The organism is Streptomyces sp. V3I8 (genome assembly GCF_030817535.1).
In the GTDB taxonomy this organism is placed as follows: domain Bacteria; phylum Actinomycetota; class Actinomycetes; order Streptomycetales; family Streptomycetaceae; genus Streptomyces.
In genome coordinates this window covers 738046-792470 of sequence record NZ_JAUSZL010000002.1, presented here as the reverse complement: position 1 = coordinate 792470, position 54425 = coordinate 738046, and the positions used below count along the sequence as shown (strand labels likewise).

55 protein-coding genes and 3 pseudogenes (2 of these 58 only partly in view) are annotated in these 54425 nt (G+C 72.3%); 19 read left to right on the top strand and 39 right to left on the bottom strand.

Annotation, left to right across the window (positions count from 1 at the left end):
- Positions 1-1715 carry the 3' portion of a cellulase family glycosylhydrolase gene (locus QFZ75_RS03840; protein WP_307533840.1) on the top strand. Its footprint begins 148 nt before the window's first position, so 1715 of the gene's 1863 nt are visible here — the last part of the coding sequence; the start codon falls outside the window, past its left edge; the stop codon is at positions 1713-1715.
- Between the two features lie 191 nt (positions 1716-1906).
- Positions 1907-3346, top strand: a complete 1440-nt coding sequence (locus QFZ75_RS03835; RefSeq protein ID WP_307533839.1) for a M6 family metalloprotease domain-containing protein — start codon at positions 1907-1909, stop codon at positions 3344-3346.
- Between the two features lie 48 nt (positions 3347-3394).
- Here QFZ75_RS03835 and QFZ75_RS03830 read toward each other — a convergent pair whose 3' ends face one another.
- Both QFZ75_RS03830 and QFZ75_RS03825 read right to left on the bottom strand, forming a co-directional pair.
- Positions 3395-4627, bottom strand: coding sequence for a glycosyltransferase (locus QFZ75_RS03830; RefSeq protein ID WP_307544207.1), 1233 nt, complete (start codon positions 4625-4627; stop codon positions 3395-3397).
- Between the two features lie 106 nt (positions 4628-4733).
- Complete coding sequence (locus QFZ75_RS03825) at positions 4734-5639, bottom strand: hypothetical protein (protein ID WP_307533838.1); 906 nt, start codon at positions 5637-5639, stop codon at positions 4734-4736.
- Between the two features lie 68 nt (positions 5640-5707).
- Here QFZ75_RS03825 and QFZ75_RS03820 point away from each other — a divergent pair, with 68 nt between their 5' ends.
- Both QFZ75_RS03820 and QFZ75_RS03815 read left to right on the top strand, forming a co-directional pair.
- Entirely contained in the window at positions 5708-6217 is a 510-nt protein-coding gene (locus QFZ75_RS03820; RefSeq protein ID WP_307533837.1) for a MarR family winged helix-turn-helix transcriptional regulator, read from the top strand.
- Between the two features lie 239 nt (positions 6218-6456).
- Positions 6457-6747 (top strand): hypothetical protein, encoded by a 291-nt coding sequence (locus tag QFZ75_RS03815; RefSeq protein ID WP_307533836.1) that lies wholly within the window; start codon positions 6457-6459, stop codon positions 6745-6747.
- A 93-nt stretch (positions 6748-6840) separates the two neighbouring features.
- Here the strand turns inward: QFZ75_RS03815 and QFZ75_RS03810 are convergent, their stop codons facing one another.
- The 6 genes from QFZ75_RS03810 to QFZ75_RS03785 form a co-directional block, all read right to left on the bottom strand.
- Positions 6841-8103, bottom strand: a complete 1263-nt coding sequence (locus QFZ75_RS03810) for a hypothetical protein (RefSeq protein WP_307533835.1) — start codon at positions 8101-8103, stop codon at positions 6841-6843.
- Between the two features lie 160 nt (positions 8104-8263).
- A complete protein-coding gene (locus tag QFZ75_RS03805) occupies positions 8264-9331 on the bottom strand; it encodes a polyprenyl synthetase family protein (protein ID WP_307544206.1) in 1068 nt (355 codons plus the stop codon).
- A 5-nt stretch (positions 9332-9336) separates the two neighbouring features.
- Positions 9337-10524: a tetratricopeptide repeat protein gene (locus QFZ75_RS03800; RefSeq protein WP_307533834.1), complete on the bottom strand. Its 1188-nt coding sequence runs from the start codon at positions 10522-10524 to the stop codon at positions 9337-9339.
- A 248-nt stretch (positions 10525-10772) separates the two neighbouring features.
- Positions 10773-11282, bottom strand: coding sequence for a DUF664 domain-containing protein (locus QFZ75_RS03795; protein WP_307533833.1), 510 nt, complete (start codon positions 11280-11282; stop codon positions 10773-10775).
- 75 nt (positions 11283-11357) lie between these two features.
- A complete protein-coding gene (locus QFZ75_RS03790; RefSeq protein WP_307533832.1) occupies positions 11358-11801 on the bottom strand; it encodes a Zn-ribbon domain-containing OB-fold protein in 444 nt (147 codons plus the stop codon).
- Between the two features lie 104 nt (positions 11802-11905).
- Entirely contained in the window at positions 11906-12661 is a 756-nt protein-coding gene (locus tag QFZ75_RS03785; RefSeq protein WP_307544205.1) for a TetR family transcriptional regulator, read from the bottom strand.
- A 405-nt stretch (positions 12662-13066) separates the two neighbouring features.
- Between QFZ75_RS03785 and QFZ75_RS03780 the strand changes: the two genes are divergently transcribed.
- From QFZ75_RS03780 to QFZ75_RS03765, 4 genes are all read left to right on the top strand, one after another.
- Positions 13067-14320, top strand: a complete 1254-nt coding sequence (locus QFZ75_RS03780; RefSeq protein WP_307533831.1) for a cytochrome P450 — start codon at positions 13067-13069, stop codon at positions 14318-14320.
- A gap of 218 nt (positions 14321-14538) precedes the next feature.
- Positions 14539-14847: a helix-turn-helix transcriptional regulator gene (locus QFZ75_RS03775; protein WP_307533830.1), complete on the top strand. Its 309-nt coding sequence runs from the start codon at positions 14539-14541 to the stop codon at positions 14845-14847.
- Positions 14847-16433: a DNA-binding transcriptional regulator gene (locus QFZ75_RS03770; RefSeq protein ID WP_307533829.1), complete on the top strand. Its 1587-nt coding sequence runs from the start codon at positions 14847-14849 to the stop codon at positions 16431-16433. Before QFZ75_RS03775 ends, QFZ75_RS03770 begins: the two co-directional genes overlap by 1 nt.
- A 27-nt stretch (positions 16434-16460) precedes the next feature.
- Positions 16461-17033: a transcriptional regulator gene (locus tag QFZ75_RS03765; RefSeq protein ID WP_307533828.1), complete on the top strand. Its 573-nt coding sequence runs from the start codon at positions 16461-16463 to the stop codon at positions 17031-17033.
- 44 nt (positions 17034-17077) lie between these two features.
- On the opposite strand, the gene QFZ75_RS03760 is transcribed toward QFZ75_RS03765, so the two are convergent.
- The 6 genes and pseudogenes from QFZ75_RS03760 to QFZ75_RS03735 form a co-directional block, all read right to left on the bottom strand.
- A complete protein-coding gene (locus QFZ75_RS03760; protein ID WP_307533827.1) occupies positions 17078-17458 on the bottom strand; it encodes a hypothetical protein in 381 nt (126 codons plus the stop codon).
- Positions 17459-17754: 296 nt separating this feature from the next.
- Positions 17755-17925 (bottom strand): hypothetical protein, encoded by a 171-nt coding sequence (locus tag QFZ75_RS03755; RefSeq protein ID WP_307533826.1) that lies wholly within the window; start codon positions 17923-17925, stop codon positions 17755-17757.
- Positions 17926-18175: 250 nt separating this feature from the next.
- Positions 18176-18451: pseudogene (locus QFZ75_RS41045) on the bottom strand (WhiB family transcriptional regulator); the annotation flags it as partial.
- 13 nt (positions 18452-18464) lie between these two features.
- A complete protein-coding gene (locus QFZ75_RS03745) occupies positions 18465-18644 on the bottom strand; it encodes a hypothetical protein (RefSeq protein ID WP_307533824.1) in 180 nt (59 codons plus the stop codon).
- A 503-nt stretch (positions 18645-19147) separates the two neighbouring features.
- A complete protein-coding gene (locus QFZ75_RS03740; RefSeq protein ID WP_307533823.1) occupies positions 19148-19642 on the bottom strand; it encodes a hypothetical protein in 495 nt (164 codons plus the stop codon).
- A gap of 165 nt (positions 19643-19807) precedes the next feature.
- Positions 19808-21028: a PP2C family protein-serine/threonine phosphatase gene (locus tag QFZ75_RS03735; protein ID WP_307533822.1), complete on the bottom strand. Its 1221-nt coding sequence runs from the start codon at positions 21026-21028 to the stop codon at positions 19808-19810.
- A 462-nt stretch (positions 21029-21490) separates the two neighbouring features.
- Between QFZ75_RS03735 and QFZ75_RS03730 the strand changes: the two genes are divergently transcribed.
- Positions 21491-22585: a glutamate--cysteine ligase gene (locus QFZ75_RS03730; RefSeq protein WP_307533820.1), complete on the top strand. Its 1095-nt coding sequence runs from the start codon at positions 21491-21493 to the stop codon at positions 22583-22585.
- A gap of 271 nt (positions 22586-22856) precedes the next feature.
- Here the strand turns inward: QFZ75_RS03730 and QFZ75_RS03725 are convergent, their stop codons facing one another.
- The 3 genes and pseudogenes from QFZ75_RS03725 to QFZ75_RS03715 all read right to left on the bottom strand — a co-directional run.
- On the bottom strand, positions 22857-23303 hold the full coding sequence (locus QFZ75_RS03725) for a DUF6098 family protein (protein WP_307533819.1): 447 nt from the start codon (positions 23301-23303) through the stop codon (positions 22857-22859).
- 319 nt (positions 23304-23622) lie between these two features.
- A complete protein-coding gene (locus tag QFZ75_RS03720; RefSeq protein WP_307544204.1) occupies positions 23623-23832 on the bottom strand; it encodes a 4-oxalocrotonate tautomerase family protein in 210 nt (69 codons plus the stop codon).
- A 543-nt stretch (positions 23833-24375) separates the two neighbouring features.
- Positions 24376-24657 (bottom strand): annotated as a pseudogene (locus QFZ75_RS03715) (transposase family protein); the annotation flags it as partial.
- 571 nt (positions 24658-25228) lie between these two features.
- Between QFZ75_RS03715 and QFZ75_RS03710 the strand changes: the two are divergent.
- Entirely contained in the window at positions 25229-25801 is a 573-nt protein-coding gene (locus tag QFZ75_RS03710) for a transcriptional regulator (RefSeq protein WP_307533818.1), read from the top strand.
- 106 nt (positions 25802-25907) lie between these two features.
- Here QFZ75_RS03710 and htpG read toward each other — a convergent pair whose 3' ends face one another.
- Both htpG and QFZ75_RS03700 read right to left on the bottom strand, forming a co-directional pair.
- A complete protein-coding gene (gene htpG, locus QFZ75_RS03705) occupies positions 25908-27827 on the bottom strand; it encodes a molecular chaperone HtpG (protein ID WP_307533817.1) in 1920 nt (639 codons plus the stop codon).
- Between the two features lie 126 nt (positions 27828-27953).
- Positions 27954-28613 carry a type III effector protein gene (locus QFZ75_RS03700; RefSeq protein ID WP_307533816.1) on the bottom strand — a complete coding sequence of 220 codons (660 nt, stop codon included), beginning with the start codon at positions 28611-28613 and terminating at the stop codon, positions 27954-27956.
- 128 nt (positions 28614-28741) lie between these two features.
- Here QFZ75_RS03700 and QFZ75_RS03695 point away from each other — a divergent pair, with 128 nt between their 5' ends.
- The 3 genes from QFZ75_RS03695 (at position 28742) to QFZ75_RS03685 (ending at position 30160) form a co-directional block, all read left to right on the top strand.
- Positions 28742-29173, top strand: a complete 432-nt coding sequence (locus tag QFZ75_RS03695; RefSeq protein ID WP_307533815.1) for an Hsp20/alpha crystallin family protein — start codon at positions 28742-28744, stop codon at positions 29171-29173.
- A 98-nt stretch (positions 29174-29271) separates the two neighbouring features.
- Positions 29272-29667, top strand: coding sequence for a DUF2267 domain-containing protein (locus QFZ75_RS03690; RefSeq protein WP_307533814.1), 396 nt, complete (start codon positions 29272-29274; stop codon positions 29665-29667).
- Positions 29668-29779: 112 nt separating this feature from the next.
- Positions 29780-30160 (top strand): DUF2267 domain-containing protein, encoded by a 381-nt coding sequence (locus tag QFZ75_RS03685; RefSeq protein ID WP_307544203.1) that lies wholly within the window; start codon positions 29780-29782, stop codon positions 30158-30160.
- A gap of 251 nt (positions 30161-30411) precedes the next feature.
- Here QFZ75_RS03685 and QFZ75_RS03680 read toward each other — a convergent pair whose 3' ends face one another.
- Complete coding sequence (locus QFZ75_RS03680; protein ID WP_307533813.1) at positions 30412-31122, bottom strand: AAA family ATPase; 711 nt, start codon at positions 31120-31122, stop codon at positions 30412-30414.
- A 175-nt stretch (positions 31123-31297) separates the two neighbouring features.
- Positions 31298-32125: a hypothetical protein gene (locus QFZ75_RS03675; RefSeq protein ID WP_307533812.1), complete on the bottom strand. Its 828-nt coding sequence runs from the start codon at positions 32123-32125 to the stop codon at positions 31298-31300.
- A gap of 159 nt (positions 32126-32284) precedes the next feature.
- On the opposite strand from QFZ75_RS03675, the gene QFZ75_RS03670 reads away from it, so the two are divergent.
- Entirely contained in the window at positions 32285-32698 is a 414-nt protein-coding gene (locus QFZ75_RS03670) for an SRPBCC family protein (RefSeq protein WP_307533811.1), read from the top strand.
- A gap of 143 nt (positions 32699-32841) precedes the next feature.
- Here QFZ75_RS03670 and QFZ75_RS03665 read toward each other — a convergent pair whose 3' ends face one another.
- Together QFZ75_RS03665 and QFZ75_RS03655 are read right to left on the bottom strand one after the other, a co-directional pair.
- Positions 32842-33822 carry a TIGR03557 family F420-dependent LLM class oxidoreductase gene (locus tag QFZ75_RS03665; protein ID WP_307533809.1) on the bottom strand — a complete coding sequence of 327 codons (981 nt, stop codon included), beginning with the start codon at positions 33820-33822 and terminating at the stop codon, positions 32842-32844.
- Positions 33823-34559: 737 nt separating this feature from the next.
- Positions 34560-35117, bottom strand: a complete 558-nt coding sequence (locus QFZ75_RS03655; protein WP_307533807.1) for a DUF3291 domain-containing protein — start codon at positions 35115-35117, stop codon at positions 34560-34562.
- A gap of 404 nt (positions 35118-35521) precedes the next feature.
- Between QFZ75_RS03655 and QFZ75_RS03650 the strand changes: the two genes are divergently transcribed.
- Positions 35522-35932, top strand: a complete 411-nt coding sequence (locus QFZ75_RS03650; protein ID WP_307533806.1) for a RidA family protein — start codon at positions 35522-35524, stop codon at positions 35930-35932.
- Between the two features lie 105 nt (positions 35933-36037).
- Here the strand turns inward: QFZ75_RS03650 and QFZ75_RS03645 are convergent, their stop codons facing one another.
- Both QFZ75_RS03645 and QFZ75_RS03640 read right to left on the bottom strand, forming a co-directional pair.
- Positions 36038-36421 (bottom strand): hypothetical protein, encoded by a 384-nt coding sequence (locus QFZ75_RS03645; RefSeq protein ID WP_307533805.1) that lies wholly within the window; start codon positions 36419-36421, stop codon positions 36038-36040.
- Positions 36422-36745: 324 nt separating this feature from the next.
- The gene (locus QFZ75_RS03640; RefSeq protein WP_307533804.1) at positions 36746-37669 is read right to left on the bottom strand and encodes a MurR/RpiR family transcriptional regulator; all 924 of its coding nucleotides are present in this window, start codon (positions 37667-37669) and stop codon (positions 36746-36748) included.
- Between the two features lie 137 nt (positions 37670-37806).
- Here QFZ75_RS03640 and QFZ75_RS03635 point away from each other — a divergent pair, with 137 nt between their 5' ends.
- On the top strand, positions 37807-38517 hold the full coding sequence (locus QFZ75_RS03635; RefSeq protein WP_307533803.1) for a ribonuclease H: 711 nt from the start codon (positions 37807-37809) through the stop codon (positions 38515-38517).
- A gap of 103 nt (positions 38518-38620) precedes the next feature.
- Positions 38621-38815 carry an antitoxin gene (locus QFZ75_RS03630; RefSeq protein ID WP_307533802.1) on the top strand — a complete coding sequence of 65 codons (195 nt, stop codon included), beginning with the start codon at positions 38621-38623 and terminating at the stop codon, positions 38813-38815.
- Positions 38816-38914: 99 nt separating this feature from the next.
- On the opposite strand, the gene QFZ75_RS03625 is transcribed toward QFZ75_RS03630, so the two are convergent.
- The 5 genes from QFZ75_RS03625 to QFZ75_RS03605 form a co-directional block, all read right to left on the bottom strand.
- Positions 38915-39811: a hypothetical protein gene (locus QFZ75_RS03625; RefSeq protein WP_307533801.1), complete on the bottom strand. Its 897-nt coding sequence runs from the start codon at positions 39809-39811 to the stop codon at positions 38915-38917.
- A 449-nt stretch (positions 39812-40260) separates the two neighbouring features.
- Entirely contained in the window at positions 40261-40917 is a 657-nt protein-coding gene (locus QFZ75_RS03620; protein WP_307533800.1) for a DUF3105 domain-containing protein, read from the bottom strand.
- An 87-nt stretch (positions 40918-41004) separates the two neighbouring features.
- Positions 41005-41385 carry a hypothetical protein gene (locus QFZ75_RS03615; protein ID WP_307533799.1) on the bottom strand — a complete coding sequence of 127 codons (381 nt, stop codon included), beginning with the start codon at positions 41383-41385 and terminating at the stop codon, positions 41005-41007.
- Positions 41386-41476: 91 nt separating this feature from the next.
- Positions 41477-42733, bottom strand: a complete 1257-nt coding sequence (locus QFZ75_RS03610; protein ID WP_307533798.1) for a damage-control phosphatase ARMT1 family protein — start codon at positions 42731-42733, stop codon at positions 41477-41479.
- A 37-nt stretch (positions 42734-42770) separates the two neighbouring features.
- Positions 42771-44180, bottom strand: a complete 1410-nt coding sequence (locus tag QFZ75_RS03605) for a S1 family peptidase (RefSeq protein ID WP_307533797.1) — start codon at positions 44178-44180, stop codon at positions 42771-42773.
- Between the two features lie 259 nt (positions 44181-44439).
- Here QFZ75_RS03605 and QFZ75_RS03600 point away from each other — a divergent pair, with 259 nt between their 5' ends.
- The gene (locus tag QFZ75_RS03600) at positions 44440-45447 is read left to right on the top strand and encodes an alpha/beta fold hydrolase (protein ID WP_307533796.1); all 1008 of its coding nucleotides are present in this window, start codon (positions 44440-44442) and stop codon (positions 45445-45447) included.
- A gap of 329 nt (positions 45448-45776) precedes the next feature.
- Here QFZ75_RS03600 and QFZ75_RS03595 read toward each other — a convergent pair whose 3' ends face one another.
- The 6 genes from QFZ75_RS03595 to QFZ75_RS03570 all read right to left on the bottom strand — a co-directional run bounded on the left by QFZ75_RS03595 (position 45777) and on the right by QFZ75_RS03570 (position 50591).
- Complete coding sequence (locus QFZ75_RS03595) at positions 45777-45971, bottom strand: ferredoxin (RefSeq protein ID WP_307533795.1); 195 nt, start codon at positions 45969-45971, stop codon at positions 45777-45779.
- Positions 45972-46053: 82 nt separating this feature from the next.
- Positions 46054-47301, bottom strand: a complete 1248-nt coding sequence (locus QFZ75_RS03590) for a cytochrome P450 (protein ID WP_307533794.1) — start codon at positions 47299-47301, stop codon at positions 46054-46056.
- A 389-nt stretch (positions 47302-47690) separates the two neighbouring features.
- The gene (locus QFZ75_RS03585; RefSeq protein ID WP_307544202.1) at positions 47691-48488 is read right to left on the bottom strand and encodes a class F sortase; all 798 of its coding nucleotides are present in this window, start codon (positions 48486-48488) and stop codon (positions 47691-47693) included.
- A 76-nt stretch (positions 48489-48564) separates the two neighbouring features.
- Positions 48565-49182: a hypothetical protein gene (locus tag QFZ75_RS03580; RefSeq protein WP_307533793.1), complete on the bottom strand. Its 618-nt coding sequence runs from the start codon at positions 49180-49182 to the stop codon at positions 48565-48567.
- Between the two features lie 262 nt (positions 49183-49444).
- Complete coding sequence (locus tag QFZ75_RS03575) at positions 49445-49915, bottom strand: N-acetyltransferase (RefSeq protein WP_307533792.1); 471 nt, start codon at positions 49913-49915, stop codon at positions 49445-49447.
- A 67-nt stretch (positions 49916-49982) separates the two neighbouring features.
- Positions 49983-50591 carry a TetR/AcrR family transcriptional regulator gene (locus QFZ75_RS03570; RefSeq protein WP_307533790.1) on the bottom strand — a complete coding sequence of 203 codons (609 nt, stop codon included), beginning with the start codon at positions 50589-50591 and terminating at the stop codon, positions 49983-49985.
- 94 nt (positions 50592-50685) lie between these two features.
- On the opposite strand from QFZ75_RS03570, the gene QFZ75_RS03565 reads away from it, so the two are divergent.
- Positions 50686-51459, top strand: a complete 774-nt coding sequence (locus QFZ75_RS03565; RefSeq protein WP_307533789.1) for an SDR family NAD(P)-dependent oxidoreductase — start codon at positions 50686-50688, stop codon at positions 51457-51459.
- A gap of 129 nt (positions 51460-51588) precedes the next feature.
- Here QFZ75_RS03565 and QFZ75_RS03560 read toward each other — a convergent pair.
- From QFZ75_RS03560 to QFZ75_RS03550, 3 genes and pseudogenes are all read right to left on the bottom strand, one after another.
- Positions 51589-52986: pseudogene (locus QFZ75_RS03560) on the bottom strand (ABC transporter ATP-binding protein); the annotation flags it as partial.
- Positions 52983-53843 carry an ABC transporter permease gene (locus QFZ75_RS03555; RefSeq protein ID WP_373465805.1) on the bottom strand — a complete coding sequence of 287 codons (861 nt, stop codon included), beginning with the start codon at positions 53841-53843 and terminating at the stop codon, positions 52983-52985. The pseudogene QFZ75_RS03560 and the gene QFZ75_RS03555, both read right to left, overlap by 4 nt.
- Positions 53840-54425, bottom strand: the 3' portion of a protein-coding gene (locus tag QFZ75_RS03550) for an ABC transporter permease (RefSeq protein WP_307533788.1). 368 nt of this gene lie beyond the right edge of the window; only the last 586 of its 954 coding nucleotides appear in the window; its start codon lies beyond the right edge, outside the window; it ends in the stop codon at positions 53840-53842. Before QFZ75_RS03550 ends, QFZ75_RS03555 begins: the two co-directional genes overlap by 4 nt.

Here is a 54425-nt window from a genome sequence, read left to right as displayed (position 1 = left end):
ACTTCACCGACGGCCTGGGCCGCGAGGTCGTGCTGCGCGGCTACAACGTCTCCGGCGGGACGAAACTGGCGGAGCACCACGGCCTGCCGTTCGCCTCGGTCGCCGACGCCAGGAAGTCCGCAACCGCGCTGCGCGCCCTCGGCGGCGGCAACTCCGTGCGCTTCCTGCTCTCCTGGGCGTACGCCGAACCCGTGCGCGGCCAGGTGGACACCGCGTACCTGGCCGCGGCCACCGACCAGATGCGCGCCTTCCTGGACGCCGGGATCCGCATCTACCCGGACTTCCACCAGGACCTCTACTCGCGCCACCTCTTCGACCCCGACAGCTGGTACACCGGCGACGGCGCCCCCGAGTGGGCCGTCGACGCCGGTGACTATCCGGACGAGTACTGCGGCATCTGCCCCTTCTGGGGACAGAACATCACCTCGAACGCGGCCGTGACGGAGGCGTCGCACGACTTCTGGCACAACGCGTACGGACTCCAGGACGCCTTCCTCACCACCGCGCAGACCACCATGGCGTACGTCGAACAGCACCTGACCGACGCCCAGTTCGCGGGCGTCGTCGGCTTCGACCCGTACAACGAGCCGCACGCGGGCAGCTACGACCAGGGCCAGACGAGCCGGGCGTGGGAGAAGGACGTGCTGTGGCCGTTCTACGTGAGGTTCCGGGCGCGGATGGACGCGGCGGGCTGGCAGGACAAGCCCGCCTTCGTGGAGCCCAACCTCTTCTGGAACGCCAACATCGACTTCCAGAAGCAGGAGGGCGGCCTCCTCGACGCGGGCACGCTCGGCCCGCGCTACGTCTTCAACACCCACTTCTACGACCAGAAGGCGATCTCGGGCGTCTTCATGTGGGGCAAGGCGGAGAACGGGCAGTACGCGGGCGACTTCGGCACCGTGCGCGACCGCGCCGCCGCCACCGGTACCGCGGCGGTCGTCAGCGAGTTCGGCCATCCCCTCTCCGGTACCGTCTCCGACAAGGCACCGACCGTCCTCAAGGCCATGTACCAGGCTCTCGACTCCCGGGTGAAGGGCGGCAGTTGGTGGACCGGCCCCACCCAGTCGGGTCCCGTCCTGTCCGGCTCGCAGTGGCAGTGGGACATCTACAACGGCCGGCACCACGAGCTGATGAACGGCAACCCCGACAAGGTGCTCACCACGGGCGACGCCTGGAACGACGAGGACCTCTCCGCGGTGCGCCTCGACGACACCGGGACCGCGGTGCTGCGCCAGGACGCCCGGCTCCTGGACCGGGTCTACCCGAGCGCGACGGCGGGCCGTACGGTCGCCTTCACCTACGAGGACCGGTCGCGGGACGGCTCCACCACGCTCACCTGGAACCCGGTCCCCAGCTCCCTGCCGCGGGTGGCCGAACTGGTCGGCACCGGACAGTACGCGCTCCAGGCGTGGCGCTCGGACGGCAGCGCGGAGCCCACCGAACTGCACCTGCCGGCGTCCTTCCCGACCGCCTCCACGACGGTCGTCTCGGACCTCGGCGTGACGGCCGCGCCGCCCGCGTACACCAGGACCGCACCGGTCGCGGTCGCGCGCGAACCGGGTGGCACGGGCAGCCGCCGCCTCCTGCTGACCGCGCCGGACTCGGGCGTCCTGCACTACGCCCTCGTCACCAACGGCGCGACGGCCCCGTCCGCGGCCCTGCTGAGCGCCGCCCGCGCGGAGCTGGCCGCCTGGGCCGCGACGAGACTGGGGTGATGCGGGAGTGGCGACGCAGTGATGCCGAAGCGAGCCGGGGCGGTGGTTCCCCGGGCAACGCGGTGGTGACGCGGGGACATTGACAGCGAAGTCGGCCGAAACCATGAGAGGCGTACGGCCTTCGCGTGGTCTGATTCCATGGATCCTCCGTGTCCGGCAAGGAGGGGTCCGTCCCCTGAAGGGGGTGCCTGATGCGTCACACGCTCAGCCCCGTACGACCTGCCCACCACTGCACCGACGCGTGCCCCGTACCGCTGTCGCCGCAAGCCCTGGCGCAGTTGTACGCCCGCTACCTCGAACTGACCAAGGAACGCCGTCTGCCCAAGGGCATGACCTTCGAGGAGTACTACTCCGTATGGCGCGCGGGCCGTAGGGGGGAGAACCTCGTCGGCCTCGACGACGGGGCGCTCGACACCGGCCCCAGCTCCGACAAGCAGCTGATCACCCGCCCCACGACCCAGCTCCGGGGCACGGTACGGACACTGGTGCTGCTCGTCGACTTCCCCGACCGGCCGCACGACGCCGACCACGGGCCCGGCCACTACGACAGCATGCTCTTCGGCCTGGACGAGTTCCCGACCGGCAGCATGCGCTCCTTCTACCGTCAGGTCAGCGGCTTCGACACCTCGCCCAGCACCGGCATCGACATCCAGGGCGCGGTGCACGGCTGGTTCCGCATGCCGCAGCCGATGTCCTTCTACGCCGACGACAACTCGGGCATGAACGCCAACTTCCCGCGCAACTCCCAGGGGCTGGCGCGGGACGCCGTACAGGCGGCCCGGGACGCGGGGGTCGACTTCACCTCGTTCGACGCGCTCGGCGAAGGGGCCGTTACCGCGCTCTTCGTCATCCACGCCGGACGCGGCGCCGAGCAGACGACCCAGCGCGGCGACCTGTGGAGCCTCAAGTGGACGATCCCCGACGGTGTCGAGGTCGCGCCGGGACTGTCCGTGCGCACCTTCCTGACCGTGCCCGAGGACTGCGCCGTCGGTGTCTGCGCCCATGAGTGGGGCCACCTCGCGGCGCGCTGGGCCGACTACTACGACACCGGGCAGCAGCAGCTGACCCGCTCGGCCGGACTCGGCAGCTACTGCCTCATGGCGGGCGGTTCATGGGGCAACGGCGGTCTCACCCCGGTCTTCCCGACGGCCATGCTGCGGATGTTCCACGGCTGGATCGAACCCCAGGTGGTGAACAAGTCCACCCGGGACATCAGGCTGCGGCCCGCCGCGGAGGACGGCGACGCGGTGTTCGTCCAGAACCCCGAGACGATGTCCGACCACCAGTACATCCTCGTCGAGTACCGCCGCCGGCGCGGCCAGGACGCCTTCCTGCCCGACGAGGGCATCGCCGTGTACGTCGTCGACGAGTCGATCGACAACGTCAACGACGAGGAGAACCTGGCCATCGAACTCCTCCAGGCCGACGGCCAGGGGGACCTCTCGCGGATGTTCGGCCGGGGCAACCGGGGCGACAGCAACGACCTGTACCCCTTCGACGACAGGAACACGGTCGGCGAGACGACGCAGCCGCCCCTGGCCCTGCCCGACGGCACCTGGACGGGCGTCACCATCGAGACCGTGGGCACCCCCGGGGCCGACGAGATGACGGTCCACATCACCGTGGCCTGACACCCCGCGTGTTCCGGCAGACCGTCAGGCCGGCCTGACGGCCTGGCCTCAGGCCCCGGCCAGCCGGTCCACGGCGACGAGGACGGGACGCACCCCGTCCTCGTCGCGGAGCAGCGCGGACAGCGCCTTCGCCCGCCGCGCGTGAGCGGGCTCCGTCACGGCCCGCCGTACGGCGGCGCCGAGCGCACCGGCGCGAAGCCCGCGCAGCGGAACCGCCGACGGGGCCACCCCGAGCGAGACGAGCCGCGCGGCCCAGAACGCCTCGTCGAACTGGACCGGCACGGGCACGGCCGGCACACCGGCGCGCAGCGCGGCCGCGGTCGTCCCCGCGCCCGCGTGATGCACCACCGCGGCCATCCGCGGGAAGAGCGCCGAGTGCGGGACCTCGTCCACGGTGAACATGTCGTCGCCGGTGACGGACAACCCGGCCCAGCCCCGCTGCACGACCCCCCGCACCCCGGCCGCGCGCAGCGCCCGCACGACCTCCCCGCCCAGCCGCTCGGGATCGGGCACGGTGGCGCTGCCCAGCCCGAAGTAGACCGGAGGGGGACCGGCGTCCAGGAACTCCCGCAATCGGTCCGGAAGTTGCGCGTCCCGGTCGTACGGCCACCAGTAACCGGTGACGTCCAGTCCGGGCCGCCAGTCGCCGGGCCGGGGCACCACGAGGCGACTGAATCCGTGGTGGACCTGCCAGTCGCGCCGCTCGCGGGCCCGGCGGGCGGCCCGCGAGCCGAGCGGCGCGAGCCCGAGCCGGGCCCGCAGCGCCCGCGTCGTGTCGGCGAAGACCTGGTCCACGGCCACGTTGACGGCACGCCCGGCGAGCCGGTTCCCCGCCGCGCCCAGTGACCGGGTACCGAGCACAGCCGGTGCGAACTCGCCGGTAGGAGCCAGTGGTTGGAGGTACACACCCATGCTCGGCAGTCCGTGCCCCTCGGCGACGGCATGGCCGACGGGCGCGAGCGAACTCGAAAGCAGCAGCACGTCGGCGGCCCCGGCGGCGGCCACCAGGCTGTCGGTCATCCGCCCCACCAGCGACCGCGTCATCCCGACCATCCGGGCCAGCTTGCCGACCCCCGTGGAACTGCGGTGCAGCGCACGCCCGCGGGCGGACTCCAGCTCCGCCCGCGGATCCACCGGCAGAGGGTGGAACCCCAGCCCGGCGGCCGCCACCAGGGGCTCGAAGCACGAGTGGGTCACCACGGTGACCTCGTGCCCGCCGCGCGCCAGCCCGTGCCCAAGTCCCGTGTACGGCGCGGCGTCGCCCCGCGACCCCGCCGTCATGATCGCTACTCGCACGAGGGCCAGTATGACGCGCACACCCGACGAACCACCCCTGCCGAGCCCTGCCGAGCCCTGCCGCGCCCCCGAAGGGCCGGGCGGGTCCCGGTCAGGAATCGTTGTTCTTCGGTCCTGTCGCCGGTCCTGTTGCCGGTTCCGTGGCCGGTCCCTTCGTCGAGCCCCTCGTCGGGTCCGTGCCGGTCAGGAAAGCCGTTGCCTGGGTTGCCAGGCGGGTCGCCCCCATCGCCTCCGCCCAGCGTGCCACCTCCGTGGCCAGCGCCGTGGCGGCCGGCTCGTCGCCGTCGTCGCGGGCCAGGACGGCCAGCAGCAGCTGCTGCGAGAGCGTGCCGGGGACGTTGCCCGCGCGGGCGCCGAGCGCGGTCGCCCGGCTCCAGCGCTCCAGCGCCCGCGCATGGTCCAGGTTGTCGTGGTCGTGGTCCCCGAGGTGGCGCAGCGCCTCACGGGCCAGCAGGTCGTCGGCCGACTCCCCGGCCCGTAACGCCAGTTCGTAGTGGGAACGCGCGGTCTCCCGCTCGGCGAAGACGTTGTCGACGATCAGTCCGAGGTACATCCGCGCCCAGCCCCGGCGCACTTCGTCGGGCGCCGTGTCGCACAACTCCCGGCTGCGGCGCCGCAGCCCGGCCGTCTCGGCGGGGTCCTTCCCGGCGGGGCCGAACCGGAACCTGCCGTCGCGCATGAGCAGCCGGAAGTACGCGTGCCGCAGCCGTACGAAGTCCAGGTCCCAGCGCCCGGCCGGCTCGGTGAGTCCGGCCAGCGCCACGTCGGCGACGGCGATGCGCGCGCCGACGGTGTCCGTACCGCCGAACCAGTCGTGCTCCAGCGCGATCTCGGCGCCGGCGACGGCGAGGGCCGCCCGGTCGTGCCGCTCGGTGGTGACGGTGCTGTCGAGCAGGCGCAGGGCGCGCTGCCACCGTCCGGCGCGGGCCAGTTCACGTGCCGCGGCGACCACCTCGGCCGACGGGAGAGCGGCGTGATTCGTACTCGTCTTCGTCATGGCCAGGAAGGTAGTAATCAGGAAAACTATCCACAAGAAAACTATTTCGGGCCGTGAGGAGGAGACGGGTGGGCGACTCGGTCGACCGGCACGTCGAACTCTGGGCGCAAGAGCTGAACTGGATGGACCCGGTCAAGGAGGCGATCTTCGCGCGGCTCGCGATCCTGGCGCGCCACGCGGCGCAGGCCCGCCGGGCCACCCTGGACTCGGACGGGCTCAAGCACTGGCAGTTCAAGGTGCTGCTCACCCTGCGCCGCCTCGGCCCGCCGTACGAGGCGAGTCCCTCGGACCTCGCCGACCTGCTCGGCCTGACCCGGGGCGCGCTGTCGGCGCGGCTCGCTCCGCTGGAGGAGGCCGGTCTGATCACCCGCACGCCCGACGCCGAGGACCGGCGCCGGGTGCACGTACGTCTCACCCCCGCGGGGTACGCCGCGTTCGAACAGCACGCGGCGTCCGAGGAAGAGGACGAGAACGCACTGCTCGCAGTGCTGAGCGAAGAAGAGAAGCGGACGCTCGCCGGCCTGCTCCGCAGGCTGGTCGAGGCCGCGGAGACCGGCCCGGGCTCAGCTGAGCCGTGAAACTCCAGGTCAGGCGGGAGGTGATGCGGATCCTCGGCATACCACTCCCTGCTGTTCGACACCCCTCGGTCCGGTGGTGCGGGCGATGGCCCCTTGCGGAGCGGGCCGTCGTGCGCGCCTCTCCTCAGAGCGTCCTCCGTCGTGGGAGCCCCGGCAAACGCAGCCGCGCCGATGCGCCTCCCGGGTGAGGGGCCGGGCGGGGCCGTGTCCGAGAACCGCCCGGCGCCGTTGCTGCAAGCATGATCTCAACACGACGTATCGTCGCCGCCGTCGGCCTCGCCATCAGTGTCACGGGCCTCGCGGTGCCGGCCGCGAGCGCCGCCACGGCCCCCGGGACGGGAAAGCTGGACCCGATCGCGGAGCTCGACTCGCTCGCCGTGAGCGACCTGCCCGTGGCGGACCGGGAGCAGATCCCGACGATCCGCCAAGGCCTCAGGCAGCTGAAGGGTCTGGACCAGCTGGAGCAGCTGCACCAGGTGACCGACCTCGCGGCCCCCGCCTTCGGCCTGGTCCCGGCCATCCAGCACTGAGCCCCGAGCCCCGATCGGACCGCCCGCACACACGTGCGGGCGGTCCGGATGGGCCGGGTCCGGTGCTGCGGCCGGTACACGCGCGGATGGCCGTCAGCAGATGCTCTGCGTGCTGTTCACGAGGGTGTTGTTGCGGAACGTCGTGTTGTCACCGCAGGGGCTCTCCCTGATGACGGAGTTGGTCACCGTCAGGTTCTGGACGGTGATGTCCGCGTTGTTGGGGAACTCCGAGCGGGCGGCCAGCCGGATCTCGCCGCCGCCCGTGACGCTCCCGCTCTGCGCGGCGAGGTTCACGTTGTAGCAGTTCTCGATCAGGACGGCGTTGTTCCCGGTGTTCGAGAGCGTGATGCGGTCGATGGTGGCGCCGCCGCTCTCCGAGACGCAGAAGACGCCCCGGCCGCCCCCGCGCGCGACGACCTCGCCGACCCGCACGTTGGTCGCGTAACTGCTGCCTATCCGCCCGTTGCGGTTGGCCATCCGGAAGGCCGCGTACCCGGTGCCGGTGCCCGCCCCGTCCGCGTCCACCTTCGTGACGGTGGCGTTGACCGTCTGGTTCAGCAGCAGGCCCGACTCGCCCACGTTGCGCGCCGTGACCGTGCCGATGGTGATGCCGTCTACCCCGTACGTCTCCACCGCGTGGCTGCTCGCCCCGGACACGTACACGGTGTCGATACGGACGTTGCGGGTCCACTGGGTGGTGTCGCCGCGGTTGTCGATGCGTACGCCGAGACCGGCCGTCAGGCGCATGTCGATCTGGCCCAGCACCACGTTGGTGACGTTGCGCAGGAAGATGCCGTAGAGCGGGGCGCCGGTGACGTTCAGGTGCTGGACCTCGATGTCCCGTACGCCGCGTGCGTAGACCGGGGCCTGGTCGCCGGAGCCCGAACCGGTGACGTCGACGGTCCCGCACACGTCGAGCACGGTGTAGCTCGGCAGGGAGACCCTGGACCCCGCGCCGATCGAGCCCGAGCCGCGTACGACGACCCGTTCCTTCGACGTGCGGCCTGCCGTGAGGCTGTTGACGGCCGCCTGCATCGCGGCCCGCATGTCGGTTCCGGTGTAGACGACACCGCTTCCGCGCCGGGCGGTCCACGTGCTGCCGCTCAGCGTGGCCTCGGCCTGGTAGGAGCCCTCGCCGCACGCTGCCGCCGCCGACCGCGGGGCCGCGTCCGCCGGGACCGTGTCCGCCGGGACCGCGCTCGCGGGGCTCGCGGGCGTGGTGAGTACGGCCGCCGCCGTGGCCAGGACCGTGGCGCACGCGGCGATGACACCGGGCCGCCGTACGCGGCCCCGGGCGGTCGGGGGACCTGCCGGTGCGGCGCGGCGAATGAGGTGAGGTGCGGCTCTGCGTCCCATCTCGGTTCTCCTGTGTGGGGGTAGGGGTGGGGGTGGGTGGGGAGATGTGGGGTCCGCCGCCTGCCCGGCGCACGGCCGTAGCAAGCGTTTTCTGCGGCGGGCGGTGAGTGTGGCAAGGGCTTTCTGCGGCGTCAAGGGGCCGGAGTGGTAAGGGAGTTGGTCACATCTCCCGGCGTACGAGGAAATCCAGCAGGACGCGCAGGTCGTCGGCGGCGCGGGGTGCCGAGGGCAGGCTGTCGAGGCAGACCTCCACGGCGGTGATGTGGCGGCGGGCCTCCGTCAGGGCGGCCCCGCGTCCGCCGGCCTCCTCGATCAGGACCGCGGCGCGGCGGGCCGCCGGTCCGTCGAGCGCCTCGGCCCGGTCCAGGAGCCGGACGAGCGGCCGGGCGGCCGCGGTGCCGAGGGCCGCCAGGACGGGGAAGGTCTTCTTGCCCCGGAGCAGGTCCGCGTGGACCGGCTTGCCGGTGACGGCGGGGTCGCCCCAGATGCCCAGCAGGTCGTCGACCACCTGGAAGGCCACGCCCAGGTGGCGGCCGGCGCGGTCGAGGGCGGCGACCGTCGTGCGGGGCGCGCCGGCGAGCACGGCGCCCAGGGCGGCCGCGCAGCCCAGCAGCGCGCCGGTCTTGTGCTCGGCCATCGCGCGGTACTCGTCGGGGCGGACCGCCCGCGGGCCCGTCCAGGGGCGGGTCTCGAAGAGCAGGTCGTCGGCCTGACCGCGTACGAGGTCGTTGAGGGCGGTCGACAGGTGACGCACGGCCGACGGGATGTCCGTGCCGGAGGTGGCGGCCAGGGTCTCCACGGCCAGGGCGAACAGGGCGTCGCCCGCGAGGACGGCCGGGCCCGTGCCGTACGCCTTCCATGCCGTGGGGCGCCCCCGGCGGGTCCGGTCGCCGTCCATGACGTCGTCGTGCAGGAGGGAGAAGGTGTGCACGAGTTCCACCGCGACGGCCGCGGTCACCCCCGCGTCCCGCGGCGCCCCGGCGGCCTCCGCGCCCAGGACGGCAAGGGCCTGCCGCAGCCCCTTGCCGCCCGCCGGCGCGGACACGGGTGCGCCGCCCGGCTCGCACCAGCCGAAGGAGTAGGCGGCCATCTCGCCCACCCACGGGTGCAGCCGCCCGACCGCCTCGGCCAGCGCGGGCCGCACCAGCGACCGGCAGCGCTCCAGCAGACGCGCGGCGGCATCGGCGGTGGGCAGGGCGGGGGAGTGGGCGGGGGACGCCGAGGACATGATGGTCATCGCCCGCTCCGCACGCCGGTGCGGTCCGCCGTGGAGGCGGCGGCGCGTGCGACGGCGACAAGAGGGGCCGCGCCCTGCCCGGAGCTCTCCTCGGCGCCTGCCGCGGCGGGTCCGTCCGGGTGCGGGACCGTTTCGGACGGGGCCGGGACCCGCGGTGCCGGCTCGATGCTGAACTCCGCCTGGGCCCGTTCCACCATGCGGTGGGCATGGTGCAGGCCGATCCGGGCCAGTACCTCCGCCAGGTCGGCCAGTTCGGCGGCCGTCTCCGACAGGGCGCGGCCCAGGTGGGCCCGGGACTTGGCCAGGCCCAGGCGGGACAGCGCTTCCCCACGGGGCTCGCTCATCGCGCGGAACTCGGCCAGCGCCTGCTCGTAGACGTCACGGGCCTGCGCGTAACGCCCCGCGCGGTACAGGACGTTGCCACGCATCTTGTGGTTGTAGGCCAGCGCGCTCGACAGGTTCATCTCGCGGCAGGTGACCTCGGCCTCCCCGAGCAGTCCGAGCGCGCGGTCGGTGTCTCCGTCGCGTACGGAGACGATGTCGGCGAGGCCCCGCAGCGCCCAGGCGTGACCGCGCCGGTCGTCGGCCCGGCCGGCGATCTCCGCGGCCTCCTCGAACATCGCGTACGCCGTGTCGTACGACCCGGTGTTGCGGTGCATCTGCGCGATGCCCTCCAGGGCCCACACCGTGTGCCGTGCCTCGCCCCGCCGGCGCGCCTCCGCCAGGAGCTGTTCGTGCAGTTCGCCGACCGCCGCGTAGTCGCCCTGGATACGGCCGGTCTCCGCCATCCCGGCGAGCGAGTAGCCGCGTACGACGACGTCGCCGCCCCGTTCGCCGAACTCGGCCGCCAGCCCCAGCAGCCGCCGGGCCAGCCGGAGCGCCCCGCGCTGACGGGCCAGCGTGCCGCCGCTCCACAGGGCCCACGCCATGGCGGCCGTGTCCCCGGCCTCCCGGGCCGCGCGGTAACTCGCCTTCCAGGCCCGGTCGGCCTCGCCGACCTGCCCGAGCCGCCGGTGCGCCTCCGCCACGGCGAGACCCGCCCTGGCCGTCTCCCCGCGCGCCCCGGAGCGCTCGGCCGCACGCAACTGCTCGGTCCCCGCGGCCAGTACGTCGACCAGGGAGGAGTTCACGGACAGGGTGGTGAGCGCGCCTTGGTACTCGGGCGCGGATGCCTTGCCGTACATGGATGCCTTTCGGTCCGCCGGTGCCGGTGGACGCGGCGTTCTTTTGTACGCACCATGTATACACAGCATGTATACGCGATGTGTATAGTGCCCCGCTCCTCACCCCGGATCGCTACGGATCGCTCTCCTGGGGTGAACGGGTCACCGGCGCCGCCGCGCCACCTCGTTGCCGATCAGGACGAGGACGGCGGCGGCGGGGTTGCCTGTGAGGCGCACATCACAGCGCCGGGCGGCCGGGCGCGCGGTGCTCAGCCGTCGGCCGGCAGCCCTCGCGCGAAGGCGGCCTGGCCGACGTGCTGCAGGTCGTCGGAGAGCACGCTGACCAGGCGGGCGCCCAGGGTGACGGCCGGTGTCCAGTTCTCGTCGACGATGCGGTCCAGGTCGTCGGCGCCCAGGTCGCGCAGCGCCCGCAGGGTCTGCTCGTGCACGGCGTCGTAGTAGCCGGTCAGGAGGTCCTCCGAGTCCACCTTGACCTCGGCGACCTGCTGCGGACCATGGCCGTAACCCGTGTCGTCCTTGTCGAGGGGCAGCGCGAAGCGGTCCGCCCAGCCTTCCGACAGCCAGACCTGTTCGAGGCCGAAGGCGTCGGCGATGTGGTCGTCCTGGACGCGGGTGAGGTGCCAGATCAGCCAGCTGATCGAGTTGGCCCGGCCGCCGGGCCGGGCGTTGAGCTCGTCGGGGGAGAGGCCGACGACGGCGGCGTGCACCTCGTCCTTGATGCGGCCGTAGGCGTCGATCAGGATGTCCGTGGCGTACATGGGGTTCCTCCGGGCTCTCGGCTCTCGGGCATCGTCCGTCCCGGCCAAGTGTCCCCCGCGGCGTCGCGGTGCGCCTCAGTGCCAGGCGGAGTACGGCCCGGAGAAAGGCTCGTCGCAGAGCCTGAACACCGGCTCGCGGCGCACCGGATCCATCGCCATGGTCAGCTCGACCCGGTCGCCGGTGCGGATCGCGATCAGCGGCCCCGAGACCCGGCCCCGGACGGTGAACCCCTCGGCCAGCTCGACGAGCGACACGTTGCGCGCACCCGGGGTGTTGCGCTGCACGACGCTCGTGTGGCGGACGACGCCGAGCCCCGCGCTGCGCTCCGTGCGCAGATCGCTGCCCGCGCAGACCGGGCAGAGCAGCCGGTGGAACATGGTGGTCCCGCACCAGCGGCAGCGCTGGTAGACGAGCCCTTCCCCGGCCGCCTCCCCGGACGCTTCCGCGGTCCCTGCCGCCGTCGCCGTCGTCCCTGGGCCGAGTACGTCCGTCGTGGTCCCGCTTCCCCGGTGGAACACGATGTCATCTCCCTGCGCCTGACCGGAATCCGAAGGTGCGCGAAGTGCCGTGCGCCACTTCAGGGTATGGCACGCAGTGTCACAGGTAAAGGCACTGAGTTCCCTCAATCGGCCGGAGATGTGCGTGCGGGATCGCGGCCGAGCGCGGTCTCGATCTCCTGGACGACCCGCCACAGCGGGGCGCCGCGCCGCGAGACGACGACCACCACGTCGTCGTCGTCCGTACCGTCCTCGGCCGCCGGCCCGTGCGCCGCGCTGTGTGCCGGGCTGTGTGCCGCGCTGTATGCCGGACCGCCGGGTGTGCGGTCCGGTCCGAACACCCCCTGGACGTGGGCGAGGGCGTGGTCCACCTCGGCGGTCGCGTCGCTGCGGCCGTCCGAACGGAGCCAGGAGCGCAGTCCGTTGTTGTGCGCGGCGACCACGGCCGCGGCGACGACGTCGGCCCGCAGCGTCCCGTCGAGGCTGCCCGCGAAGCGTCCGCGCAGGTACTCGGCGAGCGCCCGCTCGTACCGCCAGACCACCGAGAGTTCGTACGCGCGCAGCCCCGGGACCTTTCTGGTGAGGCGGTAGCGCTGGACCGAGAACGCCGGGTTCTCCGCGTACATGCGCAGCACCAGGCGCGCGGCGTCGCAGACCCGCCGCACCGGTTCGTCCGTGGGCCGGCCGGCGCGCAGGAAGGCGGTCATCTCGGCCAGGCAGCCCTCGTGGTCGGGGAAGACCACGTCCTCCTTGGACGGGAAGTACCGGAAGAAGGACCGGCGTCCGACGCCGGCGAGCGTCACGATGTCGTCGACGGTGGTCTGCTCGTACCCCCGCTCCACGAACAGCTGGAACGCCGCCGCCACGAGGGACTCCCGCATCGGCGGCTTCGGACCCGGCATGTCGGCCGCGCGGTCGGGACGGGGTGCCTCGTTCATGCTGGGGAACCTAGCACCGGGAGGGGCGGACGGCACTCAGTGTGCTCCGGGAGGGGAGTCGGGGGTACTGGGTGTCATGGTGCCGCAGGGCCGGAGCGCCGCGTTGAGATGTCCGAGGAGGCCGGCCTGTCCCGTGCGGGCGGGCGGGAATTCGTCCGCTTCGTACGTATGCGCGGGGTCGGGTCGTTACGATGACGGTGGTGGGGTCGGCCCCGGGATTCGTGCCCGGCGACGGTTCCGGCCCTGTCGGGTGGTCGGCCCGGACCCGGTACAGCCTTCCTTCGCGGTACGGCCGCACACGGTAAGCGGACGCAAGGCAACGTATCCCACGTGCAGTTGGAGCTGTCCATGCGCATCGACCCTTCGAAGCTGTCGCTCGACCGGCCCGTGTCCTCGCTCGATCCGAACCGTGGGACCCACGAGGAGGCAGCCGAGTGGCTGCGGTACGGCCCCGTGGTGCCGGTGGCGCTGCCGGACGACGTCCGTGCCTGGGCGGCCATGTCGGCCCGGGCGGCCCGGACGGTGCTGGACGCGCACCCCGACCTCTCCAGCGATCCACGGCACTGGGGTGCCTACACGCGCGGGGAGATACCCGCCGGATGGCCGCTGCTCAACCTGATCGTCGGGGAGTCGATGCTCAACGCGGACGGGGCCGACCACCGCAGGCTCCGCCGTCTGGTGAGCCACGCCTTCACCCCCCGGCGTATCGACGCCCTCGCGCCCCGGATCCATGAGATCACCCGGGAGCTGCTGGACGGCCTGGAGCGCGGGGGGCCGGGGGTGGTCGATCTCAAGGAGGCCTTCGCCTATCCGCTCCCGCTGCTGATCATCTGCGAGCTGTTCGGTCTCACCGACCCCGAGGAACAGCGCCGATTACGCGATCACTTCCGGACGATGCTGAGTGTCGAGGTGAGCGGCGCCGAACGGCAGGAGGCCGCGGTCGGGCAGCGCGAGGTTCTGGCACGTCTGGTCGCCGACCGGCGCGTGGCCCCGCTCGGCGATCTGACCAGCGCGCTGATCGAGGCGCTGGACGACGAGGACGGCAGACTGACGGAGAAGGAACTGATCGACACCCTGGAGATCATCCTGCTGGCCGGCCACGAGACCACGGTCAACTCGCTGACCGGCACCGTCCTCGCCCTGCTCACCCACCCCGACCAGCTCGCCGCGCTTCTCGACGGCGAACTGGACTGGCCGGCCGCCGTGGAAGCGGGCCTGCACTGGAACGCCCCGCTGCGTACCTTGTTCATGCGCTACGCGCTGCGGGACACCGTCCTGCACGGAGTGACCGTGCGCCGCGGCGAGCCGGTCGTCGTCGGTCTGGCCGCCGCCAACCGCGAACAGCGCGGAGCGGTCCCGGCGCGCTTCGACATCCGCGACTCCCGCCACTACGAACGCCAGCTCGCCTTCGGCGCGGGCCCGCACTACTGCCTCGGCGCCGCCCTGGCCCGCCTGGAGAGCGCGATCGGGCTCTCCCAGCTCTTCACCCGGTTCCCCGCCACCCGGCTGGCCGTGCCCGAGTCGGAACTGGTGCCCGTGATCTCCACGGCGATGAACGGCCTCACCGCCCTCCCGGTCGTCCTCCGCCCGGCATCGGCCTGAGGCTTCGACGATCCCGCAACCGCTGAACCCGTCCGCACATCGGCCGAGGGCCCGGGGTGACCACCGCTCCGGGCCCTCGCCGCATGCTGTGCCGCCACGTCACCCACCCCTACGGAACAGCAGGCCGGAGGCTGTTTTCCCGATCGCCAGGGATCCGCACCCATACGCGTATGCGTTTTGCGCATGAGAAATGTTTTATACGTGCTATTGTGCTCGCTATGAGTATGGCCCTCGATGAGCTGATGCGGTCAGCCGTTGCCGCTCTCCTGCATGCGGCGGGTGAGTCGCAGACCGACCTTGCTGTCGCGCTGGGGGTGAGCCAGGCGCAGGTGAGCCGTCGTCAGTCCGGCGCCGCGGCGTGGAGCCTGGCCGACTGCGACGCGGTGGCCGTGCACTACGGCATTGCCGCGCACGACCTTCTGGCCGGTCCCACCCGAGCCGTCGAGGCCCTTCCCCCCGAACGCCGTCGTGTGCCGGGTCGCCCGGCCGCCGGAGCCCGCTCCGCAGCCGCGAACGGAGCGGCCTGATGGCGGACCTCGACGCGATCGACGCCCTGCTCGCCGCCGCGTCGTCGGAGCGGACCCCGCTGCCGCCCGCCGAGGAGCGGCGCCGGCTGCGTGAGGGCCTGCACCTGTCGCGCCCCCAGCTCGCGCACGCCTTGGGAGTGAGCCCGTCGACGGTCGGGGGCTGGGAGTCGGGCCGGGACCCGGGTGGTGAGGTGCGGGAGAAGTACGCGTACTTCCTCGAGGGTGCCCGCACCAAGCTGGACCCCGCCACCGGGGCCGCTGCCACCGGGGCTGCCGTCGACGATCCTGGCGACGGCGAGCCCGATGACGACGAGTCGGTGGAGGCCGAGCAGACGGCCGAACCGCACGACGACGTGAACGTCCTGGCCGTCCCTCAGCCGTGTGTGCTGTGCGGGCAGCCGGCCCGGCACCAGGTCGAAGGGTTCGCCCAGCACCTGGATCCGGCCGAGTGCGGTGTGACCGCGCCGGCGCCCGTCAGGGAACCGGGCCGGGCGGAGAGCGGCGTGAAGGTCGTGCCGGTCGGCCGGCGTGTGCAGGCGGCTTCCGACACCCCGGACCTCATCGGCGCTGCCGTCGCGGCCGCGCTCGCCGAACACTCCGGTGACGTCGAAGCCGCGACCGCCGCGCTCGTGAAGCGGGCGATCCCGGACGCGATGGCGCTGTTGGACCACACCCGCAAGGGCGGCCGCTACGACGTCGTCGCGCATCCGTGGCTCCCTGACATCCTGCGCAAGCAGAGCGCGCGCGGCGCCGACCAGATCTGGGAGGCCCGCCCCAGGTGGAGCCGCCCGGAACTCCCCGCCGGTCGGCATGAGGTGACCGCGCTGGACATCAACGGCGCCTACCTGTCCGCCCTCAAGACCCACCTGCCGATCGGGCAGCTCGAACACACCACCGGCGCCCCCCACGACCGCCGCCGTGCTGGCCTGCACCTGATCACCCCGCCTGTCTGGGAGCACGACGCCTGTCTGCCGAACCCGATCGGCCATCGCGAGGAGCCGGGCCCGTTGTGGGTCACGGAGGCGACGCTGCGTCTGCTGCTGCGCGTGTCGGGCCCGAAGTACGGGCTGTGCGACCCGCCGCACATTCACGAGTCGTGGACGTCCGGGGCGACCGAGGGGCTGCTGGAGAAGTTCCGTATCGCTCTCAAGGACGCCCGGGACCGGGCGATCGCCGACGGCGACGATGTGATGCTGGAGTATGTGAAGGCGATGTATTCCAAGTTCGTCTCCACGCTGGGGGAGTCGAACTACAACCGTGAGCTGTACCGCACCGACTGGATGCACCTCATCCGCTCCCAGGCCTTCGCCAACCTGTGGTGGAAGGCCCACCGCGCCTATGGCGAGGGCCTTACGGTCGTGCGCGCGATGGGCACCGACGAACTGCATGTGGCCGGCGACTGGCGGGCGGTGTTCCCCGAGGGCCGCGGCGTGGCCGAGGTGAAGGTCAAAGACACCTACACCGTCGGCACCGACCCTGACACCGGCGCAGAGCCCCCTGGGAGCGCCTCGCGCCGCCGTTCCTCCGCCCCGACGTCATATTCCCCGCCGGGGCGGAAGATCGACGCTCACGAACCCGTACAGTGATCCACAACCGAGAATCCGGAAGAGATCATGCCTGAGCGGAACATCGAGTTCGGCAAGTACGGCGCCCACGGCATCAAAGGCCACGAAGCCGTCGCCCGGCAGCTGGATGCGCTCGCCGGCTACATCGCCACCCCCGTCACCGTCCGCCGCGGCCTGCAGGCGCGCCTGCACTACCTCACCCGCACCGCCCACGCCCTCGATGCCGCACGCGCGGCCGGCCTGAGCGTCACCGACCGCACGCTGCGCGCCTGGCAGGCCGGTACCCGCACGCCATCAAGGAAGAACCTCGCACGCGTCGAGCAGGCGTACCGCATCGTGCGGCGCGAGAACGTCGCCCGCTACCTCACCGCCCGCCTCAACCGCGAGGGCCGCGGCACCCGCGTGGAAGTCCACCCGGTCAACCAGTCCCGGGTCGACCGGCCGCGTCAGCGCGCGGTGGAGTTCCGCACGATGAACGTCCGCCGGTGGGACCGGATCGTCGCCGCGTGGGCGGCCGGTGACGAGCGGGAGCTGGACGAGGCGTGGGTGGACCAGGTCGTCGACCTCGGCTCGCAGTGGGGCCAGTACGAGTACGTGACCACCATCGGCTTCGCCGCCTGAGGCCGCCGAAGGAGCGCCCGGGCCGGCGGGCCGACCTCGGAGGGTCACCAGCAGGGGGAGCCGTCGTCCTCGCGCCAGGACACGTCCGTGACGTACATGGGCGAGGTGAAGTAACTGCCCGAGTGAGCGGCGGCGCAGGACGTGAACTCCTGCGCACCCTGCCCGTCCGCGATGCGCACGTACGTCATCGTGACGGCGCGGGAGGTGTTGTTGTAGAAGATGCTCGCGGCGGCACTGCCCGACCACTCGGTCCCGGTCTCCAGCGACGGCGTCTGGTCGGTGTCCTCGTACCAGTAGTCGGCCCAGGTGCAGAACGACTCCTGCGAACAGTTGCCGGGGGACCAGGCCGAAGCGGTCGGCGCGGAGACCATGACGCCGAGGAGAGCTGCGGGTACGACTGCCAGGGCAAGGACCTTCAGGCGCATGGAACACTCCATTCCGTAGGGGACGCTGGCACGCTAGAGGCGCGGAAGTTGAAAGGTCAAGCGTCGAAATCCAGCCGCGGTACGAGCGGGCACGCTCATCCCGGCCTCCGGGCCGAGGCAGCGGGGGAGCGCGGCTGCGGGCGGTCGTGACGGGAGCGCGGACGCAGCACTCAGGCATTGCTCATGTGCGCGAACCCATACGTGATATGGCGGGTGTTGCCCTGCCGGCCCTCGCGGTACCGCCCCGCAAGGACGCCGGCGACCCCGCCGCCCCCGCCGCCCCCGCCGTCCGGCGCCTACGTCGCGGGTTCAGGCGTGACCTTCGACCCCTTCGGCGCGCCTTGGGCGGCGCGTCCCTTGACCTCCGTCTGGGCACCGGCCGCGACCAACGAGGAGGGGTTGGTAGCGAGCAGGCTCGCCACCACGACGGCCGCCCCGACCAGCAGACCACGACGCGCACGCGCCATGCCAACTCCCCCCCCTCAGCTGTAACGAATGAGGATGAGCGTATCGGCCGGAAATGCACAATACTCAGTTGACGCCTTTTCGTGAGGTTCGATGACGTTCCACCGTTTCGAAATCCGGCCCGGCGCCTGTCAGGCGAGCAGCAACTGTTCGGTTCTTCCATGATCTGCGAGCGGCTGGCTCCTCGCTGTCGTGTGCTGCTGCCCGGGACCACCGATCGTGCGGCTCCTGATGACCAGTAGTTTGCAGGCCGTGCTGGCCGTGCGCGGTCTCCAGCAGGCGCCGCCGGGAGGTTACCGTCGGCCGGCGCCACAGGAGTTCTCGCCTCTCCCGCTCGGTCGAGCCTCCCCACATGCCATGCTCGAGGCGGTGATCGAGGGCGTGGGCAAGGCATTCGGTACGCACCGGGCAGCCGGTGCAGAGGGCCTTGATCCTGTTCTGGGCCGCATCTTCGGCGAAGAGTTCGTCAGGGCCAGCGTTGCGGCAGGCCGCTTGCCCATCCCAGCCCTCCTGCCCGTCCTCGACCACTCCAGCCCTGTCCTCATCCCCGGTCCGGCCCGCCGCACCCCCTGCGCAGACACAGTTCGCAAACGGTACGGCAGGCACGCGGGGCGTACCGCGACGGAGGCGACCCGCCGGTGCCGTAGAGCGTGGCCGCCTCGCGGGCGGCCACGCGCAGATCGCTGTCCGGCTCCTCGGCGGTGCGATCCTCGGCGGCCACCGCGAAAGCGTGTGCCTCCGACCGGGCGGGGGTCACCAGCCGTGTCCCCGGCGCCGGTGGTCCGCCGTGCGGGTGCAGGTCCCAGCCCACCGGCGGGCGTTCGGCCGGTACGTCGCGCAGGACGTCGGCAGCGCCCCGGCCGTAGTCAAAGACCAGGACGGCCGGGGCCGAGCGGACCGCCTCGCGGGTCTCGTCGGTGGCCGCGCGGATGCGGCCGTCACCGCGTCCAGCCGCACGACCGGGCGGCCCTGCGCCCGAGCAGCCGGCCGCACGGATGGGATTCCACGAATCCGGCGCCGCCGGTCACCAGGGCCCGGCGCCAGGTCTGTCCGCTCATGGGACGCTCCTCGCTCTTCGGTTCCCTTTTGTGTCCGCCCGAGTGACCGGCCCGCCGGTTGCATGCGCCGCGCCTGCGGCCCGGCGTGGGGAACACCCGGCACCGGGCCGGCGGACCGTACCGGACGTCCTGGCGGGGCAGCGGACAGGTCGGGACGCCGGGTCCCTTACGCCCCCAGCTTCGACACCATGGTGTTCAAGGTGTCGGCCAGGGCGTCGAGTTCCCGTTCCGACCGGGCACCCGGCGCCACCTGGCGGATGAGGTCCTCGCCGGAGACGACTTCGAGGGCACCGGCGTAACGGTCGGACCGGAGGTCGTCGGCGGGCACCACCTGGGCCCGCCCCTCCAGCACGACGAGGGTCGGCCCGTCGTCACGCTCTTCGAGCAGCTCCCGCGCATGCTCCCGCGTGACCGGCCCGGGCCCTTCGCCGCCCTGCGCGGCCTGCGCGGCCGGCGCGGATTTCTCGACACCGGCGAGAGCATCGCCCTGCGCCGTTCCCGTTCCGTTCTGCGGCGGGTAGCCCTCGGCCGCACTCGCCGTGCCCGGCAGGACCCGCTCCCGTGCCTGGCTCTCCCCACCGGAATGGGCTCCCGGTTCCTCGTCGCTCCGCGCCCGGCCGTACCCGTCCGGCTCTTCCGCGGAAGGCGTCTGCTCGCTCATCGGTGCCTCTCCTCACGTTCGTCGGGGCGCGGTGACGGCGTCACCCCGCCGATGTGCGCGTGCGGCCCTCCGGAAGACCTGTGCGCGGGGCTCCACGAGTACCCGGACCCCACGGCCCCATCCGCAGGAGTCCGCGCTCCCCGGCACGGCGGCCGCGGCACCGCGTCAGGGCGTCAGGGCGTCCTGGTCGGTGGCGCGCCATTCGGCCAGCAGGACGGTGGCGTCGTCGTCGAGTCGTCCGTCGTGGTGGTCCAGGACCGCGTGCGTGAGGCGGCGCAGTGTCTCCTGGACGGTGAGGCGGTCGGCGTGATGGCGCACGACGAAGTCGACGAAGCGGTCCAGGCCGAACAGCTCACCCTCGCTGTTGCGGGCCTCGACGACCCCGGCGGTGTACAGCAGCAGCCGGTCACCGGGCTGGAGCTGTTCGTGGCAGACAGTCACCGGCAGGCCCAGGGCGACCCCCATGGGACCGGCCGGAGGGCACTGCAGCTCGCTGGACCACCGGCCGTCGCGGATGAGGACCGGCAGGTGGTGGCCACGATTGATCCACTCCAGCCGGCCGGTGGCCAGGTCCAGGTCGGCCAGGATGCCGGTGACGTAGCGGCTGGTGCCGAACTGCTCGATGAGGGCTTTCTCCACGGCTTGGCTGGTCTCCACCAGGCCGGCGCCCTGGCGGCGGGCGTTGCGGCAGGTGGCGACCGCCATGTTGGCGGTCAGCCCGGCGGTCGCATCGTGTCCCATGGCGTCGAACACGGACAGGTGCAGGGTGTCGCCGGAGACGGCGTAGTCGAAGGCGTCCCCGCCGACCTCGTACGCCGGCTCCGACGCGGCGCCGACGGTGGAGGTGCGACCGGCGAAGGCCGAGGGCGGAGTGAGGTGCCACTGCATCTCCGCGGCCACGCTCATCGGCGCCGTGCGGATCAGGCGGGCGTAGGAATCGCTGTGGGACCGCTTGCTCAGCAGCAGCAGCGCCACCATCGACGCCAGGGCCCGCAGCGCGTCGCGGACCGCCTCGTCGTCGTCCGCGGTGTCCGCCCGCAGCACACCGAGCCGCTCGACACCGTCGGTGACCGGCACCCACCACCGGCGCAGGTCGCGCCTGCCCGTCCGGTCCGGTTCCGTGACCAGGTCCACCCGCTGGAAGGCCAGACCGGCCACGGTGCCGTCCACCGTGAACCGCAGACCGCCCTCTCCGGCGTCGGGTCCCTGTCCGGTGACCTCGCGCAGGGTCTTCCCCTGCAGGTCCACCAGGAAGAAGGCCACCTCGTGCAGGCCCACCGCCTCCATGTGCGCGGCCACCATTCCTGGCAGGTCCTCCAGCGCCGCGACATGGCTGACCAGCATGAGGTCGGCGAGCGCGCCTGCCGCCTTCACGTACGCGGTCACGGGGTGAACCTCCTCCTGGTCCGGGGCCGCCGCAGCCCCTTCGGGCACACGGCCCCGCACACAGCTTCGCCCTGTCCGTGGCGGGTCGCCTACCGGCTACCCCTGAACGGCCGGTCCAGTGGGCCGAAACCCTCCGGTGCCGGATCTCGTGATGCGGTGCCCGGCCCGGCGGACACCGGCCGGCGCACGGGCCGCGCGGTCTTTTCCGAGATCCGTCCGCGGTCCGCACCGCCCCGGGCGGTGCGGACCATGACACCGGCCGGGCGTGCTCACCGGGCACGACGTGGTGCCGCGCGGTTCACCACACGACCACCTCCCTGCTCATCCGTGTCGGGTTTGTGGTGAAGCGGCCGCGGCACTCGGGTCACCCCGACGACGGCGCCTTCCCCAGGAGGATCGCCGCCTCGGGTGTCGGCCGGGCGCACGGTGCAGCACGGCAGCGAACGGAGCAGAGGGCCTCTGATGACGACGATCGGTGTGGAAGAGGAATATCTGCTGATCGACCCCGTGACGGGTCTTCCCGTGCCGCAGGTGGAGAAGGTGCGGATGGCAACGGAGGGCGCCTGTCTCGTGGCCGATCAGGAGGTCCAGAGCGAGTTGCTGCAGGCGCAGGTCGAGGTGGCCACCCCGGTGTGCGACACCCTGGAGGAGGTCGCGGGACATCTGCTGCGTCTGCGGCATGCTGTCGGGACGGCCGCCGAGGCGCACGGCTGCCGGATCGCGGCCTGCGCCACGGCGCCGCAGCGCCACGGCCGTCCCGTGGCCGTCACCGACCAGGCCCGTTACCGGGCCGTGGCGGCGCAGGCGCCCCAGCTGGTGGCGGAGCAGCTGATCAACGGCATGCACGTCCATGTCGCCGTGCCCGGCCGGGAGGCGGGCGTGCAGGTTCTGAACCGGATCCGGGTGTGGCTGCCGACGCTGACGGCGATGTCGGCGAACTCCCCGCTGTGGGACGGCCACGACACCGGCTTCGCCAGCTGGCGCACCGTGATCTTCAGCCGCTGGCCGGTCAGCGGCGTACCTCCGCACTTCCAGGACGAGGCCGACTACGACCGGCGTGTCCAGCGGCTGCTGGAGAGCGGTCTGATCTCGGACACCGGTCAGCTGTACTGGCAGGCCCGCCTCTCGGAGCGGTACCCCACCATCGAGGTGCGGTGCTTGGACGTGCAGCTGCGCGTGGACGAGGCGGTCATGTTCGCCGGGCTGGTCCGGGCACTCGTGGAGACCGCTCTGGGCGAGGCGGCCGCCGGGACTCCTGTACCGGACTGCGCGCCGGAACTGCTGCAGGCCGCCATGTGGCACGCGGCCCGCCATGGTCTGAGCAACACCCTGATCGACCCGGACGGCGGTCGACACCGCGCCGGCGACGTGCTGTGCCGGCTCCTGCAGCACGTCGCTTCCTCACTGGAGGCGTCCGGCGACAGCCGGCAGGTCACGGGTCTCGTCCACCGGCTGCTGCAGGACGGCACCGGGGCGGACCGGCAGCGGGCCGCCCTGGCCGAGGGCGGCCCGGGGGCGGCCGTCAGCCTGATCATCAGCGAGTGCGGCACGCCGTGACCCGACCACGGTGGATCGCGGGGAGCGGGGAGGGGAGACGGAGGGTCCGGATCCCGGGGGCCGCCGCAGGAAGGCGCGGGCACCGCATGCCGGCCGCAGTCTGCGCGCCGGTGATCACCGCATCCCCGCTGGACCGACGGTGTCCGGCGCAGCGGCCGCTGACGCCGGCCCCCGCACACCGGCCCTGTCGGCGGTCGTCCTCAGCGGGCCGGGCCGTCCGGCCCGCCCGGTTCTCAACCCCCCGGTGCCCCGGTGACTTCGTGCCCGGTCGTCAAGGCTGCTCGTTGCGTTCGACGGGACCCCATGGCCCCGGCTGCTCCTCGATCACGCCGGTCACCTCTTGGATGACCTCGTCGGCGACCCAGGCCAGCGGCTCGACGTGGGTCACCAACGGCTCGTTGTCGGGACCGCGCCCGTTCTCCCGGCCCCGCAGCAGCCACGGCCGCACGCCACTCCCCCGGTGACGGGGCAGGTGACAGTAGTCGTACAGGCGGCGGGCGACCCAGATGCGCACCGGCCGGTCGCGCCACCAGGACTCGACGTCCAGCGAATTGGCGGACAGCCCGGGAAGGGTGACCCCTGTGAGTTCGTCCCGGCTGGAGGTGTCGCGCAGGTCCGTCTCCGGTCCGAGCGACCAGCGGACGTACAGGTGGTTCTGCCGACGGACCCTTTCGGCGACCTCGTCGAGCGTGTGCAGAGTGGTCAGCGTACTTATCATGCATTTCTCGCGGAGTACCCGTACATGGCCGGCATTCTGACCTACTGAAAACAACCCGGACGGTGCGTGTGCGGTGTGCCACCGCCTTCGCCGCTACGCCGCATCTCCGATTGCTGTGGATTCGACATCGCGCTCCGTCCTCATGTTCTCGGGTGTCGGCGAACATCCCCGCCCTGCCGTGCAGTGGTGCGGGTAGCCCAGCCCTTCCCATGTCAAACGTCGGGGCGGGCGTGCAGATCCTTTCCGGCTTTCCGCCCGGCGCCGGTGCGACGGACGTCCTTTCGTGGCACTCGGCGCCGGGTCCCGCAGGGGAGGGGGATCAGGCGTCGCCGTTGAGCATGGCGGCGGTCAGGACGGTGCCGCCGAGGCCCCAGCCGCCGTCGGCGACCTCGTCGATCAGCACGACGGTGTTGGGGCGGGCCCGCTCACCGTAGATCTCCGCGTACAGGTCGGTGGTGCGCTCGACGATCTTCTTCTTGTCCTCGGCGGTGATGGTGCCCGCGGGGACCTTGAAGAGGGCGAAAGGCATGGGTGTTTCTCCTTGAGCGGGATGTACGTTTTCCGGTTGAGCGGGCTTCTTCCGTGACGCGGAAGCATGTGGTCCGGGGGTGTCCGGCCAGTGGCCGCCCCTCGGCGGGTGCCGACGCGGGAGGTGAGGTTCCGGGAGCCGCCGGACGCGCCGGTGGCCACCACGGCGTTCACGGTGATGTCCCGTCCGCGCGCAGCCGCCGGGCCGCCTGCCGCGCCTGCCGGGCGACGACAAGGTGCCGCGGATGCCGGTGCGGTGCACGGCGTCGAGCGCCGCCGGGTCGAGGCCGACGACGGATGCGAGGACCATCCGGCCGGCCGAGTTCCCACGACGGCCAGCCCGTCCCGGGCGAGCCGGCGGGAGACCGCCCGGCCCGATGCCGCGCGATCCGCCGGTGACGGCAGCGGCCCGTACGGCCGGGTGGCGGACCCGGATTTCGGTCCCGTGGATGATCCCGGTCTGCCCGCTTGCGCCGAGATGATCGATGACTTCGGCGAGCGTAAGCAGCCGGACGTCGGGGGCGACGGTGCGGCCGCGCATCGCCGGCAGCGGCCGTATTTCGCCGATTGCGCGCGTGACGGTGGACCGGTCGACCCCGAACCAGCAGGCCAACACGTCATGGGTGGCGCCATGGCGAAGGTGGATGAGAGCGGCGAGGAGCCGGTCGACGAACACCAGCTTGTGTTTCGCTGCGGTGCCCACGGCCCGGCGACGGGGACGCGACGCGAGACCGGCTTGGTGCCTCTCGTGCCACAACGGGACTATCTCGGCGACGAGTTCAGCGTTCACTCCGGGCGCCAGCCCCGTGATCCGCCGGCTTCGCATGATCGCTGCACGTACTCGGTCCGGCCTTTCCTGCTCGTACCCGGCCGGGGAGGGGGCAACATGAACGCCGACGACCATGCTCGGCCTCAGTGGGCCACTACCGCGCCAGCTGAACTCGACCGGATGGCCCTCCGCGTGCTGAGGGCTGCTCGTGACGCCGCCAGAGAACTCCGGCAGGACCCTCCAGACCAGGCTCGCCGAACATGCGCTCTCGACCTGTTGGCGGGCCAGACACAGGCGATGCTGGGGCCCGACCTGCCGGACTGCCCGCCAGCCGGGATCGCAGCGCAGGAGATATTCGTCCACAGTGCTCTGGCTCTCGCCGTGCACGCCCGGGCCCACAGTTGGGCGGAGGCTGACCTTGGCGCGGACGGCGTACGGGGCCAGGACGGCATACCGCGGCGTGGCCGAGGTGAAGGTCAAAGACACCTACACCGTCGGTACGGGGCCTGACGCAGCCGCGGAGCCGCCCCTGGACGCTTCCCCGTGCCGGCCTGCCTGCTCACCGGGACGCGGGAACGGCGCCGACAGCCCCGTACAGTGATCCACAACCGAGAATCCGGAAGAGATCATGCCTGAGCGGAACATCGAGTTCGGCAAGTACGGCGCCCACGGCATCAAAGGCCACGAAGCCGTCGCCCGCCAACTGGACGCGCTCGCCGGCTACATCGCCACCCCCGTCACCGTCCGCCGCGGCCTGCAGGCGCGCCTGCACTACCTCACCCGCACCGCCCACGCCCGCGACGCGGCCCGTACGGCCGGACTGACCGTCACCGACCGCACCCTGCGCGCCTGGCAGGTCGGCACCCGGGCCCCCTCGCGCAAGAACCTCGCACGCGTCGAGCAGGCGTACCGCATCGTGCGGCGCGAGAACGTCGCCCGCTACCTCACCGCCCGCCTCAACCGCGAGGGCCGCGGCACCCGCGTGGAAGTCCACCCGGTCAACCAGTCCCGGGTCGACCGGCCGCGTCAGCGCGCGGTGGAGTTCCGCACGATGAACGTCCGCCGGTGGGACCGGATCGTCGCCGCGTGGGCGGCCGGTGACGAGCGGGAGCTGGACGAGGCGTGGGTGGACCAGGTCGTCGACCTCGGCTCTCAGTGGGGCCAGTACGAGTACGTGACCACCATCGGCTTCGCCGCCTGAACCGAAGGCGATCCTCTGGGCCACCTTCACACCTCTCCAGGCCGCGGCAGGGGAACGGGACCGGTGTCCGGGAGCACCCACCCCTGCCGGAAGCCTCGTCCGTGTATTACAGGGTGTGAGCCAGCCGGTCGGTGAGCAGCCGGGTGAAGCGCGCCGGATCGGGCAGTTCGCCGCCTTCGGCGAGCAGCGCGCTGCCGTAGATGACCTCGGCGATCTCCGCCAGCGCCGGATCGTCGGTGTTGGCCTCGTGCGCCGTACGCAGGGCGCTGATCAGCGGATGCGCGGGGTTGAGTTCCAGAGTCCGCTTGACGCCGGGCAGTTCCTGCCCCATCGCGCGGTACATCTTCTCCAGGTTCGGGGTCATGTCGTGGGCGTCCCCGACGAGGCACGCCGCCGAGGTGGTCAGTCGCGACGACAGGCGGACCTGCTTGACGTGCTCGGACAGGGCGGTGGTCAACCACGGCAGCAGGGCCGCGTAGTCCTGCTCGTACTTGGCCTGGTCGGCGGACCGATCGCCCTCGGCCGGCTCGTCGAGGTCGACCTGGCCCTTGGCGATGGACCGGAGCGGATGGCCGTCGAAGGCCGGGACCTGGTCGGCCCAGACCTCGTCGACAGGGTCGGTGAGGATCAGGACCTCGTAGCCCTTGGCGGCGAAAGCCTCCATGTGGGGGGAGTTCTCCACCGTCGCCCGGTTCTCACCGGTCAGGTAGTAGATCGCCTCCTGGCCGTCCTTCATGCGCTCGACGTATTCGCGCAGCGTGGTGGTCTTGTCCGGATCGTGTGTGGAGGCGGCCGACACCAGCTCCAGCAGCGCCTCGGTGTTGTCCGTGTCCTCGAGCAGGCCTTCCTTCAGCACCCGTCCGAACTGCGTCCAGAGCTTCGTGTAGCGCTCGCCGTCGTCCGTCTGCATCTTCTTGATCGCGCCGAGGACCTTCTTGACCAGGCGTCGGCGTACGCCGCGGATCTGGCGGTCCTGCTGCAGGATCTCGCGGGAGATGTTCAACGACAGGTCGTGGGCGTCGACGACGCCTTTGACGAAGCGCAGGTAGTTCGGCATCAGCGCTTCGCAGTCGTCCATGATGAACACGCGCTTGACGTACAGCTGCACGCCGCGCTTGGTCTCGCGGGAGAACAGGTCGAACGGCGCCTGGGAGGGGATGAACAGCAGCGCCTCGTACTCGAAGGTTCCTTCGGCGCGCATGTGGACGGTCTCGGCCGGGTCGAGCCAGTCGTGGCTGATCTGCTTGTAGAACTCGTTGTATTCGTCCTGGGTCACCTCGGCTCGCGGTCGCGCCCACAGTGCCTTCATCGAGTTGAGGGTGTCGGCGCCGGGGGAGGCGGATCCGTCGGCCTCGGCGCGCTCGGTGACCATCCGGATCGGCCAGCGGATGAAGTCGGAGTACTGCTTGACGATCTGACGGATCTTCGACTCGGACAGGTAGTCGGCCAGGTCGTCCTCGCTGTCGGCGGGCTTGAGGTGCAGGGTGACGGAGGTGCCCACGGGGAGGCCGTCCACTGCCTGGACGGTGTAGGCGCCCTCGCCGTCGGACTCCCACCGGGTGCCGGTGTCGGTGTCGGTGCCGGCCCGCCGGGTGTGCAGGGTGACCTTGTCGGCGACCATGAACGCGGAGTAGAAGCCGACGCCGAACTGCCCGATCAGACTCTCGGCCGTGGCGGCGTCCTTGGACTGCTTGATCTTCTCCATCAGGCCGGCGGTGCCGGACTTGGCGATCGTGCCGATCAGCTCCACGAGATCGTCTCGGCTCATGCCGATCCCGTTGTCGCGGACGGTCAGTGTGCGGGCGTCCTTGTCGACCTCCAGCGAGATCTGCAGGTCGGTGGTATCGACCTGGCCGATGCCGGAGTCGGTCAGCGATTCCAGCCGCAACTTGTCCAGTGCGTCGGAGGCGTTCGAGATCAGCTCGCGCAGGAAGATGTCCTTGTTCGAGTAGATCGAGTGAATCACCAGTCGGAGCAACTGGCGGGTCTCGGCCTGGAATTCCAGCGTCTCGACGCTGCTGCTCATGTGGGGCCTTTCCATGGGAACGTCATGAACGGACAGGGTTCGGGCCGGGACGGATCGCGATCCGCCGTCGGCCTGGTTCGGGGCCGGCTGCACCACACCCGTACCTGTGGCTCCCGGCGGTGAGCATCAGGCATCGTCACCTGCTGTCGCCGCGAGCCGGTCGTTGAGGGCGTCCAGGCGTTCGGCCAGGTCGGTGTGGCGGTCGTCCAGGTAAGGGCGCATGCCGGCGAGAGGGGCGATGAGCTCGGCGGCGTCGGTGGCGCTGAGGGCGGTGTACAGGGCGGTCTGGGCCGAGCGCGCTTCGGGCGCGAGTCGGGTGAGGGCGGTGATCTGGCCGGCGATGCGGCGCAGGTCCGCGGCGTTGGTGCGGGCCCAGGTGGCGTTGGTGCGTTCGGTGGCGCGGCGTTCGCGGGTGGCCTGGACGCGTTGTTCGCCGGTGGTTCCGGCGGGGCCGGGGCGGCCGCGCAGATAGCGGCGTTCGGCGGCCTGACGGCTGGCGACGCCGAGGGGAGGGGCGAGGTCGGCCCAGCTGGCTCCCGCGTCACGGGCGGTCTCGATGAGGCCGGTCTCCCATCCGGCGAGCTGCTCGCGCACCTGCCGCAGCAGCATCAGGGAGGCCAGCACCTGCTCCGGTTCGGGGCCGGGGGCATCCGGGATGTCCGGGGACTCCCGCCCGGCGTCGCGCAGGGCGCTGTCTATGGCGTGCAGGGCCGTCGCGGCGGCGAGGAACGACGCCGGACTGTGGGCGTGTGCGCCGGTCGGGGACGGCTGGTCTGCTGCGGTCACGGACACCTCCCTCTCGCTGTCATCATACAGACGACTTCTTGCTTGTCATCGATTGGATGACATGTTACAACGGTGTCAGTGAGGCGCATTGGCAGCAACTGCCTGGACCTGCTGGAGGTGTTTTCACGATGTTGATGCGCACTGACCCCTTTCGTGAGCTGGACCGGCTGACGCAGCAGCTGATGAGTCCGGGGACCTGGTCCCGCCCGTCGGTGATGCCGATGGACGCCTACCGCGAGGGCGACGAGTACGTGGTGGCCTTCGACCTGCCGGGCGTCGTCGCGGACGCGATCGACATCGACGTCGAGCGGAACATGCTCACCGTCAAGGCCGAACGGCGGCCGGTGGCGAAGACCGATGACGTGCAGATGGAGCTGTCCGAGCGGCCACTGGGTGCCTTCTCCCGCCAGATCGTGCTCGCCGACAGCCTCGACACCGAGCACATCCGGGCCGACTACGACGCCGGCGTGCTTACCCTGCGCATCCCGATCGCCGAGCGCGCCAAGCCCCGCAAGATCTCCGTCGGAGCCGGATCCGGCCTCAAGGAGATCTCCGGCTGACACCGGCCGGACGGGTGCGGAGGGCGGACACCCGATCTCCCCCTCGTCCCGCTCTCCGCACCCCGTGGCAGTCCCAGGAAGAAGGGATGACAGCCGGGATGGCTCTGCGACGCGAAGCGTTCCTCGGCCATGTGAAGGAACGCGGTACGTACGACTCCGCGGAGGAGGCCGAGCGTGCGGCCCGTGTGGTGCTCGCCCTCCTCGGCGCGCACCTGGTCGGCGACGTCCGTGCCCAACTGGCGGCGCGCCTGCCCGAGACCTTCGCCCTGATCCTGCTCAACCCGCTGCGGAGCGCCGAGCCGCTGTCCCCGGAGCGGTTCGTCCGCGCAACCGCCGCGTGGATCGAAGGCGCCAGCGAGCAGACCGCGGCCTGGGACGTCAGCGCCGTGCTGTCGACCGTCGCCGACGCCGCCGACGAAGACCTGCTGGGCCAGATCCTGCTCCAGCTCCCCGTGGGCTACGACCTGCTCTTCGGCCGCCCCCAGCCCACCTGACCGTTCCACACCCCGGTGTCCGAACACCGGCCGCAGCAAGAAAGGCAACCGCCCCGTGATCTCCCACCGGTACGCACCGTCCCAGCAGTCGTACGGGACGGCATACGAGCAGATGCTGGAGAAGGTCCGCTACGAGGGCGCCTACCCCACCCGCGAGAGAGCCGACGAAGCCGTCCGCCTGGTTCTCGCCGGACTGGGACGCCAGCTGACCGGCGACGAACGCCTCGCGCTGGCCGGCTGCCTGCCCCTGGAAGCCGCATGCGTACTGACCGCGCAGATCCCCGACCACCAGCCGCTGACCGGCTGGTCCTTCGTCAAGGACCTCGCCGCCCGCACCGGTGCCTCCCTGGCCACCACCCGCTGGGACACCGGCTCCGTCTTCTCCGCCGTCGCCGCCTACGCAGGCCCCGACCTGATCACCCGCATCCTGCACCGGCTCCCCACCGGCTACGCCTTGCTGTTCGGCCGTGCCGAACTCGCCCCGGCCGCGTAGACGGCGGCGTACGTACCCGGGGTGGCCGTTCTCGTCGATCGCGACGCGGTGGCGGCGGGTCCTGGCCGTATCGATGCCGGCCCGGACGGCGACCGTGGTGCGCCCGTGCGAAGGGCTTGCCCGCTCCCGCGGACACGGTGCGGAGCCGGGCGCCCCGGACCGCGGACACGGTCGTGGGGACGCAAGGACTCTGGCCGGGTCCGTCCCGGCGGGTACATCGTCCTGGTGACGACGCTTGGGCAGGAGGCCGCCTACGGTTCGACGACGTGCCGCAGATAGACGTGCGGGTCGGCGAGATAGCGGCGCCAGTGGTCCACGACGCCGAGTTCCCGCCAGGCGACCCTGCGTATGCCGTGCTCGCCGACCTCGACGATGTCCGCGCCCGGCAGGGCGGTCAGCAAGGGTGAGTGCGTGGCACAGATGACCTGACCGCCCTCCTTGGCCAACCGGTCGATGTGCCCGATCAGTTCCAGGCACGAGGAGAAGGAGAGGGCCGCCTCCGGCTCGTCGAGAACATAGAGCCCGGCGTGCAGGAACTTCCCGCGGAACGCCGCGAGGAAGCCCTCGCCATGGCTGATCGAGTCAGGCGAGAACCCCTCCCGGCCCAGGGCGTCCAGCGCGGTCTCGGCCCGCAGGAAGAAGCCCTTGCGGGCCGACCAGCTGGTGGCCATACGGCGCCCGCGCGGGGCTGCTTCGAACCTGATCCGCTCGCCGAGTTCCGACTTGCCGCGCGGGGAGGCGTAACGCCAGTCGTGGGAGCCGCCGTAGGAGTCCAGACCGAACCCCTCCGCCAGCGCCTCGACCAGGGTCGACTTCCCCGAGCCGTTCTCACCGACCAGAAAGGTCACCGGTGCGGTGAAGCGCAGCCCCTCGTCGAGCAGCTGCCGGACGCAGGGCACCGACCAGGGCCAGGTGTCCTCGTCGTACGAGGAGAGATGGGCATACGCGCGTTCGACAATCACCCGACCAGTGTCACCCAGGACCCGGAGGACCCACGTCCTCCCGGGCGGCCGGTGCCGGTATCCCGGGCTCGCCGTTGCCGGAACTCCGGCCGGTCGCGCAGCCGTTCACCTTCGACGTTCAACCTCAGGTGGGACATGGTGCGGTAGGTGGGACATGGTGCGGTGGCGGGCAACGTCACAACAACGCTGTGATGCCGTCCCGGTCCTCGGGCAACCCGGCCGCGCGGAACCACAACGCGTTCCCGGCGATGCCGCCCGTCGACTCGTCGGTGTCCACGAAGGCCCGCAGCAGGTCGCGTTGGGTGCAGACGAGCGGGTGGGCCGGGTCGTAGCCGTCGGGGAAGGCTCTGAGCAGGATCGGCCCGCGTTCATGGTCGGTGAACGACGTCCCACCGGCGGCCACGACGGCGACGGCCACCGGTGCCACCTCTTCGAACGATTCGGCCAGGGCGAGCGCGGAACGCAGCACGGTGAACCGGAACCACCCGTCGAGCCTGGGCAGCGGCTCGGGGAACCAGCCGTCCGTCGTTCGCGGGTTCCGCAGCGCGTCGAGGAGGACGGCGAGAGCGCGTGAGCGATCGGCGTGGGTGGGACCGAGCGCCGCGCACGCCCGCACGGCCGGGTCGGAGTCGGCGAGCAGGTCGGAGGTGTCCGTCTTCCACACGCCGAGCGCCCGCGCAACAGCCGCTCGCTCCCGTCGGGTCCCCGCCGCGTCCAGCAGGGTCCGCAGCAGCGTGGCGGCCCGCGGCACCCGGTCGGCGAGCCCCGGAGCGCGGAGGAGTGGCACTGCGGCGCCGGGCGCGGCCTCGCGGACATGGGCATCGGAAGAGGTGAGGAATGGCTCGACGGCGTCGTCCAGGGTGAGGCGTACGTCCCGGCACGCGTGCGGCGCGGCGAGTTCGTCCGGGGCGTACTCACGTCGCGTCTCGCCGTGCCGGGGTTCCCACTGCCAGTCGGTTCGGTCCCGCGCCGGATCCTCCCCGTAGGCGGCCGACTCGGCCACCTGCCCCAGCCGGAGGAGCAGGGCGGCGGAGGACCGAGGCCTGGCTCGTAGCTGCCTTGCCACCCCGCGAACGGGTGGAACTGCGACGCTGCTGCTTCAGCGCGAGCAGGCCGGGCATGCGTTTTCCCGTATGCCCCCGAGCCGAGGAACGGTAGCGCGATGACCGAGTACGAACGTGCACGCACGATGCCCGCCCTGCCGGAGCACGTCTTCGACCAGGCCGCCGACGTCGGCCAGCTGGACACCTGGATGCCTCAGGACCTGCACGTGCACGCCGGGGACCAGCCCGCCGTCACCGTGCACGAGGACCGCACCGGCCAGGACGTCTCCGCCGTGCTGCGGGCCCGGCCCGAACAGATGCGGCTCGAATGGGGCACCCGTGAACAGGGCGGCTACACCGGCTGGCTCCAGGTCGCCGGGATCGGCAGCGGAGCCAGCGAGGTGACCGTGCACCTGTCGTTCTTCGACGACAGCCACGACCCGGGTGAACAGGCCGTCCATGCCGCTCTCGACGGCAGCCTCCAGCGGCTTCAGGAACAGGTGCGGTTGCGCGTCGACAACGTGGCCGGCTGACCGACGATCCAGGGCCCACGACCGGTGGGCGGCGGGCGGCGGGCGGCGCGCCGAGCGGGACCGGTGCGCCGCCGCCGTGGCCACGGGCCAGGGGTTTCGCCCACCGGTCGGGCCGCGGTGCGCCGTCATGCTCACCGTGTGGTTCAGGTCTGTGCGCCGCTCGGCTTCAGCTGCCGAATGGGTCCGTCGAGTTCGCGCTGGTAGAAGTCGATGAAGCCGTCGGGGTCGGGGCCGGCGTTCTGCATGACCAGCCTGTCGAAGCCGGCGTCGACGAACGACCGCGTCACCTCGATGTACCGGGCGGGGTCCGCGCCGCAGGCGAACTTCTCCAGGATGTCGTCCTCGCGCACGGTCGTGGTCGCCGCGTCGAAGTTGACCGGATTGGGCAGCTCGCTCATGACCTTCCACCCGGTCAGGGCCCAGCGCGAGGTCTCCAGCGCGGCCTGTGCCGCGGTGTGCTCGTCGCTCGCCCAGGCCATCGGAACCTCCGCGTAGCGCGGACCCGAACCGCCGGCGTCACGGTACTGCTGGACGATCTCCGGCTTGTCCTCGGTGGCGAACAGGCCGTCACCGAGTTCCGCGGCGATCCGCGTGGACGCCTTGCCGCTGGCGGCCACCGCGATCAGGGGGAGTTCGCCGGGGAGGTCGAACACCCGGGCGTCCTCCAGCCGCAGATGCTTGCCTTCGTAGGACCGGTACCCCCCGCTCCACAGCAGCCGGATGATCTCCAGGGCCTCCTTGAGCATCTCGTGCCGTGTGCGGACCGTGTCCGGGAAGCCGCGGCCGACCACATGCTCGTTGAGCCGCTCGCCCGAGCCGACGCCGAGAACGAAACGGCCCTCCGACACGAGCGCGAGGGTCGCGGCGGCCTGCGCGATGATCGCCGGGTGGTAGCGCACGGTCGGACATGTCACGCCGGTCGCCAGCCCGATCCGTGAGGTCTTGGCCGCGATGCTGCCCAGTACCGTCCAGGCGAACGGCGAATGCCCCTGATTGTCGAGCCAGGGGTGGTAGTGGTCGCTGATCTCGACGAAGTCGAATCCCGCCTGCTCGGCGAGAACCGCCTGCCGCACCAGTTCCGCCGGGCCGAACGCCTCAGCGGCCAGCTTGTACCCGATCTGCACGTGTTCCTCGTTTCCTCGTACGCCGAAGGCGTTCCCCGTTCACATCCGCACAGAGGTACCCGCCGACGTCAGGGAGTAACGCGGACTGCCGCCGGTCGGTTCGGGTGGCGGGGCGGCCGGCGCCCGGTCGAGCGCCGTGCGTGGAGCTGCGGACGCCCGGAGCCGCCGAACGCCGACCCGTGGTGCACGGCCGGCCCCTGCGGGGAGGGGACCGGAACACGAGCGAAACGTGGCACACGCCCATGGCCCGGTAGGTCGCCCGGTAGGTCACAGGCTGGTTCACAGGCGCGAATCGGCGGTTTGAGGTTCCCCCAGCGTGCGGGAACTGCTGATCAGCTGGTCAGGGCGGGGCGACGGGCCCGAACTGCTGGCCAAGGTGATCGGGTGAATGTCGTGGCGCCCACGGTGCTGAGCCGTGCAGCCGTTCCCGGGATGACGGCACGGGGCCGGGGAGCGGCTGATCATGGTGGAAACGGCCCCGCGTGACGGCTCCCGTATGTCCCTGGCCCCCGCTACCGTGCCGCGGACGAACTCATGCGGTGAAGCGCCGGCAGTCCGGGACGAGACAGCGCGGAAGAGCCTTTGGGCCACCGGACCTCCCGAAGCGTAGGCGGTCGTTGCCTGAAGCCGTTCGGGGCCGAGCCCGGCGCCCGGGGCGAACATGCGGGAGGCCGGTTCCGGGTCGCGGTGCAGCACGCGGAACAGCGTGAGCGACTCGTGCGGCACGCCTGGGGTGGTCAGTGAGCCTGGTCGCTCTTCGGCCCGATGCCTTCGGCCCTGGTCGGAGTTCCGTCCGGGGCGAACGAGTGGTGGAAGGTGAAGGCGTGCGGCGCGGAGCCGTGGTCATGGAGGTGTTCCAGCCCGGACACCCCGTCCTGCCAGGTGGGTATCACGCCGTCGGAGACCCACCAGAACACGTGACCCGGGTGTCCTGTCCTCTCGAACCAGTCGTAACGCCTGTTCAGCGCCTCTCGGTGCAGACCGGTGTAGACGGCGTCGAAGGCGGAGCGCAGGTCGGTCCAGAGGGAGAGGGTCGCGGCCAGGGCGGTGGTTTCCACGGTACGGCCCTTGTCGTACCAGGCCGGTACGGCGAACTCTCCCCATGCGCCCCAGTCCGCCTCGAAGAGCGATCCCCGGTCACCGTCCGCCGCTTCGGCATGCGCGAGGTGTCCGGGGTGCCGGCTGATCTTCCGGTAGACGGCCTCACCGACGTCGTAGAACTCGCGCGTGAGAGGTGCGGGATCGGTGAGGGGTGACTTCAGGACGCCGAATGTGTACAGCGCAAGACGGGGCATGCGTCTCTCCCTGGTCGGAGGCCCGGTGCGGACCCTGTTCGATGGCTTGTGCGCAGGGGCGAAGGTTCGTGGGGCGTGACCGACGCGTCCCGTCGCGGGTGGCTGGGCCTGGAACAACTCCTGTGCGACCGCGGGCGATCGCCGAAGACCAGGTGAAGGTAGCTGCCTCTGCGGGCCATGTCGAAGTTGCGTTTTCCCCGTCCGAGTGGCTTCTCGTGCCGGTCGCTGCGGGGCCGGGGTTCGGGCCCCGGCGGTGGCGGACGGGGGGCGGACCATGGGGTATCGGTGATCCGCTTCGGCCGATCGGTTCACCCGCCGTGCCCGTCCGCCCGCGACGCGTCGGACGGTGGTGCGGTGGCGCAAATTCCGGTGCGCGTCGGGGGCGGATTGGTCAGACTCGCGGCATGACAGCGAGGATCAGCCGCATCAACCCCGGCCAGTTGCATGAGACGCCGGGCTACCACCACATCACCGTGGTGGAGACCGGCCGGACGGCTTACCTGGCGGGGCAGTGCCCCCTCGACCGGGGCGGTGATCTCGTCGGCCCGGGCTCCCTCGGAGTGCAAGTCGATCAGGTTGTCGCGAACGCGCTTGCCGCCCTTTCGGCGGTGGATGCTCGGCCGCAGCACGTGGTGCGGTCGGTGATCTACGTGCGGAGCGATGACAGGGAGGACCTGGGCCTCGCCTGGCACCGGCTCACCGCTTCCGCCCTCGGACCGGCCTTCACGTCCGCCAGCACGCTCCTGGGGGTTGCGCAGCTGGGCTTCACAGGGCAGCTGGTCGAGGTGGACCTCACCGTCGCGCTGCCCGACTGAGCGGCTCTCACGCCTCGAACGGCATCTCGAAGTGCTTCGCCCACAACCTGCGGCGCCCGTGGGGGAAGCCGGCCGCACAGAGCCGACCCACCGTGAAGAACAAGCTCAGTGGCCCTGGCGTGTGTGGTGGTTGTCCACGAGCGCCCGGGTGATCACGCGCACGCCCCGGGCGATGTGGTTCAACTGCGTCAGCTCGGCCGCGTACAGCTTGATCGTGTGCTCGATGACGGACTCCGGCATCCCCAGGGCGGGCAGTTCGGCACGGGCGCTGTGCATCGCGGTGCGTACGACCCTGATCTCCTGCTGGAGCTGGATCTGCGCGTGGCGGGCGAGCAGGACGGGCTGCCGGATCAGCAGCGGGTAGCCGGCGTAACGGCTGGGCACCAGCTCGCGCAGCCACTTGGCCGCCGATCGTTCCCAGTCGCGGCTGCCGGGCGTCTTGACCTGACACGGCCAGTCCGTGCTGATGGGCGAGTACGTCAGGGACATGGGTATCGCTTCCGAGATGGCCGGTTCGGGGGACGGTTCTGTTCGTGCTCGGCGGCCCCGGCCAGGGGATGGACCGGGGCCGCCACGGGCGCGCGAGCGGTGCCCGTCCGTGCACCCGGGTCGGTACGAGGCGGGAGCGCCCTTCCCGGGCCGACCAGGGGCCCCACCGGGTTCTGATCAGACCAGAAGTATTCATATATACCGTCTGGTAAGCAAGGGTATGTAAAAATTCATGTCCGGGTACGGCTGAATTTCGCCTTGCGGGATGAGTCCTCCGCAGGGACCGGGGCGCGCCCGCCGCACGGCGGGGAGAAGGCCCGGGCGTCAGTCCCTGAGGAAGAAGGCGTGTTCGTCCGCGACCTGTTCGTAGTCCTCCAGGCGGGCCTGTGTCCGCTCGGGATCGGCGTCGGTCATGGCCTGGAGCAGGGCCGAGGACAGCACCACGGGCGCCGCGTAGGAGTCGAAGACGAGCCGTGAGCCGGTGCCGGTCGCGAAGACGACGTCGGCCTCGTCGGCCAGCGGGCCCAGTCCCAGATCGGTGACCAGGGCGACGCGCAGACCGGCCCGCCGGGCGACCCGCACGGCCGTCAGGGTCTCGTGCGCGTGCCGGGGCATGGTGAAGGCCAGGACCCAGGTCCCGCCGGCCTCGCGCGACTGGAGCAGGGCGTCGTAGGCGACGCTGCCGCCCCGGGTCACCAGCCGGACGTCGGGGTGGATCCGCCGGGCCGCGTACGCGAAGTACTCGGCGAGCGAGCCGGAGATGCGCAGCCCGAGGACGGTCAGCGGGGCCGAGCGGGACAGGGCGCGGCCGGTCTCGATGACCCGGTCGGGGTCGGCGAAGTCCCGGCGCAGGTTCTCCAGGTTGTCGATCTCCGCGTCGACGGCGGCCTGCAGCTCGTTGGGCCGGGCCTCCTCGGCGGTGTCGGGCGTGCTGGCGAGCTTGCTGAGCGCGATCGACTGCAGGCGTTCCCGCAGGGCGGGATAACCGCTGAAGCCGACCGCCGACGCGAAGCGGGTCACCGAGGGCTGGCTGACGCCGACGCGCTCCGCGAGGTCCGTGATCGACAGGAAGGCGGCCTCGGTGATGTGCTCGATGAGGTACTGCGCGATGCGCCGCTGCCCGGGGGAGAGCCGGGGTCCGTCGAACAGGGCCCGCAGCCGGGTCGTGGGCGCGGCCTCCGCCTCCGTGACCGGTTTCCCCGAACTGATCGCAGACGCCTGCGCGCGGGCCTGCTGCGGCGATGGCACCGGTACGCCTCCTTCACGTCCCACTGTGGTTCAACATAGCCCACCCCTCACGGCCCACCGGCCGCGGCGAACCCGCACCCGCGCCCGCGCGGCACCCGCTGCCCCTTCCCGGAGGGCGCCCCTGGCATGATCTGCCCATGGCTGAACGTGTGATCGCCGCGTGTGACGGGGCGTCGAAAGGAAACCCGGGCCCGGCCGGCTGGGCCTGGGTCGTCGGTGACGGAACGGGAACACCCACCGAGTGGGAGGCGGGCCCGCTCGGCACCGCGACCAACAATGTCGCCGAACTGACGGCGCTGGAGCGGCTGTTGACGGCCGTGGACCCGGACGTACCGCTGGAGATCCGGATGGACTCCCAGTACGCGATGAAGGCGGTCACCACCTGGCTCCCCGGCTGGAAGCGCAAGGGCTGGAAGACGGCGGCGGGCAAGCCCGTGGCCAACCAGGAACTCGTCGTACGCATCGACGAACTGCTCGACGGCCGCTCGGTGGAGTTCAGGTACGTGCCCGCGCACCAGGTCGACGGCGACCCCCTGAACGACTTCGCGGACCGGGCGGCGAGCCAGGCCGCGGTCGTGCAGAAGCCGGCCGGCAGCGAGCAGGGCTCTCCGGAGCCGCCGAAGTCCCCGGCGGCCAAGAAGGCGGCCCCCGCGAAGAAGCGGCCGTCCTCCGGGTCCGCCTCGCCGGTGTCCTCGTCGTCCGCGCGGTCGTCCGCCTCCGCCTCCCGCACGCTCAAGGCCAAGTTCCCCGGCCGGTGCCGTTGCGGCCGCTCGTACGCGGCCGGCGAGACCATCGCGAAGAACCCCGACGGCTGGGGCCACCCGGAGTGCCGTACGGAAGCCTCCTAGCGCGGACCGCGGCTCGTCCGGGTCCCGCGTCCCTCCCGGATGCGGAATGCGCCGCCTGCGGTGACCCTGGATGCACAGGGGCAACTGATCAGGAGGATGTCTCATGTCCGTTATGGACAAGATCAAAGGCATGCTGAAGGGCCACCCGGACCAGACGGGCAAGGGCATCGACAAGGCCGGCGACATGGTCGACGACAGGACGCAGGGAAAGTACAGCGGGCACGTGGACACCGCCCAGGACAAGCTCAGGGACCAGTTCGGCGGGTCCGGTCAGGACGACCGGCCGCCGCGTTCCTAGCGCCGCAGGCACGGGCCGGTCCCTCCGGGGGCCGGCCCGTCGTCCGTGCGCCCCGCACCGCACCGACCCGTGCACCGACCCGTGCCCCGCCCCGCCAGGTCAGTGCGCGCGGGCGTCCGACGTGCGGCAGGTGACCGTCGGGCCGGCCAGCATGCCGCCGGTGTAGAGGCTCTGGCCGCGTGGCATCCAGTACCCCAGCTTCGAGACGACGCTCGTGCAGGCGCCGGCGACCCGGGCGCGGACGACCACCGTGGAGGGCCGGCCCGGCTGGAGGTCGGTGAGCGCGCAGTCCAGGGCGTACATGCTGCGGACCGTCGACGGGTGGCGGCCGGTGAGCGGGTTGACGCAGCGGGCGTCGGACGTGGTCAGCTCCACCCCCGAGGCCTCCTCGCCGATGAGCCCGAAGCGGGCGCTCCCGTCGCCCGCGTCGCTGTCGCGCGAGACGGTGTACGTCAGCGTGGTCGACGTGTGCGGCCGCAGGGTGCGCCGGTCGACCTCGATGCGGTGCGTGGCGGCGGGCTTGGGGTCGGTGAGGGTCAGGGTGGTGCGGACCTTCCCCCGCAGGTCCACCCCGGCGGGCGACGACCGGACGTGCACCGTGCCGCTGACGTCGTAGGTTCCCGGTCCCGGGGTCTCCCGGCCGCCGGGCAGGGACCCCGTCGCGACGGTCCTGCCGTCCCGTCGCAGGGTCCAGGTGCCCGAGGTCAGACAGGCGTACCGGACGGAGGTGCCGGTGCGCCGGCAGGTCGCCGGGGCCGACAGCGACGTCCCCGCGCCGCCGCCGCTCGCGCACAGGTTCATGTCGGCCCGCTGTCCTCCGGGTCCCCGCAGGGTGCCCGCGGGGGCGCAGACGGTGGACGCGGTGGACGGCTCCGGTGCGTGATGTGCCGGAGCCGCCCCCGCCGGCCGTCCCGCTGCGGTCCAGCCCGCGGCGGCCAGCACGGCCGCCGCCGTCAGCAGCAGGGATGTCGTACGGGGTCTGGGGCGGAGCGGCACGGGTGGTTCCTCCTCGTCACGGTGGCGAACGGCCGGCCGCCGGTCGCGTGCGTTCGTATCCGGTCGCACCCGGTCGTCGGTGATCGCGTGCGACGAGGAGAGGATGCGGGAACGCCCGCGGTCCGGACCGTTCCCACGCCGGGCGGACCGGCCGGGACCGGTACACGTCGCCCGGCCGGGCCAGCCGGCCCCGCCAGGGGCGCGGAAACCGCGCGACCGGCTCCCAGCGCCTGCACCGGTCCGTGTACCGGCCTGCACCGGTTCGTACTGGTCCGTACCGGTCCGTACGGTCCGTCGAGAACAGCGCCATCAGGCCGCATCGGTCCGCGAGTGGATCACGGCGCGCTCGGCGGCGCGCACGGCAGAGGAGCGCACGGCACGGGACAGCACGGCGTCCGTGGGTGCCGTGGCGCCGGACTCGGGGCCGGAGCCCGGCGCCCCCCGGGACGTCAGGCCGCGTCGACGCCGTTGGTGCAGGCCGCCCCGGGCTCGGGGGTCTGCGGGCCCTGCACGTACTTCGTCAGGAACTGCTGGACCCGCGGGTCCGAGGCCTTCTCCACGGTCAGCTGCTTGCCCCAGGCCGACAGCATGAGGGCACCGGCCTGGTCCTTCACCGGGCTCATCAGCGTGTACGGCGTCCTGCCGACCTTGTCGGCGAGGGTCTTCACGTCGGCGTCCGACGCGTCGTCGTTGTAGGTGATCCAGACCGCGCCGTGCTCCAGGGAGTGCACCGCGTTCTCGTTCCGTATCGCCTCCTTGTAGACCGAGCCGTCACAGGTCATCCACGCCTGGTCGTGGTCGCCGCCGACCGGCGGGTTCATCGGGTACGACACCGACTTCGTGACGTGGTTCTGGGTCAGCTTCTTCGCGTCCCAGGACTTCTCGCCCTCGACGGGCTTCTTCGCGGCCGCCTGCCGCTGCTCGTCCTTCTCGTTCGCGTCGTTGATGTAGTACGCGCCGAAGCCGACGAGTCCGACGACGATGGCCGTGCTGACCGCGACGGTCAGGATCCGGTTCCTGCGCTCGCGGGCCTTCTCGGTGCGGCGCATCTCCTCGATGCGCGCCTTACGGGCGGTGGCGGCCGACTTCTTGCTGGTTCTGCTCATGGAGGTGCGTTCCTTGTCCCCGCCGCGCCGGATCGTTCGGGCGGCGGTGGGTGAGGGTCGGACGGACGTCGTCGTACGGACGCCGGTCTAGATCCGCTGCACCTGCAGGACATGGAGGTCGGGGGCCCCGCGCGCGGGCGGTGCCACGCGGACGCGCGCCGCCGGGGCCGGGTGGGCCGCGACCGGCATCCGGGGCGCCACCGCGGGCAGGGGGTGGGCGCCCACCGGCAGCACGGCCCGCGCCTCGCGGGTGGGCAGACCGCAGCACTGGTCGTGCTCGGCGGGGGAGCCCAGCCGTTCGTGCGCGACGGAGACGGTGACGGGTGGCGCGGCGGCGGGAGCCGTCCGGCCGTGCGCCGGCACGTACCCCAGACAGGCCACCAGCACCGCGAACAGCACGGCCAGGGCAGCGCACAGTGCCGCGCCGCGTGTGACGCGGCGTGCTCGCTGTGGCGTCCGGCTGCTCATCACGGTGATGGTATGCGGTGCCTGTGACAGCACTTCCGGGACCCCGGGCAAGCTGTGCACCGCCTGCCGCGGCGCGCGGTCCGTGCCGCGGTCAGGCCCTGACCTGGACGAGGGCGTGCGTCCCGCTCGTACGCCAGGACTTTGCGCCCGCGTCCAGCTCCGCCAGCGCCGCGGACGTCAGCCCGGTCATGACGTCGCACTTGAGTGTCCGCAGCGCGGCCACCGGGCCGGGGAAGTACGCGCAGGCCTGCGCGAACGGCGTGGTGGCCGGCCAGTGCCGGTCGCCCACCAGGCGGCGGTAGTTGAGGTCGCCCTTCATGACGGTGAGCGTGGCGGACGCGAAATCCTCCCGGAGATCGGCGGGCATCCGGTCGTAGGAGTACGGCGCGCAGGAGAACGGGTGGGCGCGCAGGACCATCCGGCCGTCGGTCATGGCCCGCCGCAGCCGTTCGCCGGCCGCCGCGGCATGCCCGGACGCGCGCGTCAGCCGGTCGAGGCAGGCGAGTGTGTCGGCGGTGGTGGCGTCGGAGACGTAGTACGGGTACGGCTTCAGGTGCAGGACCACGCGGGCGGCCCGCCCGGTGGCCAGCAGGTGGTCGGCGAGCACGAGGTCGGGGAGCAGTTCCGGACCGGCGTTGTCGGCGACGAGACAGACCGTGCCGGGCCCGCCGGCCGCGAGCAGCTCCCACAGCGCCGGCGAGTCGTCGACGACGAGCCCCGGCACCTGGTCGCCCAGCCCCGCCCCGCCCGCGGACAGCCGGAAGCCGAGGTCGGCGCGGTTGCCCCAGAGGGAGGAGAGCAGGAGCGTACGGTCCCGCTCGTCCGGCGGCAGGGCGGGGAGGCGGTCGAGCGCGGACAGCTCGCCGTCGACCTGGGCGCCCGCGAGTTCGGCGTTCTTGAAGGGGGCGAAGGGGTCGACACCCCGCCACGGGCCCGGCGCGAAGTACCCCAGGGCGGCCAGGAGTCTGCGGTAGAAGAAACTCTCCGCCCACAGGAACGGCACGTCCGCCCAGCGCTGCCCGTAGTACGGCTCGTCCCGCCAGGCCCCGGCGCCCGGCTCGCTGTCGTGCAGGCGCCCGACCGGTCCCTGGGTGATCTCGTCGAGGAGGGCGTCGAGGGCGCGCTGCTGGGCCGGCGGGTAGGGAGTGGCCCGCCGGACCCGCTCGATCAGGGCCGGGTGCCGCTCGTCCAGCACACCGCGGGCGAAGGAGCCGGGGGTGCCCACGACGACGGGGGCACGGTCTTCGGCCGGGGCGGACACGGGTGCGGACGTGGACGCGGATGCCGTTGTGGTGCCGGTGTCGGTGTCGGCGGGAGCTCGGCCGGCGTCGTGACTGGGGTGCGTCATGTCCCCAGTAAACGCTCCCCGCAGGGTGGGGCTCCGGTCAGCCCCAGCTCTGCGCGTACTGGTTGCGATAGCGCCTGCGGCCCCGTTCCGAACGGATGCGCAGTGCCACCAGCGCGAGCAGGCTCCCCGCGATGACGAACAGCCCGGGCCCGAGATTCCGGTACTCGCCGAGCCGTTCCAGCGCCGAGGTCGTGGTGTCGGTCCGCCCCTCGGGAACCGTCTGCGCCGGACCCATGGCACCTGGCAGGACCGCGCCGCCGGGGGCGGTCGAGGAGGCGCCGGGCGGCACCGCCGCGCCCGCGCCGCCGGTGGCTCCGGTGCTGCCGGAGGAGGGCGCGGCCTGGTCGGCCGAGCCGGGGTCGCCCGCCAGTTCCACGCCGAGCGAGTCGAGCGCCTTCGTCACGGGCTGGAAGAACGTCGTGCCGCCATTGGTGCAGTCACCGCTGCCGCCCGAGGTGACGCCCAGGGCCAGTCCGTCGGCGAACATCGGGCCGCCGCTGTCGCCCGGTTCGGCGCACACCGTGGTCTCGATGAGTCCGGTGACCGTGCCCTGGGGGTAGTTCACCGTGGCGTTGAGCCCCGTCACCTGACCGGACCGCAGGCCGGTCGTGCTGCCGCTGCGGAAGACCTTCTGCCCGACGGCCGGATCGGCCGCCCCGACGATCCGTACGCCCTGGCCGCCGCCCACGGACACGATGTCGGCGCCGCTCAGGGCGGTTCCGGGGGCGTACCGCACGAGCGAGAAGTCGCCGCCGGGGAATGAGCCGGAGACGGTGTCCCCGACCTGCTTGCTGCCCTGCTGGTCCGAGAACCACGTCGTGCCCACGGGGCCGCAGTGGCCGGCCGTGAGGATGAAGTCGTTCTGCCCGTTCGTCACGTTGAAGCCCGCCGAACAGCGTCCCGAGCCCGCGAACATCGCGTCGGCGCCGTTCAGCCGCGGCGTGAACGTGCCCTTCGTCCGCTCCATACGCACGGAGGTGCCGATGCCCTCGGCGACCGCGGTCAGCCGCGCCCACTGGGCGGCGGAGACGGTGGTGTCGGCGCGCACCACCACCTGGTTGGCTGCGTAGTCCATCGCCCAGGAGGTGCCGGCCACCTTGGGCGCGTCCTTCAGCGTCTCGGTGGCGGACTTGAGGTCCAGCATGGTGTGGCTGACGACCTTGGCGACGGCGCCGGCCTCGCGTACGTCGGCCGCCGCCTTCTCGTCGGTCACCGCGACGACCGGGCGCCCCTCGGCGTCGATCCAGCTGCCCGCCGTACGGGAGGCGCCCAGGTCGGTGACCAGTTCCTGGCCGGTCCGCGCGGCCCGGGTCTCGGCGTTGGGAGTGAGCGGATCGCCCGACGTCTCGCTCGCCACGGCATGCGTGACCATCAGCCCTCCGCAGGCCAGCCCGCCGATGGCGGCGAGCCGTGCGATGCGCTGAACATTCCGTCGTGCGTGCCTCATCCACCGCTCCCGTGCGACTGTTCTGACACAGCGTCACTTCCATGGACGCTCCCGTGAGGTGAACGCCCTCCTTCAGTACGTGCCGTCACGCGGTCCGGTTCACCGCAGCCACCCGCGCCCCAGGAGTGGCGTGAACCCGCCCGTCCCGCGGACCCCGGTGCCGTCCGGACCCGCTTTTGCCGAAACGGCAAGGCATCTCGCCCCGTGGCGCAGGCCCCACCATGATCAACGGCAGGAGAACACACCCCGAGGAGGGCTCATGCCGCAGGACGCCGACCCGATCACCCCGGCGGGTGCCCGTCACCGACTGGTGGACGTGCCCGGTGCCCGTATCCACCTGGTCGAGCAGGGCGCCGGCCCGCTGGTCCTGCTGATCCACGGCTTTCCCGAACTCTGGTCCTCGTGGCGCCACCAGCTCCCGGTGCTCGCCGCGGCCGGCTACCGCGCGGTGGCCGTCGACGTACGCGGCTACGGGCGCTCCTCGGTGCCCGAGGACGTGGCGGCGTACCGCATCGGTGCCCATGTCGAGGACAACGTGGCGGTCGTCCGTGCGCTCGGCGAGGAGACCGCCGTGATCGTCGGCCACGACTGGGGCTCGACCATCGCCGCCGACTCCGCGCTGCTGCGGCCCGACGTCTTCACCGCCGTCGGGATGCTCGGCGTGCCGTACGCGCCCCGGGGCGGCCCGCGGCCGAGCGACGTCTTCGCCATGATCGGCGGGGACGAGGAGTTCTACGTCGGCCACTTCCAGGAGCCGGGCCGCGCGGAGGCGGAGATCGAGCGCGACGTGCGGGGCTGGCTGGCCGGTTTCTACGCCACCCTGGCCGGCGACACGAGGCCGGCGTCGGGGGAGGGCGCGGTCTTCTTCGTACCGAAGGGCGCCAGGATGTCGGACCGCTTCGTACCGCACCGTCCGTCCTGGCTCACGGACGCGGAACTCGACTTCGTCACGGCCGAGTTCGGGCGGACCGGGTTCAAGGGGGCGCTCAACCGCTACCGCAGCATGGACCGCGACTGGGAGGACCTCGCGGACTTCGACGGCGCTCCGATCGCGCAGCCGTCGCTCTTCGTCGCCGGTGAACTCGACGCCTCCCTCACCTGGTTGGCCGACGCGGTCGAGGCGTTCCCCGGCACCCTCCCCGGTCTGGTCTCCTCGCACCTCGTCGAGGGCTGCGGCCACTGGGTCCAGCAGGAACGCCCCGACGAGGTCAACCGGCTGCTGCTCGCCTGGCTCGCGTCCCTCGACGGAGCGACGCCGTCGGCATGAGCCGATGGGTGCACCAGCCGAGCCCGGTCGGGCCGGGCTCGCCGGTCACCTCGTTCCAGTCACGGTTCATCAGTGTCCGGCAGCGTCCGGCAGACCACCACGGCTTCCGGCGACCGCTCCTGTCGCACACCCGCCCTTTGCCGTGGCCGGCCGTCGGTCGGCGGGACAGGTCCGCCACGATCGTGGCGATCTCGTCGTGCGTGCAGTGGCCCGGGTCCACCCGGCGTACAGGGACGGCCTACAGGGACGGCCTACAGGGACGGCGGACAGGCCGAACCGCGGGTGCCCGACCGCGTCGTTACCGGCCTCGCGGTCGAGCGATCGAGCGGTCAGGCGGTCACGCGGATCGCCGCGGTGGGGCAGACCGCTGCCGCCTCGCGCACGGCGTTCTGCCGGTGTTCGGCGGGGTCGCTGTCCAGGAGGGTGACGACGCCGTCCTCGTCCCGCTGGTCGAACACCTCGGGAGCGGCCAGGACACACGCGCCGGCGCCGCAGCACCTCTCCTCGTCCACGCTGAGCTTCATGACTCCGTCCTTCCGGCCGGCGATGTGCACGGGTTCGCATGTCGTGTGGTGGTGAGGGGATCTCGGGAGAAGAGGGCCCGGCTCACCAGGCGACCGGGACCTCGCTCAGCCCTCCGACGAGGAGTCCCTCGGTCTTGCGCAGTTCTTCGACCGGCACGGCCAGGCGCAGCGTGGGCAGCCGCCCGAGCAGGGTCTCCAGGACCACCTGGAGTTCGGTGCGGGCCAGCGCCTGGCCGAGACAGGAGTGCGGGCCCACACCGAAGGTCAGGTGCGGATTGGGTGAACGGCCGAGGTCCGTGTCGTCGGCGCCGGCGAACGCCCGCTCGTCGCGGTTGGCGGCCGGCATGCTGCACACGACCGTGCTGCCCGCGGGCACGAGCCGGCCGTCGATCTCCACGTCCTCGCCGAGGTAACGGCGCAGGCCGAAGCCCAGGTTGGCGTCGAAGCGCAAGGACTCCTCGACGGCCGTACGCACCAGCGAGGGATCCTTCACCAGCCGTTCCCAGCGGCCGCGGTCGTCGAGCAGCATGGCGACCATCTTGCCGATCATGTTGGCGGTGGTCTCGTGTCCCGCGATGAGCAGCCCCATGCCGGTGGCGACGAGTTCGTCGTGGCTCAGCCCCGGCTCCCGGCCCGGCTCCTCCCCGTCCTCGCCGGCTTCCTCGTCCGCCTCGCTCTCCTCGATGAGCGTGCTGAGGAGATCGCCGGCGGGCCGGGCGCGCTTGGCGTCGATGTGCGCGGACATGTAGGCCACGAGCTCCCCGTGGGCGGTCCGGATCTCCTCGCCGGTGTAGCGGGTGACGCTGAGGAAGGCGTCGGACCAGTGGGAGAAGCGGTCCCGGTCGTCGGCGGGGATGCCGAGCAGGTCGCAGATGACGTACACGGGCAGTGGGAAGCCGAGAGCGGCGCGCAGATCGGCCGGGGCGCCGGCGGTGACCATGGCGTCGACGAGGTCCTCGGTCAGACGGACCATGCCGGGACGCAGCGCGGTCATCCGCTTGACGGTGAAGTACCTGCCGACCTGACGCCGCCAGCGCTGGTGGGGCTCACCGCGATCCGGCAGGGCGACCGTGCCGCTGCCGGTGGCCGCCGCGCCGCCGGCTCCCTCGGGGGCGATCCGGGCGGCGTCGTCCCGCTCGGTGGGGCGTACGAACCGGGGGTCGGCGAGCAGTTGCCTGACATGGTCGTAGCGGGTCAGGTAGACCGCCGAGTCACCGCTGGGCAGGGCGGCCCGGGCGACGGGGCACTGCCGGCGCAGCGTCTCCCACGCGGCGGGCGGTGCGAGGGGGTCCTCGGTGGGCAGAGGCAGGCGTACGACCGGACCGGTCATCGATGTCTCCTCGGTCGGGGCTGTGGGGAGCCGCGAGGCGCACCGTACTGCGAAAGCGCATGACGCATATCGGTGCGGGGACCGGACCGCACGCAATGCGCCAGGGCGGTCCCCGCCGTCGGCGCGGCCACCCACAGGGTGCTGTCACCCATGCCGCAGCCGCAGCCGCAGTCGTGCTCGTTTCGCACACGCACCCGCAGCCGCACACGCACACGCACCCGCAGCCGCACACGCATACGCGCACGCGCCCGCGCTGAACGACCGGGGGAGGTCGTTCAGCGCGGGCGCGTGGTCGCCGGTCTCCGGGATCACCGCAGGAATCTGCCACGGACGAGCGGCTCCGGCACCTGCCGCGGCACCAGCACCGGGCAGGGCAGGGCAGGGGAGGGCTAGGCGGAACCCGAAGGTCCCCGCGTCTTCGTCAGGTGTGCGAAGACGACGACATTGCTCTGGTAGCCGGTCTTCCGGTCGTACACCCCGCCACAGGTGATCAGCCGGAGCTCCGGGCGCTTCCTCGCGCTGTACACCTCCTGGCTGGGGAAGCGCGCCTTCTCGTACATGCGGACGGCGTCCACCGTGTAGACGGCGGTGCGTCCGTCGGCGCGCCGGGCCTCGACGGGTTGGCCGGGCTTCAGCGTGCTCAGGCCGGCGAAGACCGCGGGACCGGTCCGGGTGTCCAGATGTCCGACCACCACGGCGGTGCCCGCCTCACCGGGCGCGGGCCCGCCCCGGTACCAGCCGGCCAGTCTGGGCTTGTCCATCGGCGGAGTGGTGAGCTGCCCCCGCCGGTCCAGACCCAGTCCGACGACGGGGGCCTCGAGACCGATGTCCGGGATGCTCAGCGTCCTGGGCTCGGACCGCGGGAGCGGCTGGAGCGACCGGGGCGGGCGGGGTGGCTGGGGCCGCGGTGGCGGGGGTGGTTGCGCCGGCCGGGGCGGTGACGTGGGTGAGGCGGGCGGCGGCACGGGGGGCCGGGACGGCCGGATCCATGGGGGTGACGCGCTCTGCCGGGGCGGTGGGGTCGGACGGCGAACGGGGGGCCGTTCGGGGGCGGGGGTGCGCCGGGGCTCCGGTGCCGCGGAGGCGGGCGGACCCGGGGACGCCTTCGCGTCCCCGGACGCCGGCGCCGGGGCGGCGGCCGGCCCGGCGGGCCGACCGTCGTCCTCGGCCCACCAGATGCCGCCCATCACCAGCGAGAACGCCAGCACGGCCGTTCTCGCCAGACGGTAGGCGCGCGTGCGGTACCAGGGCCTGGGCGCGTACCTACGCGGCACCGTCGGTCCGGCGACGCAGCTGCCGGAAGTAGACGAAGCCGGACACGCCGACCAGGCCCACCGCTCCGGCGGCCGCGACCGCCGACACGGTCGGCGCCTCGGCGAGGCCGCCGCCGCCCGCCGGGACGGAGCCGTTGGGGGTCTGCGGCTTGGCGTCGGGCTTGTTCTCCGCGGCCGGCTTGCAGTCGACCTTGAACTTCTTCTCCTTGCCCGCCCCGGTGCCGCCGGTCGGCTTCCAGGTGAGCTTGTAGTCGCCGTCGGGCAGCGCCAGCGTGTCCGTGTAGCCGGTGCCGATGGGGAGGGCGAGGGTGCCGTTGAGCGTGGCGGCGGCCGCTGTCGCCGGCTGGGGTTCGATGATGTAGGTGATCCCCGTGACACCGACCTCCTGGAAGTTGAAGGCGGACAGGTAGAACTTGCAGACCTTCGTCTCGTCGCGCTGGTCGGTGGGGGACGTCGTCTCCGAGTGGATCTTGACGTCGCCGCTGTCGGCCGGGGCCGCGTAGGCGGCCGGCGCCCCGAGGAGGGCGGCGCCGGCGAGGGCGGCCGTGGTGAGGGCGGCGGCACCGGTGCGGACGCCGGCGGAGCGGGAGAGCAGTGAGGCGGTCATACGAGGTCCTCCGAGTGGAATGATTTTCGTACAAATCGGCCGTGCACCTGACTCTCTTTCACATTCGCGGACGCGCCACGCGGCGCATCGCTGATGCCGCGTCAGGAATCCCCCGTCCGGACCAACGTTCCGGGCGTCCGCGCCCCGGGGGGAGTGTGGTGGGGAGGCGCGGCAAGGACGCGGCCGCCCACTCCCTGGCCGCTCCCGGCCGGCTCCGGCCGCTTTCGGCCGGTCCTGGCCGGTCCTGGCCGGTCCCCGCCGGTCAGGCGGCCCGCAGCCAGACGTAGGCGACGGGCTGCCCGGCGTTCCACGCCGTGGCCGACCCGGTGTCGACCGGTTCGAATCCGGCGCCCCGGTAGCAGCGCAGGGCGGCGGCGTTGTCCGGATGGACCCGCATGAACACGTCAGCCATTCCGGAGAGCCGGGCCTCGGCGAGCAGGCCCCGCACCAGTGCGCGTCCCAGGCCCCGCCCGCGGGCCTCCGGCGCCACGACGATCCGTGCCAGCTCGACCTCGTCCTCCTCGGTGTCGAGCCACAACTCCCCGTAACCGAGCAGCTGTTCACCGTCCGTCAGGACACGGGCCGTCACGTCCGGCCGGCGCTGCCACGCCGCGACGGTGTCCCCGGACACGGGGAACTCCCGCAGCCCGCACCACATCAGGACCTCCGTGGCGGAGCGGGGCCAACCGGCCACGGTCGGCGCGTCTTCGCTGTCGAAGGGAAGCAGATTCACGGTGGTGTCCGTCCTCGGTGGCGTCGGAGGCGGCGCTGTGGGCCTCCGGCCTTGTGGCGCCGGCCGCTCAGGCGGACGGCCAGCTCCGCAGCGCCATGTCGGCCACCAGGTGCAGGTCGTCGGAGGTGGCGCCGCCGGCCGCCTGGACGGCGATGCCGTTCGCCACGGTCATGAGGTAGCGCGCGAGCAGCCCGGGATCGGCGTCGGACGGCAGGTCGCCCTCGTCGACGGCCCGCCGGAACCGCTCGCGCAGGCCGGAGACCGCCTCCTCGCGCCAGGCCGCGAGGGTGTCGCGGGCGGCCCGGCCCGGCTCGCCCGCGGCGAGGGCGCCCTGGACGCCGAGGCACCCGGCGGGGCAGCCGGGGCGGGTGGTGGCCCGGACCGAGCCGACGAGGAACGCGGATGCCACCTCCCGGGCGGTCGGCTCCCGCACGGCACGGGCCCCGTACGAGGCGGGTCCCTCGGTGTAGCGCTCCAGGGCCTTGCGGAACAGCTCCTCCTTGTTGCCGAAGGCCGCGTACATGCTGGTGCGGGTGATGCCCATGGCGTGGGTCAGGTCGGTGAGGCTCGCGCCTTCGTAGCCCTGCTCCCAGAAGACCCGCATGGCGCGTTCGAGGGCCTCGTCGGTGTCGAAGCCCCTCGGCCGGCCGGCCGGTGCCCTCCGTCGTGTCTCCATGCGGCCCACCCTACCTCTTCCGTATCGATCGGTACGGATGTGCTACCTTCCTATTCAGTATCGATCGGTACTGAAATATGTGGAGGTCGCAGACATGGCCACGACCATGGCAACGCAGAGCGGGCAGCTCGAGGGCAGGACCGCCGTCATCACCGGCGGCAGTGCGGGAATCGGCCTGGCCACGGCCGTCCGGCTGGCGGCCGAGGGCGCGCACGTGTTCATCACCGGCCGCCGCGAGGCCGAACTGGACGCGGCCGTGCGGACCATCGGCGCGGCGCGGGCCACCGCCGTGCCGGGTGACATCTCGGACCCGGCCGACCTGGACCGGCTGTACGACGCGGTCCGCGCCCGGGGCCGGGGCCTGGACGTGGTCTTCGCCAACGCCGCCGCCGCGTCGTTCGCGACGCTGGAGGAGGTCACCGAGGAGCACTTCGACGTGACCTTCGGCGTCAATGTCCGGGGCACCCTGTTCACCGTGCAGAAGGCGCTGCCGCTGCTCAACGACGGCGCCTCGGTGATCCTCAACTCCTCGGTGCGCGCCGACGACGGTGTCGCGTCCTTCGGCACGTACGCGGCCTCCAAGGCGGCGATCCGGTCCTTCGCCCGCACCTGGGCGAACGAGCTCAAGGACCGCAACGTCCGGGTCAACTCGATCTCCCCGGGCACCATCGACACCCCCGGACTGGACGCCGCGGTCGCCACGGGGGACGCGTCCGTCACCAGGTCACAGTTCACCGCCGGTGTCCCGCTCGGCCGGATCGGGCGCCCGGACGAGGTCGCCGAGGTGGTGGCGTTCCTGGCCTCCGACCGGAGCAGCTTCATCCTGGGCGCCAACCTGTACGTCGACGGCGGGGAGAACCAGATCTGAGGTGAACGGATGGGCGGGCGCCGTCAGGACGTCCCGGGCGGGCCCCTGCTCGACCACCTCCCCGGCGTCCAGCACCGCGATCCCGGCGGCGAGCCCGGCCGTGTCCAGGTCGTGCGTGATCAGTACGAGGGACAGGCCGTCCCGGTCGCGGAGCAGCCCGGCGAGCAGACCCAGCAGGCTCCGGCGGGTGACCGTGTCGAGCCCGGCGGTGATCTCGTCGCACACCAGGACCCGTGGCCGGGCGAGCAGGGCCCGGGCGAGCGCGGCCCGCCGGAGTTCACCGCCGGACAGCCGGGCGGGCGGGCGGTCCGCCGACCCGGCCGGCAGACCCAGGCCGGCCAGCACGTCCGACGCCTCGGCCCGCGCCGCTGCCGCCGGGAGTCCCCGGAGCCGTACCGCCGTCCGGGCCACCTGGTCGAGGACCGGCCGGTGCTCGTCGAAGGAGGCCCGCGCGTCCTGGAAGACGTACTGCACGGCGGCGAGTTGGGGCCGGCTGCGGTCGCGCAGACTGCGGGGGAGCGCGACCCCGTCGAGCAGCACCTCGCCCTCGTACGTGCGGTGGAGGCCGGCCAGGCAGCGGGCGAGCGTCGTCTTCCCGCTGCCGGAGCGGCCGAGGACGGCGAGGCACTCGCCGGGGTGCACGGTGAGTTCCGGCACGCGCAGCACCTCGGTGCCGGGCCGATGGCGGGCCCGGAGCCCCCGGACGCGCAACACGGCTGCGGGGCGCGGTCCGTTCGAGGCCGTCTCCGCCGACGACGCCGGCTCGGAAAGGAGTTGGCGTGTCCAGGCGTGCGAGGGCGCCGACCACACCTGCTCCGTGGGGCCGGACTCCACGACCCGGCCGTCGCGCATCACCAGCACCTCGTCGGCGAGCGCGCGGACCGTCGCCAGGTCGTGGCTCAGCAGGACGACCCCGATCCCGCGCGCGGCGACCGCCGCCAGCTCGTCGACGATCCGGCGCCTGGTGAGCGCGTCCTGGCCGGTGGTGGGCTCGTCCGCGACGATCACCCGCGCACCGAGCAGCAGGGCCTGCGCGAGCACCACCCGCTGCTGCTGCCCGCCCGAGAGCTGGTGCGGGAAACGGCGCGACAGGGTCGCCCCGTCGGGCAGTTGGGCCGCCGCCAGGGCGTGCAGGACCCGCTCCCGTGCCGCCCGGCGTCGCCGCCGGCGGGGCAGCTCGCGCACCTGGCCCCGCGCGATGTCGTACAGCAGCGCGCCGACCCGTCGCGCGGGATTGAGCACCTCCGCGGGGTGCTGCGGGACGTAACCGACCAGTGCCTCCGCCACCCGTACGGATCCGCCCACGCGCGCGCCCGACGGGAACTCGCCCAGCAGCGCGCGCCCCGTGGTCGTCTTCCCGCTGCCGGAGGCCCCGACCAGCGCGGTCACCCTTCCGGGCAGGACCCGCAGACTCACCCCGTCGACGATGCGTCTGCCGTCGATTTCCACGGTCAGCCCGTCGATCTCCGCGACCGGCACCGAACCGTCGGACCCGCTCGTCCCGCTCGTCCCACTCGTCCCGTTCATGGACGCGGCTCCTTCATCCGGCCCTCGACCGCACGGACATCGACATGAACGTGCGCGCGGGTGCGGGTGAGCGCCGCGTCGAAGAGCAGGTTGCACCCTGTCGTGAGCGCCACGATGAGCAGCGCCGGGACCACCACGGCCCAGGGCTGCACGAACAGTCCCGTCCGGTTGCGGTCCACCATCACTGCCCAGTCGGCCGCGTCCGGCGCCACCCCGATGCCCAGGAACGCGGCCGTGGCCACCAGGTACAGCACACCGGTCAGCCGTACGCCGGCGTCGGCGGCGAGCGGCCGCAGGATCGACCGCCCGACATGGACCACGGCGATACGCCACCACGACTCGCCCTGCATCCGCAGCGCCTCCACCGCCGGCCGGGCCGCCACGTCCGCCGCAGCGGCCCGGACGATCCGCGCGGCGTCCGGGATGTTCACGAGCGCCACCAGCAGCGCGAGGCCCGTCGCCCCGGGGGAGAACACCGAGGCCACCAGCAGGATCATCAACAGGGACGGCACGGCCAGCAGTACGTCCAGGGGGCGCATCAGCGCGTCCTCCAGCCACCTGCGGTGCGTCAGAGCGCTGATCAGCCCGACCGGCAGCGCCACCAGGTACGCCAGTGCCGCCGCCGCGGCCGCGACGGCCACCACGGGCCGGCCGCCGAGCAGCACCTGCCGCCCCACGTCACGCCCCACGAAGTCCGTGCCCAGCCAGTGCCCTGCGCCGAGCGTGAACGAGGCGGCCCGCGGCCCCGGTCCGCCCGCGAGCAGGGGCCCGAGCAGCGCGAGCACCAGTGGCACGCACACCAGGACGGTCCCGAGGGCGAACCGCCCCGGCGCCACTCCGTTCCGAAGCCCCTTCACGCGGCCACCTCCGCCCGGGGCGCGAACCGGTGGGCGACGAGGTCGGCCCCCAGGTTCAGCACCACCGTGATCACCCCGAAGACGACCGCGAGTCCCTGGACCACCGGGACGTCCCGTTCAGCCACGGCGTTCATCAGCACGGTCCCCAGGCCGGGGATCACGAACAGGGCCTCCACGACGATCACTCCGCACAGCAGCCAGTCGACGGTCCGGGCCAGTTGCTGGGCCGCGGGCGCGACCGCGTTCGGCAGGGCGTGCGCGTACCGCACCCGCGCACCCGCAATCCCGTACCGCCGGGCCTGCGCGACGTACGCGGAGGCGAGTGCGTCGATCATCGAGGCGCGCACCAGCCGGCACAGCGAGCACACCGGACGGGACAGCAGGACGAGCACCGGCAGGACGAGCGCGGCCGGGTGCCCGAGCAGGTCCGTGCCGTAGCCGACCGCCGTCGGCGGCAGCCAGTCGAGCCGCAGCGCGAACACCGTCACCAGCAGCATCCCGAGCGCGAACTCCGGTACCGCGTACACCCCGAGCGTCACCGCACTGACCAGCCGGTCCACGAACCGCCCCTCGAACCGCGCG

Excerpts from the sequence above, each read along its gene's own strand:
- QFZ75_RS03835 (WP_307533839.1), top strand. The coding sequence starts at position 1,907 with ATGCGTCACACGCTCAGCCCCGTACGACCTGCCCACCACTGCACCGAC.
- QFZ75_RS03830 (WP_307544207.1), bottom strand. The coding sequence starts at position 4,627 with ATGACGGCGGGGTCGCGGGGCGACGCCGCGCCGTACACGGGACTTGGG.
- QFZ75_RS03825 (WP_307533838.1), bottom strand. The coding sequence starts at position 5,639 with ATGACGAAGACGAGTACGAATCACGCCGCTCTCCCGTCGGCCGAGGTG.
- QFZ75_RS03815 (WP_307533836.1), top strand. The coding sequence starts at position 6,457 with ATGATCTCAACACGACGTATCGTCGCCGCCGTCGGCCTCGCCATCAGT.
- QFZ75_RS03810 (WP_307533835.1), bottom strand. The coding sequence starts at position 8,103 with ATGGGACGCAGAGCCGCACCTCACCTCATTCGCCGCGCCGCACCGGCA.
- QFZ75_RS03805 (WP_307544206.1), bottom strand. The coding sequence starts at position 9,331 with ATGTCCTCGGCGTCCCCCGCCCACTCCCCCGCCCTGCCCACCGCCGAT.
- QFZ75_RS03800 (WP_307533834.1), bottom strand. The coding sequence starts at position 10,524 with ATGTACGGCAAGGCATCCGCGCCCGAGTACCAAGGCGCGCTCACCACC.
- QFZ75_RS03795 (WP_307533833.1), bottom strand. The coding sequence starts at position 11,282 with ATGTACGCCACGGACATCCTGATCGACGCCTACGGCCGCATCAAGGAC.
- QFZ75_RS03785 (WP_307544205.1), bottom strand. The coding sequence starts at position 12,661 with ATGCGGGAGTCCCTCGTGGCGGCGGCGTTCCAGCTGTTCGTGGAGCGG.
- QFZ75_RS03780 (WP_307533831.1), top strand. The coding sequence starts at position 13,067 with ATGCGCATCGACCCTTCGAAGCTGTCGCTCGACCGGCCCGTGTCCTCG.
- QFZ75_RS03775 (WP_307533830.1), top strand. The coding sequence starts at position 14,539 with ATGAGTATGGCCCTCGATGAGCTGATGCGGTCAGCCGTTGCCGCTCTC.
- QFZ75_RS03770 (WP_307533829.1), top strand. The coding sequence starts at position 14,847 with ATGGCGGACCTCGACGCGATCGACGCCCTGCTCGCCGCCGCGTCGTCG.
- QFZ75_RS03765 (WP_307533828.1), top strand. The coding sequence starts at position 16,461 with ATGCCTGAGCGGAACATCGAGTTCGGCAAGTACGGCGCCCACGGCATC.
- QFZ75_RS03760 (WP_307533827.1), bottom strand. The coding sequence starts at position 17,458 with ATGCGCCTGAAGGTCCTTGCCCTGGCAGTCGTACCCGCAGCTCTCCTC.
- QFZ75_RS03755 (WP_307533826.1), bottom strand. The coding sequence starts at position 17,925 with ATGGCGCGTGCGCGTCGTGGTCTGCTGGTCGGGGCGGCCGTCGTGGTG.
- QFZ75_RS03740 (WP_307533823.1), bottom strand. The coding sequence starts at position 19,642 with ATGAGCGAGCAGACGCCTTCCGCGGAAGAGCCGGACGGGTACGGCCGG.
- QFZ75_RS03730 (WP_307533820.1), top strand. The coding sequence starts at position 21,491 with ATGACGACGATCGGTGTGGAAGAGGAATATCTGCTGATCGACCCCGTG.
- QFZ75_RS03725 (WP_307533819.1), bottom strand. The coding sequence starts at position 23,303 with ATGATAAGTACGCTGACCACTCTGCACACGCTCGACGAGGTCGCCGAA.
- QFZ75_RS03720 (WP_307544204.1), bottom strand. The coding sequence starts at position 23,832 with ATGCCTTTCGCCCTCTTCAAGGTCCCCGCGGGCACCATCACCGCCGAG.
- QFZ75_RS03710 (WP_307533818.1), top strand. The coding sequence starts at position 25,229 with ATGCCTGAGCGGAACATCGAGTTCGGCAAGTACGGCGCCCACGGCATC.
- htpG (WP_307533817.1), bottom strand. The coding sequence starts at position 27,827 with ATGAGCAGCAGCGTCGAGACGCTGGAATTCCAGGCCGAGACCCGCCAG.
- QFZ75_RS03695 (WP_307533815.1), top strand. The coding sequence starts at position 28,742 with ATGTTGATGCGCACTGACCCCTTTCGTGAGCTGGACCGGCTGACGCAG.
- QFZ75_RS03690 (WP_307533814.1), top strand. The coding sequence starts at position 29,272 with ATGGCTCTGCGACGCGAAGCGTTCCTCGGCCATGTGAAGGAACGCGGT.
- QFZ75_RS03685 (WP_307544203.1), top strand. The coding sequence starts at position 29,780 with ATGCTGGAGAAGGTCCGCTACGAGGGCGCCTACCCCACCCGCGAGAGA.
- QFZ75_RS03670 (WP_307533811.1), top strand. The coding sequence starts at position 32,285 with ATGACCGAGTACGAACGTGCACGCACGATGCCCGCCCTGCCGGAGCAC.
- QFZ75_RS03655 (WP_307533807.1), bottom strand. The coding sequence starts at position 35,117 with ATGCCCCGTCTTGCGCTGTACACATTCGGCGTCCTGAAGTCACCCCTC.
- QFZ75_RS03650 (WP_307533806.1), top strand. The coding sequence starts at position 35,522 with ATGACAGCGAGGATCAGCCGCATCAACCCCGGCCAGTTGCATGAGACG.
- QFZ75_RS03645 (WP_307533805.1), bottom strand. The coding sequence starts at position 36,421 with ATGTCCCTGACGTACTCGCCCATCAGCACGGACTGGCCGTGTCAGGTC.
- QFZ75_RS03635 (WP_307533803.1), top strand. The coding sequence starts at position 37,807 with ATGGCTGAACGTGTGATCGCCGCGTGTGACGGGGCGTCGAAAGGAAAC.
- QFZ75_RS03630 (WP_307533802.1), top strand. The coding sequence starts at position 38,621 with ATGTCCGTTATGGACAAGATCAAAGGCATGCTGAAGGGCCACCCGGAC.
- QFZ75_RS03620 (WP_307533800.1), bottom strand. The coding sequence starts at position 40,917 with ATGAGCAGAACCAGCAAGAAGTCGGCCGCCACCGCCCGTAAGGCGCGC.
- QFZ75_RS03615 (WP_307533799.1), bottom strand. The coding sequence starts at position 41,385 with ATGAGCAGCCGGACGCCACAGCGAGCACGCCGCGTCACACGCGGCGCG.
- QFZ75_RS03610 (WP_307533798.1), bottom strand. The coding sequence starts at position 42,733 with ATGACGCACCCCAGTCACGACGCCGGCCGAGCTCCCGCCGACACCGAC.
- QFZ75_RS03605 (WP_307533797.1), bottom strand. The coding sequence starts at position 44,180 with ATGAGGCACGCACGACGGAATGTTCAGCGCATCGCACGGCTCGCCGCC.
- QFZ75_RS03600 (WP_307533796.1), top strand. The coding sequence starts at position 44,440 with ATGCCGCAGGACGCCGACCCGATCACCCCGGCGGGTGCCCGTCACCGA.
- QFZ75_RS03595 (WP_307533795.1), bottom strand. The coding sequence starts at position 45,971 with ATGAAGCTCAGCGTGGACGAGGAGAGGTGCTGCGGCGCCGGCGCGTGT.
- QFZ75_RS03590 (WP_307533794.1), bottom strand. The coding sequence starts at position 47,301 with ATGACCGGTCCGGTCGTACGCCTGCCTCTGCCCACCGAGGACCCCCTC.
- QFZ75_RS03585 (WP_307544202.1), bottom strand. The coding sequence starts at position 48,488 with ATGGGCGGCATCTGGTGGGCCGAGGACGACGGTCGGCCCGCCGGGCCG.
- QFZ75_RS03580 (WP_307533793.1), bottom strand. The coding sequence starts at position 49,182 with ATGACCGCCTCACTGCTCTCCCGCTCCGCCGGCGTCCGCACCGGTGCC.
- QFZ75_RS03570 (WP_307533790.1), bottom strand. The coding sequence starts at position 50,591 with ATGGAGACACGACGGAGGGCACCGGCCGGCCGGCCGAGGGGCTTCGAC.
- QFZ75_RS03565 (WP_307533789.1), top strand. The coding sequence starts at position 50,686 with ATGGCCACGACCATGGCAACGCAGAGCGGGCAGCTCGAGGGCAGGACC.